Annotated in this window: 55 protein-coding genes (1 of these 55 running past the window's edge); 29 read left to right on the forward strand and 26 right to left on the reverse strand. The window is 67.3% G+C overall.

Annotated elements, in window-relative coordinates; translation table 11 throughout:
* On the reverse strand, positions 1–76 hold the beginning of the coding sequence (locus GQ674_RS11565) for a class II fumarate hydratase (protein ID WP_159497194.1). 1,340 nt of this gene lie to the left of the window's left edge; the window shows 76 of its 1,416 coding nt (coding positions 1–76); the start codon lies at positions 74–76; the stop codon falls past the left edge of the window.
* 288 nt (positions 77–364) lie between these two features.
* Between GQ674_RS11565 and GQ674_RS11570 the strand changes: the two genes are divergently transcribed.
* The 7 genes from GQ674_RS11570 to lpdA all read left to right on the forward strand — a co-directional run bounded on the left by GQ674_RS11570 (position 365) and on the right by lpdA (position 11,858).
* Positions 365–1,687: a hemolysin family protein gene (locus GQ674_RS11570; RefSeq protein ID WP_159497195.1), complete on the forward strand. Its 1,323-nt coding sequence runs from the start codon at positions 365–367 to the stop codon at positions 1,685–1,687.
* Between the two features lie 36 nt (positions 1,688–1,723).
* Positions 1,724–3,091, forward strand: a complete 1,368-nt coding sequence (gene purB / locus GQ674_RS11575; protein ID WP_159497196.1) for an adenylosuccinate lyase — start codon at positions 1,724–1,726, stop codon at positions 3,089–3,091.
* A 586-nt stretch (positions 3,092–3,677) separates the two neighbouring features.
* On the forward strand, positions 3,678–5,111 hold the full coding sequence (locus GQ674_RS11580; protein ID WP_159497197.1) for a cupin domain-containing protein: 1,434 nt from the start codon (positions 3,678–3,680) through the stop codon (positions 5,109–5,111).
* 2 nt (positions 5,112–5,113) lie between these two features.
* Positions 5,114–6,019, forward strand: a complete 906-nt coding sequence (locus tag GQ674_RS11585; RefSeq protein ID WP_159497198.1) for a GNAT family N-acetyltransferase — start codon at positions 5,114–5,116, stop codon at positions 6,017–6,019.
* Between the two features lie 185 nt (positions 6,020–6,204).
* Complete coding sequence (locus GQ674_RS11590; RefSeq protein ID WP_159497199.1) at positions 6,205–9,036, forward strand: 2-oxoglutarate dehydrogenase E1 component; 2,832 nt, start codon at positions 6,205–6,207, stop codon at positions 9,034–9,036.
* A gap of 44 nt (positions 9,037–9,080) precedes the next feature.
* Entirely contained in the window at positions 9,081–10,286 is a 1,206-nt protein-coding gene (gene sucB / locus GQ674_RS11595) for a dihydrolipoyllysine-residue succinyltransferase (RefSeq protein WP_159497200.1), read from the forward strand.
* A 135-nt stretch (positions 10,287–10,421) separates the two neighbouring features.
* Positions 10,422–11,858, forward strand: a complete 1,437-nt coding sequence (lpdA, locus tag GQ674_RS11600; protein ID WP_159497201.1) for a dihydrolipoyl dehydrogenase — start codon at positions 10,422–10,424, stop codon at positions 11,856–11,858.
* 224 nt (positions 11,859–12,082) lie between these two features.
* On the opposite strand, the gene GQ674_RS11605 is transcribed toward lpdA, so the two are convergent.
* The 9 genes from GQ674_RS11605 to GQ674_RS11645 all read right to left on the reverse strand — a co-directional run bounded on the left by GQ674_RS11605 (position 12,083) and on the right by GQ674_RS11645 (position 22,207).
* A complete protein-coding gene (locus GQ674_RS11605; protein WP_159497202.1) occupies positions 12,083–12,958 on the reverse strand; it encodes a YwqG family protein in 876 nt (291 codons plus the stop codon).
* 153 nt (positions 12,959–13,111) lie between these two features.
* On the reverse strand, positions 13,112–13,375 hold the full coding sequence (locus tag GQ674_RS11610; RefSeq protein ID WP_159497203.1) for a hypothetical protein: 264 nt from the start codon (positions 13,373–13,375) through the stop codon (positions 13,112–13,114).
* Positions 13,376–13,380: 5 nt separating this feature from the next.
* A complete protein-coding gene (locus tag GQ674_RS11615) occupies positions 13,381–13,593 on the reverse strand; it encodes a hypothetical protein (protein WP_159497204.1) in 213 nt (70 codons plus the stop codon).
* Between the two features lie 419 nt (positions 13,594–14,012).
* A complete protein-coding gene (locus GQ674_RS11620) occupies positions 14,013–15,437 on the reverse strand; it encodes a replicative DNA helicase (RefSeq protein WP_128097258.1) in 1,425 nt (474 codons plus the stop codon).
* Between the two features lie 191 nt (positions 15,438–15,628).
* Positions 15,629–16,189 (reverse strand): NAD(P)H-dependent oxidoreductase, encoded by a 561-nt coding sequence (locus GQ674_RS11625; RefSeq protein WP_159497205.1) that lies wholly within the window; start codon positions 16,187–16,189, stop codon positions 15,629–15,631.
* Between the two features lie 193 nt (positions 16,190–16,382).
* Entirely contained in the window at positions 16,383–18,326 is a 1,944-nt protein-coding gene (asnB, locus tag GQ674_RS11630; protein WP_159497206.1) for an asparagine synthase (glutamine-hydrolyzing), read from the reverse strand.
* Between the two features lie 3 nt (positions 18,327–18,329).
* Positions 18,330–20,609, reverse strand: coding sequence for a thiamine pyrophosphate-dependent enzyme (locus tag GQ674_RS11635; protein WP_159497207.1), 2,280 nt, complete (start codon positions 20,607–20,609; stop codon positions 18,330–18,332).
* A gap of 93 nt (positions 20,610–20,702) precedes the next feature.
* The gene (locus GQ674_RS11640) at positions 20,703–21,248 is read right to left on the reverse strand and encodes a GNAT family N-acetyltransferase (protein ID WP_159497208.1); all 546 of its coding nucleotides are present in this window, start codon (positions 21,246–21,248) and stop codon (positions 20,703–20,705) included.
* Between the two features lie 128 nt (positions 21,249–21,376).
* Positions 21,377–22,207: a glycine zipper 2TM domain-containing protein gene (locus GQ674_RS11645; protein ID WP_159497209.1), complete on the reverse strand. Its 831-nt coding sequence runs from the start codon at positions 22,205–22,207 to the stop codon at positions 21,377–21,379.
* Positions 22,208–22,368: 161 nt separating this feature from the next.
* Here GQ674_RS11645 and GQ674_RS11650 point away from each other — a divergent pair, with 161 nt between their 5' ends.
* Positions 22,369–22,593 (forward strand): DUF6116 family protein, encoded by a 225-nt coding sequence (locus GQ674_RS11650; RefSeq protein ID WP_159497210.1) that lies wholly within the window; start codon positions 22,369–22,371, stop codon positions 22,591–22,593.
* On the forward strand, positions 22,590–23,354 hold the full coding sequence (locus tag GQ674_RS11655) for a TatD family hydrolase (RefSeq protein ID WP_159497211.1): 765 nt from the start codon (positions 22,590–22,592) through the stop codon (positions 23,352–23,354). The genes GQ674_RS11650 and GQ674_RS11655 overlap by 4 nt, the downstream gene beginning before the upstream one ends.
* A gap of 964 nt (positions 23,355–24,318) precedes the next feature.
* On the opposite strand, the gene GQ674_RS11660 is transcribed toward GQ674_RS11655, so the two are convergent.
* On the reverse strand, positions 24,319–25,125 hold the full coding sequence (locus GQ674_RS11660) for a tRNA threonylcarbamoyladenosine dehydratase (RefSeq protein ID WP_159497212.1): 807 nt from the start codon (positions 25,123–25,125) through the stop codon (positions 24,319–24,321).
* A 93-nt stretch (positions 25,126–25,218) separates the two neighbouring features.
* Between GQ674_RS11660 and GQ674_RS11665 the strand changes: the two genes are divergently transcribed.
* Together GQ674_RS11665 and GQ674_RS11670 are read left to right on the forward strand one after the other, a co-directional pair.
* Positions 25,219–25,656, forward strand: coding sequence for a cytochrome c (locus GQ674_RS11665; RefSeq protein WP_159497213.1), 438 nt, complete (start codon positions 25,219–25,221; stop codon positions 25,654–25,656).
* A gap of 118 nt (positions 25,657–25,774) precedes the next feature.
* Positions 25,775–26,263 carry a glycine zipper 2TM domain-containing protein gene (locus GQ674_RS11670; protein ID WP_128095392.1) on the forward strand — a complete coding sequence of 163 codons (489 nt, stop codon included), beginning with the start codon at positions 25,775–25,777 and terminating at the stop codon, positions 26,261–26,263.
* Positions 26,264–26,348: 85 nt separating this feature from the next.
* Here the strand turns inward: GQ674_RS11670 and GQ674_RS11675 are convergent, their stop codons facing one another.
* Positions 26,349–26,552 carry a cold-shock protein gene (locus GQ674_RS11675; RefSeq protein ID WP_019185917.1) on the reverse strand — a complete coding sequence of 68 codons (204 nt, stop codon included), beginning with the start codon at positions 26,550–26,552 and terminating at the stop codon, positions 26,349–26,351.
* 235 nt (positions 26,553–26,787) lie between these two features.
* Here GQ674_RS11675 and GQ674_RS11680 point away from each other — a divergent pair, with 235 nt between their 5' ends.
* From GQ674_RS11680 to arsC, 3 genes are all read left to right on the forward strand, one after another.
* A complete protein-coding gene (locus GQ674_RS11680) occupies positions 26,788–27,273 on the forward strand; it encodes a DUF456 domain-containing protein (protein WP_128095391.1) in 486 nt (161 codons plus the stop codon).
* Between the two features lie 142 nt (positions 27,274–27,415).
* Positions 27,416–28,582, forward strand: a complete 1,167-nt coding sequence (locus GQ674_RS11685; RefSeq protein ID WP_137189883.1) for a phospholipase A — start codon at positions 27,416–27,418, stop codon at positions 28,580–28,582.
* On the forward strand, positions 28,582–28,935 hold the full coding sequence (gene arsC / locus GQ674_RS11690; protein WP_159497214.1) for an arsenate reductase (glutaredoxin): 354 nt from the start codon (positions 28,582–28,584) through the stop codon (positions 28,933–28,935). Before GQ674_RS11685 ends, arsC begins: the two co-directional genes overlap by 1 nt.
* Positions 28,936–28,952: 17 nt before the next feature.
* Here the strand turns inward: arsC and GQ674_RS11695 are convergent, their stop codons facing one another.
* On the reverse strand, positions 28,953–29,300 hold the full coding sequence (locus tag GQ674_RS11695) for a hypothetical protein (protein WP_159497215.1): 348 nt from the start codon (positions 29,298–29,300) through the stop codon (positions 28,953–28,955).
* A 97-nt stretch (positions 29,301–29,397) separates the two neighbouring features.
* Positions 29,398–30,033 (reverse strand): glutathione S-transferase family protein, encoded by a 636-nt coding sequence (locus GQ674_RS11700; protein ID WP_159497216.1) that lies wholly within the window; start codon positions 30,031–30,033, stop codon positions 29,398–29,400.
* A gap of 151 nt (positions 30,034–30,184) precedes the next feature.
* Between GQ674_RS11700 and GQ674_RS11705 the strand changes: the two genes are divergently transcribed.
* The gene (locus GQ674_RS11705) at positions 30,185–30,820 is read left to right on the forward strand and encodes a LysE family translocator (protein WP_159497217.1); all 636 of its coding nucleotides are present in this window, start codon (positions 30,185–30,187) and stop codon (positions 30,818–30,820) included.
* A gap of 112 nt (positions 30,821–30,932) precedes the next feature.
* On the opposite strand, the gene GQ674_RS11710 is transcribed toward GQ674_RS11705, so the two are convergent.
* Complete coding sequence (locus tag GQ674_RS11710) at positions 30,933–32,450, reverse strand: fumarate hydratase (RefSeq protein WP_159497218.1); 1,518 nt, start codon at positions 32,448–32,450, stop codon at positions 30,933–30,935.
* Between the two features lie 169 nt (positions 32,451–32,619).
* Here GQ674_RS11710 and GQ674_RS11715 point away from each other — a divergent pair, with 169 nt between their 5' ends.
* From GQ674_RS11715 to GQ674_RS11740, 6 genes are all read left to right on the forward strand, one after another.
* Entirely contained in the window at positions 32,620–33,516 is an 897-nt protein-coding gene (locus tag GQ674_RS11715; RefSeq protein ID WP_159497219.1) for an RNA polymerase sigma-70 factor, read from the forward strand.
* 35 nt (positions 33,517–33,551) lie between these two features.
* The gene (locus GQ674_RS11720; RefSeq protein ID WP_159497220.1) at positions 33,552–33,995 is read left to right on the forward strand and encodes a carboxymuconolactone decarboxylase family protein; all 444 of its coding nucleotides are present in this window, start codon (positions 33,552–33,554) and stop codon (positions 33,993–33,995) included.
* Between the two features lie 149 nt (positions 33,996–34,144).
* Positions 34,145–36,016 carry an ABC transporter ATP-binding protein gene (locus GQ674_RS11725; RefSeq protein ID WP_159497221.1) on the forward strand — a complete coding sequence of 624 codons (1,872 nt, stop codon included), beginning with the start codon at positions 34,145–34,147 and terminating at the stop codon, positions 36,014–36,016.
* A gap of 94 nt (positions 36,017–36,110) precedes the next feature.
* Positions 36,111–36,890: a ferredoxin--NADP reductase gene (locus tag GQ674_RS11730; protein WP_159497222.1), complete on the forward strand. Its 780-nt coding sequence runs from the start codon at positions 36,111–36,113 to the stop codon at positions 36,888–36,890.
* Between the two features lie 662 nt (positions 36,891–37,552).
* Positions 37,553–37,798 carry a hypothetical protein gene (locus GQ674_RS11735; RefSeq protein ID WP_159497223.1) on the forward strand — a complete coding sequence of 82 codons (246 nt, stop codon included), beginning with the start codon at positions 37,553–37,555 and terminating at the stop codon, positions 37,796–37,798.
* A gap of 179 nt (positions 37,799–37,977) precedes the next feature.
* Complete coding sequence (locus GQ674_RS11740; protein WP_159497224.1) at positions 37,978–38,523, forward strand: TlpA disulfide reductase family protein; 546 nt, start codon at positions 37,978–37,980, stop codon at positions 38,521–38,523.
* 112 nt (positions 38,524–38,635) lie between these two features.
* On the opposite strand, the gene GQ674_RS11745 is transcribed toward GQ674_RS11740, so the two are convergent.
* On the reverse strand, positions 38,636–39,121 hold the full coding sequence (locus tag GQ674_RS11745) for a glutathione peroxidase (RefSeq protein WP_159497225.1): 486 nt from the start codon (positions 39,119–39,121) through the stop codon (positions 38,636–38,638).
* A gap of 389 nt (positions 39,122–39,510) precedes the next feature.
* Here GQ674_RS11745 and GQ674_RS11750 point away from each other — a divergent pair, with 389 nt between their 5' ends.
* Positions 39,511–41,682 (forward strand): M3 family metallopeptidase, encoded by a 2,172-nt coding sequence (locus GQ674_RS11750; RefSeq protein WP_159497226.1) that lies wholly within the window; start codon positions 39,511–39,513, stop codon positions 41,680–41,682.
* Between the two features lie 104 nt (positions 41,683–41,786).
* Here GQ674_RS11750 and GQ674_RS11755 read toward each other — a convergent pair whose 3' ends face one another.
* The 5 genes from GQ674_RS11755 to GQ674_RS11775 form a co-directional block, all read right to left on the reverse strand.
* Positions 41,787–42,179 (reverse strand): tetratricopeptide repeat protein, encoded by a 393-nt coding sequence (locus GQ674_RS11755; protein ID WP_159497227.1) that lies wholly within the window; start codon positions 42,177–42,179, stop codon positions 41,787–41,789.
* A 50-nt stretch (positions 42,180–42,229) separates the two neighbouring features.
* Positions 42,230–42,592 (reverse strand): hypothetical protein, encoded by a 363-nt coding sequence (locus GQ674_RS11760; protein ID WP_159497228.1) that lies wholly within the window; start codon positions 42,590–42,592, stop codon positions 42,230–42,232.
* Between the two features lie 339 nt (positions 42,593–42,931).
* Positions 42,932–44,050, reverse strand: coding sequence for a cyclopropane fatty acyl phospholipid synthase (cfa, locus tag GQ674_RS11765; protein ID WP_159497229.1), 1,119 nt, complete (start codon positions 44,048–44,050; stop codon positions 42,932–42,934).
* Positions 44,051–44,064: 14 nt separating this feature from the next.
* Positions 44,065–44,928: a DUF3298 and DUF4163 domain-containing protein gene (locus tag GQ674_RS11770; RefSeq protein WP_159497230.1), complete on the reverse strand. Its 864-nt coding sequence runs from the start codon at positions 44,926–44,928 to the stop codon at positions 44,065–44,067.
* 63 nt (positions 44,929–44,991) lie between these two features.
* Positions 44,992–45,306, reverse strand: a complete 315-nt coding sequence (locus GQ674_RS11775; protein ID WP_128097880.1) for a GNAT family N-acetyltransferase — start codon at positions 45,304–45,306, stop codon at positions 44,992–44,994.
* Between the two features lie 213 nt (positions 45,307–45,519).
* Here GQ674_RS11775 and GQ674_RS21500 point away from each other — a divergent pair, with 213 nt between their 5' ends.
* Positions 45,520–45,696 (forward strand): hypothetical protein, encoded by a 177-nt coding sequence (locus GQ674_RS21500; RefSeq protein WP_181394068.1) that lies wholly within the window; start codon positions 45,520–45,522, stop codon positions 45,694–45,696.
* Between the two features lie 156 nt (positions 45,697–45,852).
* On the opposite strand, the gene GQ674_RS11780 is transcribed toward GQ674_RS21500, so the two are convergent.
* Together GQ674_RS11780 and GQ674_RS11785 are read right to left on the reverse strand one after the other, a co-directional pair.
* Positions 45,853–46,476 (reverse strand): rhomboid family intramembrane serine protease, encoded by a 624-nt coding sequence (locus GQ674_RS11780; protein ID WP_159497231.1) that lies wholly within the window; start codon positions 46,474–46,476, stop codon positions 45,853–45,855.
* A gap of 8 nt (positions 46,477–46,484) precedes the next feature.
* Positions 46,485–48,041 carry an oligopeptide:H+ symporter gene (locus GQ674_RS11785; protein ID WP_159499420.1) on the reverse strand — a complete coding sequence of 519 codons (1,557 nt, stop codon included), beginning with the start codon at positions 48,039–48,041 and terminating at the stop codon, positions 46,485–46,487.
* Positions 48,042–48,268: 227 nt separating this feature from the next.
* Here GQ674_RS11785 and GQ674_RS11790 point away from each other — a divergent pair, with 227 nt between their 5' ends.
* On the forward strand, positions 48,269–49,072 hold the full coding sequence (locus GQ674_RS11790) for an endonuclease/exonuclease/phosphatase family protein (protein ID WP_236546299.1): 804 nt from the start codon (positions 48,269–48,271) through the stop codon (positions 49,070–49,072).
* Positions 49,073–49,150: 78 nt separating this feature from the next.
* Here GQ674_RS11790 and GQ674_RS11795 read toward each other — a convergent pair whose 3' ends face one another.
* Positions 49,151–49,762, reverse strand: a complete 612-nt coding sequence (locus tag GQ674_RS11795) for a superoxide dismutase (RefSeq protein WP_038692027.1) — start codon at positions 49,760–49,762, stop codon at positions 49,151–49,153.
* Between the two features lie 247 nt (positions 49,763–50,009).
* Here GQ674_RS11795 and GQ674_RS11800 point away from each other — a divergent pair, with 247 nt between their 5' ends.
* Both GQ674_RS11800 and GQ674_RS11805 read left to right on the forward strand, forming a co-directional pair.
* The gene (locus GQ674_RS11800) at positions 50,010–50,468 is read left to right on the forward strand and encodes a ribonuclease domain-containing protein (protein WP_159497233.1); all 459 of its coding nucleotides are present in this window, start codon (positions 50,010–50,012) and stop codon (positions 50,466–50,468) included.
* Positions 50,465–50,914, forward strand: a complete 450-nt coding sequence (locus GQ674_RS11805; protein WP_128097877.1) for a barstar family protein — start codon at positions 50,465–50,467, stop codon at positions 50,912–50,914. Before GQ674_RS11800 ends, GQ674_RS11805 begins: the two co-directional genes overlap by 4 nt.
* Before the next feature lie 106 nt (positions 50,915–51,020).
* Here GQ674_RS11805 and GQ674_RS11810 read toward each other — a convergent pair whose 3' ends face one another.
* Positions 51,021–52,769, reverse strand: coding sequence for a hypothetical protein (locus GQ674_RS11810; protein WP_159497234.1), 1,749 nt, complete (start codon positions 52,767–52,769; stop codon positions 51,021–51,023).
* 9 nt (positions 52,770–52,778) lie between these two features.
* The gene (locus GQ674_RS11815) at positions 52,779–53,378 is read right to left on the reverse strand and encodes an NfuA family Fe-S biogenesis protein (RefSeq protein ID WP_038687513.1); all 600 of its coding nucleotides are present in this window, start codon (positions 53,376–53,378) and stop codon (positions 52,779–52,781) included.
* Positions 53,379–53,480: 102 nt separating this feature from the next.
* Between GQ674_RS11815 and GQ674_RS11820 the strand changes: the two genes are divergently transcribed.
* The 3 genes from GQ674_RS11820 (at position 53,481) to zupT (ending at position 55,154) form a co-directional block, all read left to right on the forward strand.
* Positions 53,481–53,822, forward strand: coding sequence for a 4a-hydroxytetrahydrobiopterin dehydratase (locus GQ674_RS11820; RefSeq protein WP_128097041.1), 342 nt, complete (start codon positions 53,481–53,483; stop codon positions 53,820–53,822).
* 4 nt (positions 53,823–53,826) lie between these two features.
* Positions 53,827–54,243, forward strand: coding sequence for an energy transducer TonB (locus GQ674_RS11825; protein ID WP_159497235.1), 417 nt, complete (start codon positions 53,827–53,829; stop codon positions 54,241–54,243).
* 101 nt (positions 54,244–54,344) lie between these two features.
* A complete protein-coding gene (gene zupT, locus GQ674_RS11830) occupies positions 54,345–55,154 on the forward strand; it encodes a zinc transporter ZupT (RefSeq protein WP_159497236.1) in 810 nt (269 codons plus the stop codon).
* Positions 55,155–55,242: the final 88 nt, after the last annotated feature.

Raw genomic sequence — 55,242 nt, forward strand, 5'->3', positions numbered from 1 at the left:
GCGCGCCCCACAACGCATCGCTGGGCACCTGCAGTTCGCCCATGCTGTCGTGCTCGATCCTGAAACCCTTGCTCATTGCATCAACTCCGCGATTCTTTCGGTAGGGAAAGGGAACCTGCGGCTGGCAACGGGCCTGATTCCCTGGCTGGCGGCTCTACGCACAATACTCCCACCGTGCACCGAACCCAACAGCGCGGGTGATCGGCTAGACTCGGGATTCGTGTCCATTCAGAAAGACTGCCGCCCCCATGGGTGACGACCCTCACTGTAGTTTCTGGCGCGCCACTGCGCGCATGCCCCTGCCCGCGCACCCCGCCGGCGCCGACGCCCCCCTGCCTGCTGCGGCCACGCCGCGGGGCGCGCGATGATCGGCAACCTCCTTCTGCTGCTGTTGGCCCTGGGCCTGGTGCTGCTCAACGGGTTCTTCGTGGCCGCCGAGTTCGCCCTGGTCAAGCTGCGCCATACGCAGGCCGTCGGCCTGGCCGAACGCCACGGTTGGCGCGGCCGCCTGCTGCTCAACGTGCACTCCCATCTGGATGCCTATCTGTCGGCGTGCCAGCTGGGCATCACCCTGTCGTCGCTGGGCCTGGGCTGGGTCGGCGAGCCGGCCTTCGCGCACCTGCTGCAGCCGCTGTTCGATGCCTTCGGCATGAGCGCCGACGCCTCGCGCCTGACCGCTTTCATCATCGCCTTCAGCGTGATTTCCTTCCTGCACATCGTGCTGGGCGAACTGGCCCCCAAGTCGATGGCGATCCGCCGCCCGGACCGCATGTCGCTGTGGACCGCCGCGCCGCTGTACCTGTTCTACTGGGCCATGTACCCAGCCATCTGGCTGCTCAACAACAGCGCCAATGCGCTGCTGCGGCTGGCCGGCTGGGGCGATGTTGAACATGCCTCGCACCGCTATTCGCGCGAGGAACTCAAGCTCATCGTCGGCCGCCAGCAGCCCACCGACAGCGCGCCCGACCACGGCCTGACGCTGATGAGCCATGCACTGGAACTGCCCGAGCTGGTCGCCGGCGACCTGATGCGCCCGCGCGACCATATGCGCGCGTTCCGCGAGGGCATGGATCTGGCCGACGTCATGGCCGAGTTCGCCGAGAGCCGTTACAGCCGCTACCCGTGGTTCGACCGCGACGGCGAGGACGTGCTCGGCATCCTGCACATGAAGGACCTGCTGGTGGAGATCGCCCGCGGCCAGCCCACCGACGACCTGCGCGCACTGCTGCGCCCGGCCAACCTGATCGCACTGGAAACGCCAGTTCCCAGCGTGCTGGAACGCTTCCGCACCGGCACCACACACCTGGCGCTGTGCGTGGAGGAACATGGCCGCATCCTGGGGTACTTCACTCTGGAGGACGTGCTGGAAGTGGTGGTCGGGGACATCGAGGACGAGCACCCGCATATCGTCAAGGACGCCCCCACCCGCGGCGCCGATGGCAGCCTGCTGGTGGCCGGCTCGACCTCGATCTTCCGGCTGGAGCGCCTGCTCGGGCATGACCTGGAGGCCCCGGACCACCTCAATTCGGTCGGCGGGCTGATCGTCCACCAGTTGCAGCGGCTGCCGGAAGAAGGCGAGCAGCTGGTGATCGACGGCCACCAGTTCACCATCAAGCGCATGGCCGGCCACCGCATCCAGGCCGTCACCGTACGCATGGCACAGGCCGAGGCCCCCGGGGCAGCGTAGAATGACGGCCCCCGCCGTCATTGCCCTGCGCCCGCCATGTCCGAATTCGCCCTGCTCGCCCTGTCCCCGCTCGATGGCCGCTACGCCGGCAAGGTCGACGCACTGCGTCCGATTTTTTCCGAATACGGCCTGATCAAGGCCCGCGTGAAGGTGGAAGTGGAATGGCTGTTGGCCCTGGCCAACGAGCCGGGCATCGTCGAACTGGCGCCGTTCTCGGCCGCCGCCAGCGCCCGCCTGCGCGCCCTGGTCGATGATTTCGCCCCCGCCCACGCCGCGCGGGTGAAGGAAATCGAGCGCACCACCAACCACGACGTCAAGGCGGTGGAGTACTTCATCAAGGAACAGCTCAAGGCCGACGCCGAGCTGGGCCCGGCGCTGGAGTTCGTGCATTTCGCCTGCACCAGCGAGGACATCAACAACCTCAGCTACGGCCTGATCCTGGAACAGGCCCGCCGCGACGTGCTGCTGCCCAGCCTGGACGGCGTGACCGCCAGCCTGCGCGCCCTCGCCCACGCCCAGGCCGAGCAGCCGATGCTGTCGCGCACCCATGGCCAGACCGCCTCCCCCACCACCCTGGGCAAGGAAGTGGCCAACGTGGTCGCCCGCCTGGAGCGCCAGCGCAGGCAGATTGCCGCGGTGGAACTGACCGGCAAGATCAACGGCGCGGTCGGCAACTACAACGCCCACGTCATCGCCTACCCGGCAGTGGACTGGCCGGCCTTCGCCAAGCGCTTCGTGGAAAGCCTGGGCCTGGTGTTCAACCCGTACACCACCCAGATCGAGCCGCACGACAACGTCGCCGAAATCGGCGATGCCGCGCGCCGCGCCAACATCATCCTGATCGACCTGGCACGTGACATCTGGGGCTACATCTCGCTGGGCTACTTCAAGCAGAAGCTCAAGGAAGGCGAAGTGGGCTCCTCGACCATGCCGCACAAGGTCAACCCGATCGACTTCGAAAACGCCGAAGGCAACTTCGGCATCGCCAACGCCCTGTTCGAGCATTTCAGCGCCAAGCTGCCGATCAGCCGCTGGCAGCGCGACCTCACCGACTCCACCGTACTGCGCGCGGTCGGCACTGCCTTCGGCCACACCCAGGTCGGCCTGGATTCGCTGGCCAAGGGCCTGGGCAAGCTGACCGTGAACCCGGAGCGCCTGGACGCCGACCTCAACGCCGCGTGGGAAGTGCTGGCCGAAGCCGTGCAGACGGTCATGCGCCGGTACGGCCTGCCCAACCCCTACGAACAGCTCAAGGCCCTCACCCGCGGCCAGGGCATCACCGCCGAATCGATGCAGGCCTTCGTCGAATCGCTGGACCTGCCCGAAGACGCCAAGCAGAACCTGCGCGACCTGACCCCGGGCGGCTACATCGGCCTGGCGGCGGACCTGGCCAAGGCGATCTGAGGATCGCGCCACCTGCATGACGCCAGAAGGGACGCCGGCACTGCCCGCGTCCCTTTTTCGTTGTGGGGGCGAGGAGCAGCCGGGCAGAGCCCGGCTCTACGGGGCGTTTCATTGCAATGGGCTAGCGGATCCGGACACGGCATCGGCAGTCGGTTGGGACCCGACCCTACCAAAGCAACACATCACCGCTGTCCAACTTCGGTTAACGCGCACGTCACGTAACAACGCAGGCTACTGACCCGCCTTACCTGCCGCCCAGACCGCATACCGTCCAGAGGTGGCCGGGCAGCCTTGCCCAGGACCGTGTGTTGCCATGGATGGCAACATCGAGCCCCCAGGGACGGGTTTACGGCGTGTCCTGGGCAAGGCTGCCCGGCCACCTCCCGCCGCAGTCAGTCAAGGCGCTGCTTTGGACGTCGCTTTGGACGTAGCTTTGGACGTGGCATTACGCTTTCAAACTTCCCCCCACACCCCGCGACACCCCACCGCAGGTGCACATCGGCCCCAACCAGCGGACAATGGCCCCGCTCGCGCCGGCCACCTGCCGCGCCCCCGCTTTCCGTCTACACGCTCCAAGGATTCCCCCATGGCTGCCCGCACCACCAAGACCCCCGTCATCGAAATCCAGGCCCGCCCCGGCCTGCCGCTCGGCATGCCCGCCGCCGTCTTCCTGCGCGACTACTGGCAGAAGCGCCCGCTCCTCATCCGCGGCGCCTTCCCCGATTTCGAAACCCCCGTCCAGCCCGAAGACCTCGCCGGCTTGGCCTGCGAAGAAACCGCCCTGTCGCGCCTCATCACCCATGACCGTGCCACCGACGGCTGGAGCGTACGCACCGGCCCGTTCCAGGAAGACGAATTCCCCGGCATGCCCGACCACGACTGGACCCTGCTCGTCCAGGACGTCGACAAGTGGGACGCCGACGTCCGCGCCCTCGTCAACCACTTCGACTTCCTGCCGCGCTGGCGCATGGACGATGTGATGATCAGCTTCGCCGCCACCGGCGGCTCCGTCGGCGCCCACGTCGACCAGTACGACGTCTTCCTGCTGCAGGCCTACGGCCACCGCCGCTGGCAGATCGACGCCAGCGAATCCACCAAGGGCAAGCGCCCCCCGCTCGACTTCCGCGACGACGTCGAGCTCAAGCTCCTGCGCCGCTTCAAGCCCACCCACGACTGGGTGCTTGAACCGGGCGACATGCTCTACCTGCCGCCCAACGTCCCTCACAACGGCGTCGCCGAAGACCCCTGCCTCACCTTCTCCTTCGGCATGCGCGCACCGGCCTCGGCCGAACTCATCAGCGATTACCTGGACACCCTCATCGAAGGCGCCGACGAATCGATCCGCTACCAGGATCCGGATCTCAAGCTGCCCGAAGACCCCCACGAAATCGACGTACTGGCCATGAACCGCGTGGTCGAGGCGCTCAATGCCATCCGCATGAACGACCCCGACAAGCTCGGTGACTGGTTCGGCCGCTTCATCACCACCTACCGCGCCGCCGGCGAAGTGGTGGCCGGCGCCGAGCCGCTGCCGCGCGAAGAGATCGAGGCCGCGCTGTCCGCCGGCCTGGACCTGCAGCGGCACCCGTGGGCACGCGTGGCCTGGCGTCGCGCCAAGCGCGGGGCCAGCCTGTACTGCAGCGGCCTGGAGTTCGCCCTGCCGGTCAAGGATGCGCAGGTCCTGGCGGCCACCGAACAGCTTGGCGGCGCGGTCTACGGCAAGCTCTCGGCCAAGGGGCGCGACGCCGTGCAGGCCTTGATTGCTGGCGGCTACTACCAGCTGTTCGACCCCAACGCCCGCGACGAAGCGTTCGACGACGAGGCGTTCGATGACGAAGCGGACGCCGACGATGGCCACGCCGCCGGGAACGCCGTCGTCGACGGCACCGACAGCATCGAGGTCATGCACGACGCCACGGTCGAGGCCGACGTGCACGAAGTGACCATCCACGAAGACGGTATCGAAGTCATCGTCGATTTCGACGACAGCGACGACCAGGACGACGGCAAACCGGCCTGAGCATGACGGCCCGCGTCCAGGTCGAGCCGGTGGACTACCCGACGCAGCGCGAGGCGCTGCATCGGGTCCGGCAGCGCGTGTTCGTCGAGGAGCAGCAGGTCCCGGCGGCGTTGGAAATCGACGCGCTGGACCCGCTCAGCGTGCATGTACTGGCCCGTGGCAGCGACGGCGAACCGATCGGTGCCGGGCGGCTCACCCCGGACGGCCGGATCGGCCGCATGGCGGTGCTGGCCGACTGGCGGGGCCGCGGCGTCGGGGAAGCGCTGCTGCTGGCCCTGATCGAGGCCGCGCGCGGCCGTGGCTGGCGCGAGGTGAACCTGCACGCCCAGTTGCCGGCCCGGGTGTTCTATACCCGCCAAGGCTTCCTGCCCGAGGGCGAGGTCTTCACCGAGGCCGGCATCGCCCACCAGCACATGCGCCTGGTGCTGGATGGCGCGGTGGCCATCGACCGTGCCGACCAGGCCGTGGCGATCACCACCGCCCTGGTCCACCGCGCCCGACGCCAGCTGTGGCTGCACAGCCGTCAGCTCGACCCCGGGGTGCTGGATGCCGCGCCGGTGCTGGAGGCGCTGCGCCGGTTCGCCACCGCCCGACACGACAAGCAGGCGCTGCTGATCGTGCACGACGCCGCCGCCATCGCCCAGGCCGGCTCACCGCTGCTGGGGCTGCTGCAACGCCTGCCCAGCGTGTTCCGGATCCGCCAGGTCAGCGACCCGATCGACCGCGCGACGGCGTCGGCCTGCCTGCTCAACGATGCCGGCGACTACTACTTTCGTCTGAGCGGACACCGTTTCGACGGCGAAGCAGGGCTCGCGCAGCGAGCACGTTCGCGACCGTTGCAGGACGGTTTGCAGCGCGTATGGGAACGTTCGCGCGAATGCAGGGAACTGCGGGCAATCGGCCTGTAGCTCACGCCACGGGCTCGAACCTGTCTGGGAATGACACCGCAGGTCCTGCCCAGGCCCCTGCGGCGCCCCTTCCTGTCCCGATGGGGGTACAATTTGGGGAGTTAGATACCGCCCGCGCAGGGCTATTCACGTTTCCCTGCCGGATCATCGAAGCCTTACCCCACAAGCGAATCCGACCCTCCATCGTGGACAATCTACTGAAGCAGTTTGCGCAGTCTTCGCAGCTCGCCGGCGGCAACGCCTCCTATATCGAGGATCTGTACGAGCAGTACCTCGTTTCTCCGGACAGTGTCGATCCCAAATGGAAGACCTACTTCGACGGCTTCAAGGGCCGCGAAGCCGGTGACATTCCGCACTCGGCCGTCATCGCCCACATCACCGAAGCCGCCAAAAACGCTGGCAACAGCGCCACGGCCACCGGTGCCGGCGACGAGCGCGAGCGCAATGTCGGCCGTCTGATCACCGCCTACCGTTCGCGTGGCCACCTCGGTGCCCGCCTGGACCCGCTGGGCCTGACCCCGCCGACCAACCCGCCGGACCTGGGGCTGCCGTTCCACAGCCTGTCCGAGAGCGACCTGGGCAGCGAGTTCAGCACCGGCGGCATCGCCGGCCAGCCGCGCATGAAGCTGCGCGACCTGCTGGAGCGCCTGAAGAAGACCTACACCGGCTCCATCGGTGCGGAATTCATGCACATCTCCGAGGTCGAGCAGCGCCAGTGGCTGTACCAGCGCCTGGAAACGGCCGGTGGCAACTACAACCTGGATGCCGACACCCAGCGCCGCACCCTGGAACGCCTGACGGCGGCCGAGGGTCTGGAGCGCTACCTGCATACCAAGTACGTCGGCCAGAAGCGTTTCTCGCTGGAAGGCGGCGATGCGCTGATCCCGATGATGGACACCATCATCCGTGACGCCGGCAAGGATGGCGTCAAGGATGTGGTGATCGGCATGGCCCACCGCGGCCGCCTGAACGTGCTGGTCAACACGCTGGGCAAGAGCCCGCGCAAGCTGTTCGACGAGTTCGAAGGCAAGTTCGAGCACGACGAGCACGCCTCGGCCGGCGACGTGAAGTACCACATGGGCTTCTCGGCTGACGTGTCCACCCCGGGCGGCGCCGTCCACCTGGCGCTGGCCTTCAACCCGTCGCACCTGGAAATCGCCGACCCGGTCGTGGCCGGTTCGGTGCGTTCGCGCCAGGAGCGCCGCGGCGACACCGCGCGCAAGCAGGTGATGCCGATCCTGATCCACGGCGACGCGGCCTTCTCCGGCCAGGGCGTGGTCATGGAACTGTTCCAGATGTCCCAGGCCCGCGGCTTCGCCGTTGGTGGCACGGTGCACATCGTGGTCAACAACCAGGTCGGCTTCACCACCTCCAACCCGCTGGATACGCGCTCCACGCGCTATGCCACCGACGTGGCGAAGATGATCGCCGCCCCGGTGCTGCACGTGAACGGCGATGATCCCGAGGCGGTGGTGTTCGCGGCCCAGCTGGCTTTCGAGTTCCGCCAGAAGTTCGCCAAGGACGTGGTCATCGACCTGATGTGCTACCGCCGTTGGGGCCACAACGAGGCCGACGAACCGGCGATCACCCAGCCGCTGATGTACCAGGTGATCCGCAAGCACCAGACCACCCGAGAGCTGTACGCGGCCAAGCTGGAAGCCGCCGGCGTGATCCCGGCCGACGCTGGCAAGGCGCTGGTCGATGCCTACCGCAACAAGCTCGATGCCGGTGAAGTGACCACCGAGCTGGCGGCGGTCGAGAAGACCCCGGCCACCAGCAGGATGTACGTCGACTGGCCTGCGCTGCTCAACGGCAAGCTGTCCGATCCCATCTCCACCGCGGTGGGCATGGAGAAGGTCAAGCAGCTGGCCAAGCTGATCAACACCGTGCCCGAAGGCGTGGAGCTGCACTCGCGTGTGGCCAAGGTGTACGACGACCGTCGCAAGATGGCCGCCGGCGAGATTCCGGGCGACTGGGGCTTTGCCGAGAACCTGGCCTACGCCACCGTACTGGACGAAGGCAACAGCCTGCGCCTGGTCGGCCAGGACGTCGGCCGCGGTACCTTCACCCACCGCCACGCGATCCTGCACGACCAGAAGACCGACAACTACTACCTGCCGCTGCGCCAGCTGGTCGAGTCGCCGGAACAGGCCACCATCATCGATTCGCTGCTCAGCGAAGAAGCGGTGATGGCCTATGAGTACGGCTTCTCCACCACCGATCCGAACACCCTGTGCATCTGGGAAGGCCAGTTCGGCGACTTCGCCAACGGCGCCCAGGTCGTGATCGATCAGTTCATCGCTGCCGGCGAAGCCAAGTGGGGCCGCATCAGCGGTTTGACCCTGCTGCTGCCGCACGGTTACGAAGGGCAGGGTCCGGAACACAGCTCGGCGCGCCTGGAGCGTTTCCTGCAGCTGTGCGCGCTGGAGAACATGCTGGTGTGCGTGCCGTCGACCCCGGCGCAGGCGTACCACATGCTGCGTCGCCAGATGCGCATGACCACCCGCAAGCCGCTGGTGGTGATGTCGCCCAAGTCGCTGCTGCGCCACAAGCTGGCCGTGTCGAGTCTGGAAGAGCTGGCCGATGGGCAGTTCCAGCACCTGATCGGCGATGCCAACGCAGACGCCAAGAAGGTCAAGCGCGTGGTGCTGTGCTCGGGCAAGGTCTATTACGACCTGCTGGAAGACCAGACCAAGCGTGGCCAGGACGATGTGGCCATCATCCGCGTCGAACAGCTGTATCCGTTCCCGCGCGCGCTGCTGGCTGCCGAACTGAAGAAGTACGGCAAGGCTGCCGATGTGGTGTGGACGCAGGAAGAACCGCAGAACCAGGGGGCGTGGTACCAGATCCGCCACCACCTGCAGTTCTGCCTGGCCGATGGCCAGAGCCTGCACTACGCCGGTCGCGCCCGTTCGGCATCGCCGGCCGCTGGACACATAGCTGACCACATCATCGAACAGCAGAAGCTGATCGCCGATGCGCTGGTCAACCCGTTCAACGACTCGGTTGCTGAATAACCTCTCCCCCTCATTCTAGAAAAGACAAACCAGGAAGCTCCCGCATGGCCACCGAAGTCAAAGCCCCGGTACTGCCCGAATCCGTCGCCGACGGCACCATCGCCACCTGGCACAAGAAAGTCGGCGATGCCGTCAAGCGCGATGAAAACCTGCTTGATCTGGAAACCGACAAGGTCGTCCTGGAAGTGCCGTCGCCGGTCGATGGCGTGCTGAAGGAGATCAAGTTCGAGGTGGGCGCCACCGTGACCTCCAGCCAGGTCGTGGCCATCATCGAAGAAGGTGCGACCGCTGCTGCCGCGCCGGCCGAAGAGAAGAAGGCCGACGCCCCGGCGGCGGCTCCGGCTCCGGCCGCTGCTGCTCCGGCCGCTGCTGCCCCGGCGCCGGCGGCCAAGTCGGCTGCCGACGGCCTGCCCCCGGGCGCCCGTTTCTCGGCGATCACCGAAGGCGTGAACCCGGCCGACGTGTCCGGCACCGGCCGTCATGGCGCGGTGACCAAGGAAGACATCGTCAACTTCGCCCGCAGTGGCGGCGCTGGCAAGGCGGCCGGTGCACGTCCGGAAGAACGCGTGCCGATGACCCGCATCCGCAAGCGCATCGCCGAGCGCCTGATGCAGTCCAAGAACAGCACGGCCATGCTGACCACCTTCAACGAGGTCGACCTGTCCAAGGTCTCGGCCGCGCGCAAGGAGCTGCAGGACGAGTTCGTCAAGGCCCACGGCATCAAGCTGGGCTTCATGAGCTTCTTCGTGAAGGCCGCCGCCAACGCGCTGCAGCGCTTCCCGCTGGTCAATGCCTCGATCGACGGCGACGACGTCATCTATCACGGCTACTCGGACATCTCCATCGCCGTGTCGACCGACAAGGGCCTGGTGACGCCGGTGCTGCGCAACGTCGAGCGCATGTCGTTCGCCGACATCGAAAAGACCATCGCCGACTACGCCAAGAAGGCCCGTGACGGCAAGCTGGGCCTGGAAGAACTGCAGGGCGGCACCTTCACCGTGACCAACGGCGGCACCTTCGGCTCGCTGCTGTCCACGCCGATCATCAACCCGCCGCAGAGCGCCATCCTGGGCATGCACGCCATCAAGGAACGTCCGATCGCCCAGAACGGCCAGGTCGTGATCGCGCCGATGATGTACCTGGCACTGTCCTACGACCACCGCATCATCGATGGCAAGGATTCGGTGCAGTTCCTGGTGGACATCAAGAACCAGCTGGAAAACCCGGGCCGCATGCTGTTCGGCCTGTAAGACCCGCCACCCCTCCGCGCCTGCGCGGAGGGGTGTTGGTTTTACGGCATTGCACCGCACTGCCCTGCTCTCTCCCCGGCGCCTGCGCGCCACCGGCTTCGACCGAAGCTCGGGAATGCAACAAGGACTATTTCAATGGCTGAACAATTCGACGTCGTCGTCATCGGTGCCGGTCCGGCCGGCTACCACGCCGCCATCCGTGCCGCGCAGCTGGGTCTGAAGACCGCCTGCATCGACGCGGCCCTGGGCAAGGACGGCAAGCCGGCCCTCGGTGGCACCTGCCTGCGCGTGGGCTGCATCCCGTCCAAGGCGCTGCTGGATTCCTCGCGCCAGTTCTGGAACATGGGCCACATCTTTGGCGACCACGGCATCAGCTTCAGGGACGCCAAGATGGACGTCGAGGCGATGGTTGGCCGCAAGGACAAGATCGTCAAGCAGTTCACCGGCGGCATCGGCATGCTGTTCAAGGCCAACAAGGTCGCTGCCTACTACGGCTTCGGCGAACTGCAGCCGGGCAACGTGGTCAAGGTCACCCAGCATGACGGTTCGATCGTCGAGCTGAAGGGCACCAACGTCATCATCGCCGCCGGTTCGGACTCGATCGAACTGCCGTTCGCCAAGTTCGATGGCGACACCATCGTCGACAACGTCGGCGGCCTGGACTTCACCGAAGTGCCGGCCCGCCTGGCCGTGATCGGCGCCGGCGTGATCGGTCTGGAACTGGGCAGCGTGTGGAAGCGCCTGGGTTCGGAAGTGACCATCCTGGAAGCGCTGCCGGAGTTCCTGGCGGCCGCCGATACCGAAGTGGCCAAGGCGGCCGCCAAGGAGTTCAAGAAGCAGGGCCTGGACATCCGCCTGGGCGCCAAGGTCTCCAAGGCCGAAGTGACCAGCAAGGGCAAGAAGAAGGAAGTCGCGCTGACCTACGCTGACGCGGAAGGCGAAAAGAGCCTGATCGTGGACAAGCTGCTGGTGGCCGTTGGCCGTCGCGCCGCCACCAAGGGCCTGCTGGCCGAAGGCACCGGCGTCAAGGTCAACGAGCGTGGCCAGATCGAAGTGGACGACCACTGCCATACCGGCGTCGACGGCGTCTGGGCCGTGGGTGACTGCGTGCGCGGCCCGATGCTGGCGCACAAGGGCTTCGAGGAAGGCATCGCGGTTGCCGAGCTGATCGCCGGCCTGCCGGGCCACGTCAACTTCGACACCATTCCGTGGGTCATCTACACCGAGCCGGAGCTGGCCTGGGTCGGCAAGACCGAGCAGCAGCTGAAGGCCGAGGGCATTCCGTACAAGGCCGGCAGCTTCCCGTTCGCCGCCAACGGCCGTGCCGTGGCCATGATCGAGCCGGCCGGCTTCGTCAAGGTGCTGGCCCACGCGGAAACCGACCGCGTGCTGGGTATGCACCTGGTGGGTGCCAACGTGTCCGAACTGGTCCACGAAGGCGTGCTGACCATGGAGTTCAACGGCTCCTCCGACGATCTGGCGCGCATCTGCCACGCCCACCCGTCGCTGTCCGAAGCGGTGCACGACGCGGCCATGGCCGTGACCAAGCGCGCGATCCACAAGGCGAACTGATCGCCCTGCGGACCGTGTAACGAAAAACCCCGCCAAGGCGGGGTTTTTTTGTGCGTGCTTGCGCGGTGGCAACCACTGCCGGCGGGCGCCTCGACCATCGCTCCGGTGGGACGGCTCGCTGGGACTCCCCTCGACCATCGATCCGGTAGTGCCGGCCGTTGGCCGGCTCTACGTAGCGCCGATCGAGGAGCCGGCCAGCGGCCGGCACTACCGGGGCGGTTCCGTCAGCAACACTGCAAGCCCAGCCAGGTCTGCGACAGATCCCGCGCGGTCAGGTCCTGCCGGCGGACCCAGGCGTACAGCATTCCCGAATCGCCCCACATCGCTTCGTCGTCCGAATCCAGCTGCAGCAGCAGCGTCCAGTCGGCCACACCGGCCGCCAGCGCAGCGGCGCGGGGATCGCCATATCCGCTCGGGTCGCCGCAATACAGGCCATGGCTGACCAGCTGCGCTTCCAGTGCCATGTCGCCCTGTACGTTATGCGACCAGCCGCCCATACCGTGCCGCTCGCCCGGCGTCGGGGAGCCCAGGTCGGCAACCTCCTCCACCAGCGCGTAGTAGCCCTCCTCCGCGTCGTCATCCCAGCTCAACCCCGCGTCACGCAGCGCCTGCGCCACCTGCTCGCCCTCGGACGAAAACGGATGCGGCAGGCTCCAGGACTGATGGAACGCCAACGCGGACGGTGCCAACGCGGTCTCCGCATCCGGCGCAGGCAAACGTTGCAACCCGTCCGCGTCGAACAGGCGGACGCCATGCCCACCGCGATCGGCCGGGTCATAACCCCACGGTTGCGTGTCGGTGTCGTAGAAGAACGACAGCACGCCCTGTGCGGGCAGATCCAGCCCACACTGCAGGCCCTGCACGTCGGCCAGGTTGATCTGCAGCAGGAAATCCAGCGGCCTGCCCTTGTGGGTGGGCCATGTGAAGCCGGCGGGCACATCCGGCCCGCCACCGATCCGTGAGGCGCCGATCGGTGCATCCGCCTCCGCCCGGCGGCTGAATCCCACGCGCGGCCGCAGCCACGGCAGCAGCACGCCGGCATGCGCGCCGAACCCATGCGATGCGCAGAGCGCGGTGAATTCCTGTTGAGTCAGCGTCATGGCCACCTCCCTGTGTGAAAGCAGACAGCAGTCTAGGCGCAGCACCCACAAGCCCGGTAGAGCCGACCGTTGGTCGGCTGCCCTTTTTGCCGGCCACACGAAGAGCCGGCCAGCGGCCGGCACTGCCCCGGCCGCCCCGCGCGGCAACCGACATCACGTACGCGTGGGGCGCTTCTCCGGCGCGGCCGCAGCCGGCGCCTTCGGCGCGTCCTCGCAGACCCGATGCTGCGCGACCACCTCGCCCACCTTCCATTCCTTCACCACCCGGCACTGTTGCGTCGGCGCTTCCTTGCGAGCCGCAGACTCGGCACCCTCCTGACCAGGATTCTGCCGCTCCACCCACGCCTTGGGCGGTTCGGCGGCGAACGCAGGCGCCGCCAACCACAGCGCGACCAGTCCAGCGCACAGTCGGCTCATGCGGCTCATGCGGCCACCGGTCCGCCGCCCAGCAGCCGTGCCGGCAGCATGAACAGCGCGCGCAGGAAGGCGAACACGGCCGAGAAGGTGATGCCGACCAGGCGGAACGGCAGGCTCAGCAGCCACACGAACGGCCAGGCGAGCAGCGCCAGGACCGCCAGCGGCCAGCACAGCACGAACAGCAGGCACCACACCCCCAGCGCGAACAGCGTCTTCATCGTCGGTCTCCACCGGCACCGGGCGACAATGCCCGCAGGCTCACGTTGCCGTTGCAGCGCCCGCGCGGCAAGCGGGATGCGACGAACACCAACCTCGGCCGACGAAACCGGGAATACGCCGATGAGTGCCCACGGTCGGTGATGACGCCGCGATGGTAGAGCGGAGCGTTGCCCGGCTGAACGGCCAGGATCGCCGCTTCGGTAGAGCCGAGCGTTGCTCGGCTGAGCGGCCAGGATCGCCGGCCGCAAGAGCAGCCGACCAACGGTCGGCTCTACCCCGTTCCGGGCCCAGGCGTACCGAGCCATCGCCAAGGCGTACCGACCCATGCCGGGCGCACCGGCCAACGGCCGGTACCTAATCCGTTACGGGGCCAGGGCCAAGCGCCGGTAGCACACGACCGTTGGTCGCGTGCCCCAGGTCATTCGAACGAACCCACCGAATCGTGCGACAGGTTGTCGAAGCGGGTGTACTCACCGAAGAACTTGAGCTTGCACGAGCCGGTCGGGCCGCCTCGGTGCTTGCCGATGATGATCTCGGCCAGGCCCTTGTCGGGCGAGTTTTCCTTGTTGTAGTAGTCGTCGCGGTAAATGAACACGATCATGTCCGCGTCCTGCTCGATAGCGCCGGATTCGCGAAGGTCGGCCATCACCGGGCGCTTGTCGGTACGGGTTTCCAGCGAGCGGTTGAGCTGGGACAGCGCAATCACCGGCACGTTGAGTTCCTTGGCCAGGCCCTTCAACGAACGCGAGATTTCCGAAATTTCGGTTGCACGGTTTTCGCTGTTGCCCGGCACGCTCATCAGCTGCAGGTAGTCGATCACGATCAGGCCCAGGTCGTGCTCGCGCTTGAGGCGACGGCATTTGGAGCGCAGGATCTCCGGCGACACGCCCGGCGTGTCGTCGATGAAGATCTTGGTTTCCTTCAGCATCCGGATCGCGCCGGTGACCCGGCTCCAGTCTTCGTCTTCCAGCTGGCCGGTACGCAGGCGCTGGGCATTGATGCGGCCGTTGGAGGAAATCAGACGCATCGCAAGCTGCGAAGCCGACATTTCCATCGAGAACACCGCCACGCCCTTCTTGGACTTGATCGCCGCGTACTCGGCGATATTCAGCGCGAACGTGGTCTTGCCCATCGCCGGGCGCGCGGCCAGGATGATCAGGTCGGTCGGCTGCAGGCCGGAGGTCATTGCGTCGAAATCAGCGTAGCCGGTCGGCAGACCGGTGATGTTGCCGCCGTTCTCGAAGCGGTTGCGCAGTTCTTCGAACGCGTCTTTCAGCGCGCCGGGCATCGCCACGAAATCGGTGCGGCCACGCGCGCCCTGCTCGGCGATGGCGAACACCGACTTTTCCGCCGCCGACAGCAGTTCGCTGCTCTCGCGGCCTTCGGGCTGGAAGCCGTCGTTGACGATGTCGGTGCCCACCTGGATCAGCTGGCGCAGCACCGCCTTGTCACGCACGATTTCGGCGTAGGCGGCGATGTTGGCCGCCGACGGCGTGGTGCTGGCCAGTTCGATCAGGTAGGCGCCATCGCCCACCAGTTCCATCCGGCCCTGCGACTCGAACCACTCGCCCAGGGTGACCGCATCGAACGGGCGGTCGCGCTCGGACAGCTCGCGGATCGCGCGGTAGATCATCTGGTGGTCGCGACGGTAGAAGTCGGTCTCGGTCAGCTGGTCGTTGATGCGGTCGTAGCTTTCCGGCGCCAGCATCAGCCCGCCCAGCACCGCCTGTTCGGCCTCGATCGAATGCGGCGGCACGCGCAGCTGGTCGATCCGCGATTCATCGCGGTCGAAGCGGTCACCGCGGTCTTTGCGGTCGGAACGGAAGCCAGAGCGGGCGGACATGTGAAGGCGTACTTCCTGCGGTGCGGGCGTGGGCATGGTAGGCACGGCGCGCGCGCCGCAACCACGCACAACCCTGTGGATAAGCAGTGGATGAGCTGGGTATAACGGCGCTTGCCGGTCGGTGCGGCGGCAGCGCGTGGCGCACGACGCCGGGCCGTGCGCCGCACCGCATTATCGCAGATGCACCCTGCTCAATGCTGACCGCCGTGGGTGGCGATCCAGGCGAGGAATGTGTCCACGAAGCCCTGCAGGAACGTCCGCGTGCCCTCGCTGCTGATGGTGCCCGCGTCGTCGATCAGGCCTTCCTTGAAGTGCAGGAACACCTCCGGCTGGCCCAGGACCGGCATGTCCAGGTAGGACAGCACGTTGCGCAGGTGCTGCTGGGCCAGCGCGGTGCCGATCACCCCTATCGAGGCCCCGACCACCGCCGCCGGCTTCCCGGCGAAGGCACTGTCGCCGTAGGGCCGCGAGCCCAGGTCGATGGCGTTCTTGAGCACCCCGGGGATGGACCGGTTGTATTCGGGGGTGACGAACAGCACCGCGTCGGCGTCACGGATCTGCTTTTTCAGGCGCACGCCCTGCGCCGGGTAGTCCGTGTCGAAATCCTGGTTGTAGAGCGGCAGGTCGCCGATCTCCACATGCTCGAAACGCGCCCTGCCGGCCGCCAGCTTCTCCAGCGCATGGGCCAGCGCCTTGTTGTGCGAGCCCTTGCGCAGGCTGCCAACCAGTACCGCAATCTTCAGTTCGGCCATGGGATGTCTCCGTTGGGGGAAAGCCCAAGCCTAGGCGGGCGGCCCTTCGGTCGTGGTGAAGGGTGGCTACCCCTCAATCCCACATCGCCCCGCACATCAGCCACCCATGGGGTGGCTCTACCGGTGCGCCGGGTCGTTGGTTCGTCGGGCGGCGCAGGTTGATGGCGCCTGCATGCCGACCAGCAGTCGGCACCTAGCCGCCCTTGACGGTGGCGCGCACGTCGCGCCAATGCGCCTGCCAGGCCTGGAACATCAACACGTTCCACAGGTGCGTGTGCCACTTGCGCTCGCCCTGCTGGAACTGCTGCCACAGCGGCACCACCGCCTCGACGTTGAACACGCCCTCGGCGGCCAGCCGGGACGGGTCCAGCAGTGCATCGGCCCAGCCGCGCAGGTCGCCCTTCAGCCAGGCGCTGACCGGTGCGCCGAAGCCGCGCTTGGGCCGGTGGACCATGTCCTGCGGCACGTAACGGCCCAGCACCTGTTTCAGCAGGTACTTGCTCACCCCGTCGCGCTGCTTCATGCCCAGCGGCAGCGACCAGGCGAACTCGGCCACGCGCCAGTCCAGCAGCGGGGCGCGCGCCTCCAGGCTCACCGCCATGCTGGTACGGTCCACCTTGCACAGCAGGTCGTCGGGCAGGTAAGTGTTGAAGTCGGCCAGCATCATCGCGTCGGCCGGCGAGCCGGCGCCGTGCAGCGGGTCGGCCAGGTCATAGAAGCTGCCTGCCCCGGTGGCCCCCTTCACCGCCGCCACCGGGTCGCGCCAGCGCGAGATGCGGTTGCGGTACACATCGCCGATGCCGCGTGCGCCGGTCTCGGCCAGCAGCGCGGCCAGGCCACCGGTGCGCGAAGCCTCGCCCTGGGTCTGCGAATGCGCTGCCATCCAACGCCGCAGCGGCGCCGGCACCTTGCCCAGCATCGCCCAGTTGCGCAGCGCGCGCTGGTACCGGCTGTAGCCGAAGAACAGCTCGTCGCCGCCGTCGCCCGACAACGCCACCGTGACCGACCCGCGCGCCAGCTTCGCCACCAGCGCGGTGGGCACCTGCGAGGCATCGGCGAAAGGCTCGTCGAACATGGCCGGCAACTGCGGCACCACCGCCAGGGCATCGGCGCCACTGACGTACAGCTCGGTGTGATCGGTGCCCAGGTGCTGCGCCAGCGCCTTGGCCAACGGGGCTTCGTCGTGATCCGAGCCCTGGAAGCCGATGCTGAAACTGTGGATGGGCGACGCCGACTGCGCCTGCATCAATGCGGCCACGACCGACGAATCGGTGCCACCGGACAGGAACACGCCGACCGGCACGTCGGCCACCATGCGCAGCGCCACCGCATCGCGCAGCACCGCGTCCAGCTGCGCCTCCGCCTCGTCGTCGCTGCCGCGGAACGGCTGCGCGAGTGCCTGCTGCATGCGCTCGCGCGCATTCCAGAACGGCACCTGCTGCTGGTCCGGCCGGTGCGCCGCCGCACCGGCCGCGACCGCCGCCGCGTCCAGCCGCAGCGCGCGGCCGGGCATCAGCTTGAAGCAGCGCTCGTGGATGCAGTGCGGGGCAGGAATGTAGTCCAGCCGCAGCAGCAGGGTCAGCGCGTCGCGGTCGATGTCGTTGTCGAAGTCCGGGTGCTGCCACAGCGCTTTCAGCTCCGAACCGAACACCAGCGCATCGCCGGCCCAGCCGTAGTACAGCGGCTTCTTGCCCACCCGGTCGCGGGCCAGCCACAGGCACTGCTCGGCGTGGTCCCACAGCGCGATGGCGAACATGCCGTTGGCGCGCTGCAGGGTCTCGTCCAGCCCCCAGGCCACGAACGCGGCCAGCAGCACTTCGGTATCCGAATGGCCGCGGAAGCTGTGCCCCAGCACTTCCAGCTCGGCACGCAGGGCGGCGAAGTTGTACACCTCGCCGTTGTAGGCCAGCACGTACCGGCCGTCATTGGACGCCATCGGCTGGTGCCCCAGCGGCGACAGGTCCAGGATGCTCAGCCGCCGGTGCGCCAGGGCGATGCCGCGGCCGGCATCGGCCCACACCCCGCTGTCATCCGGGCCACGATGGACCAGCGCGTCGCCCATGCGCCGCGCCAAGCCTTCCAGTGCTGCCTGTTCCGTTACCGGAGCCGGCAACAGCATTCCTGCCAATCCACACATGCGTCAGAGATCCTGCGCCAGTACCCGGGCGGCGCTTACCAACGCATTGTCGCTTGGAAGCACGCACATTGCTGCCCCCGCCAGCGGGGTGTAGGTGTCGGCGCCGCACACCCGCTGCAACGGCAGGTGGCCCAGCCCGGCCTCGACCAGCGCGGTAATGACGCCCTCGCCCACCCCGGCGCTGTGCCGGCCTTCGTCCACCACCAGCACGCGCTGGGCGTCGGCCGCCTGTTCGGCGATGAAGCTGGCATTGAGCGGCACCAGCCAGCGCAGGTCTACCACCCGCACCTGCCAGCCCAGCTCGGCCTGGATGGCGCGCGCCGCGCGCAGGCTCATCGGCACGCCGTTGCCGTAGCTGAAGATCACCAGGTCGTTGGCCTCCGGCGCGTACACCCGGCCCTCGCCCGGCCGCATGGTCTGTGCGGGCGGCGGGTACGGGAACAGCCACTGGCCATCGCCGGGCTCGTACAGGTCCTTGGTCATGTACAGCGCGATCGGCTCCAGGAACACCGACACGCGCCCGTCCACCTGGGCCAGTGCCGCCAACGTGCGCAGCATCATCGCCGCATCGTCGCCGCGCGACGGGCACCCCACCACCAGGCCGGGGATGTCGCGCAGCGCGGTGATCGAGTTGTCGTTGTGGAAGTGCCCGCCGAAGCCCTTCTGGTAACCCAGCCCGGCGATGCGCACCAGCATCGGGTTGCGGTACTGGTCGTTGGAGAAGAACTGCAGCGAACAGGCCTCGCCGCGCAGCTGGTCGGCGGCGTTGTGCAGGTAGGCTAGGTACTGGATCTCCGGGATCGGCAGCATGCCCAGGTTGGCCAGGCCCTGGGCCATGCCCAGGATCATGGTTTCATCCAGCAGCGTGTTGAACACCCGGCGCGGCCCGAAGGCCTTGAGCAGGCCCTTGCTGACCGTGTACACGCCGCCCTTCTGCGCCACGTCTTCGCCGAACAGCAGCGTGGACGGGTATTTGGCCATCAATTCGTGCAGGCCCTGGTTGATCTGGATGGCCAGGTGCCGCGGCGGCAGCTGCTCGGGCAGCTGCGCCTCGCTGCCGAAGGCGGCCACGCGCGCCTGCGGATCGGCCACGCGTGCGGCTTCGGCCTGCACCGCCGCCGGCGAGTAGGGGGCCAGCGGCGCCATGATCTGCGCCAGCCCGTCGAGCTTGGGCCGACGGTCGGCTTCTTCGGCCGCGGCGAAACAGCGTGCGCGCATCGCTTCGTAGCGCTGCAGCAGCTGTTCGGGCGTCATCCAGCCCGAATCCAGCGCAATCTGCGCCGAGCGCAACAATGGATCGGCTGCCTCGGCCGCGCACAGTTCCGGCAAGGGCCGCCACTCGATCTCGAAATCGGTGCCGGCGTGGCCCATCAGCCGCGTAGTGCGCAGGTGCAGGAAGGTGGGCCGTCGGCTGCGCCGGCAGTGCTCGAGCGCGCGTTGTACCTCACCGTGGCCGGTGGCCAGGTCCAGGCCGTCGGCGAAGAAATAGTCCAGCCCGGGGCGCTGGCGGAAGGCCTGCGCGATCCAGCCGTCAGGCGTCTTCACCGAAATGCCGATGCCGTTGTCTTCGCACACGAACAGCACCGGCGCCGGCAGCCGCTGGTAGGCCGCCCAGGCCGCCGTGTTGAACGCGGTCTGCGCGGTAGCGTGGTTGGACGAGGCGTCGCCGAAGGAGCAGATCACCACGCTGTCGTCGGGAATCGGCAGTGCGTGGTTGATGCGGCGTGCGCTTTCGATGGCCATCGCCGTGCCCAGTGCCTTGGGCAGGTGCGAAGCGATGGTGGAGGTCTGCGGCAGCACCCACAGCGGTTTGCTGCCCCACACCTTGTGCCGGCCGCCGCTGGCCGGGTCGTCACAGCTGGCGGCGAACGACAGCGCCGCGTCGAGCACCGGGTCCATGCCCGGCAACTGGCGGAAGCGTTCGGCCATGAACGCCCCGGAGCGGTAATGCAGGAACGCCGGATCGGTGTGCCGGGCCAGCCGCGCCACCAGCGCGTTGCCCTCGTGGCCGGACGAGCCGATGGTGTAGAAGACCTTGTTCTGGACGCGCAGCACGCGCGCCATCAGGTCCAGGTGGCGGCTGATCAGCTGCGACTCCAGCAGCGCATCGAACCCGGCGGCGTCGAGCGTGCTGCCAGGCAGAATCGGCGCGTCAGCGGCCGGACGCGGCGCGGGATCGCCCCGCCACTGCTGCACGAATTCAGTGAAGTTGGTATCGCAGACCTCAGCCCGGTTGAGGGCCTTCATGCGTGCGGGAATCGGATCGGGAACAACGGCAAACATCCATCAGCCTCCGTGACGCGCGGCCCAGGCGGCCACGCCGGGAGCATGGCCGCAACCTGCGCAGGTTGCCAAGCGCGGGTGCAGCATGGGCGATCACGTGCGGCGGCGGTGCTGCCATTGGTCGCGCGACTGGCCCCAGATCTCGATCGGCTTGCCGTCATGCGGCGGCGGCAACTCGCCCATGCGCAGCAGCGTGCTGCCGAGCTTGCGCGCCACGATCTTGGAGTTCTCGTTGGCCGCGTCGATGGTGTGGATCACCTCTTCCCAGCCCAACGCATTGAACGCCCAGTCGATGCTGGCCACCGCCGCTTCCGGGGCATAACCCTTGCCCCAGCTTTCGCGGCGGATGCTCCAGCCCACTTCGGTGCCGGGCCAGTCCAGCGGCTGCCACGGGCCCATCCGCCCGACCCAGTCGCCACTGCTTTTTTCGATCACCGAGAACATCGAAAAACCGTACAGGTGCCAGCTACCGGCCAGGCAGCTGAAACTGCGCCACGCCTGCGACGGCGCCTGCACGCCGCCCAGGTGCTGCATGACCTCCGGGTCGGAACAGAACCGCAGGAACGCGTCGAAGTCCTCCACGCGGGGCGGGCGCAGGATCAGGCGGTCGGTTTCCAGCTGCAGGTCGAAGATGCTCATGGCGATGGCCGTCGGAAAACAGGCAGAAATCATCGCAGAAGGCCGGGCTGCGCGCTGTGGCGGGCCCCGCAAAACGCAACAGGCCGGACGACGCCGGCCTGTTGCTCGCACGATCCATCCGCGCGGAGTTACTGCTTGTTCGAATCCAGCGCGGCGGTCTGGGTCACCAGTTGGCCGTCGATGACCGGCAGTCGGTCGCTGCTCGGCTTGTTGTCCATCTTCACGGTCTTTTCCACGCCATCGTAGCGGTAGGTCACGTTGTACCCGGTGACCGCATTGCTGGTGCCCATCGGGATGCGGTTGCCCGGCTTGCTGGCCATGCGCATGGTGCCGGTGGTGCCATCTTCATTGCGGTAGGTGACGTTGTAGCCGGTGACCTTGGTCGACTCGGAGGTCGCCGTTTCGGTGTGGCATTGGCGCTCGGTCCGGTTGACCACGCGGCCACCCACGTGGCGCTTGTCCACCTGGTTGCCGATCAGGCCGCCCGCCACGGCACCGGCCGCGGTTGCTGCCTTCTTGCCGTTGCCGCCGCCCACCTGGTTGCCCAGCAGGCCGCCGATGACCGCACCGGCGACGGTGCCACCGACGTTGCCGTCACGCTCGGGCAGGCGCTCCTGCACCACGACGTCCTGGCAGACTTCATGCGGGGTCTGGGTGGTGGAGGTCTGGCGTACCGGTTCGGTGCCGATCACCGTGGCGTAGGCCTTCTCTTTCTTCGTCAGCGGATCCACCTTGACGATGTCGGCATACTCCAGCTTGCCGGCCTTGTCTTCGATGGCAACGGCATCGGTGCGCGCACCATCGTCGGCCAGCGGGGTGGTGTCCAGGGTCGGCCGGGTCTGCGTCGCGGCTACCGGATCGGCGGCGGACGAGCCACTCTTCATGAAAGCAGCCGTGGCGATGCCGCCGACGAGCAGCGCGCCAGCGGCGACCAAAGCAGTGGTAGTAGTACTTTTCATAACCGGCTCCCTGCGGACGATCCGCAACGTTCTTGAGCGGGATTCCAGCATGCGGTGCCTGAACGGAATCTCCACACGGCGTGCACGCCCTCCTTACCCATTCAGGTTCTGTGTCATTGCAGGCCGTGATAGCGTTTACAGCTTCTGTCGAGGAGCGCGTCATGGCCAATCCCCTGTTGTTGCCGGTGCTGGAATGGGCACGCCGGCTGCGCTACCCCACCCTGTTCAAGCTTACCGCCGGCCTGTTCACGCTGACGCTGTTCATTCCCGACCCGGTGCCGTTCGTGGACGAGATCCTGCTGGGCCTGGGCACCCTGCTGCTGGCCAACTGGAAGAACCGAAGCGCCGCACTGCCGCCGGTGCTGCCGGGCAAACGCCGCGCGTGACCCTGGTCGACAGCCACTGCCACCTGGATGCGAGCGAGTTTGATGCCGATCGTTCCGATGTGATCGCGCGCGCCCGCGCCGCGGGCGTGCAGGTGCAGGTGGTGCCCGCGGTCACTGCGGCCAGCTGGCCCAAGCTGCGCGAGACCTGCCGGATGGCCGACGGCCTGTACCCCGCCTACGGGCTGCATCCGATGTTCCTGGATGCGCACCGGCCTGAGCATCTGGACCACCTGGGCGGCTGGATCGAGCGCGAACGCCCGTGCGCGGTGGGCGAATGCGGTCTGGATTTCTTCGTGGCGGGGCTGGACGCGGAGCTGCAGCAGCAGTACTTCATGGGACAGCTGCGGATCGCGCGTGAGTTCGACCTGCCGGTGATCGTGCATGCCCGTCGTGCGGTGGATGCGGTGATTGCCGCGATCAGGCAGGTGGGCGGCCTGCGCGGCGTGGTGCACAGCTTCCCGGGCAGCCCCGAACAGGCTGCGCAGCTGCACAAGCTCGGATTCCTGCTGGGCCTGGGCGGCCCGCTGACCTACGACCGCGCCCAGCGCCTGCAGCGGCTGGTGGCAACGATGCCGCTGGAGCAGTTGCTGCTGGAGACCGACGCGCCCGACCAGCCGGACGCGGGCATCCGCGGCGAGCGCAATGAACCGGCACGCCTGCCGGTGGTCTTGGAGACGGTGGCGCGGCTGCGCGGGCAGCCGGCAGAGGACATCGCCGCGCAGACCACCGCGAATGCGAAGCGGCTGTTCGGCCTGCCCTGACGGCGCCGCACAACGACACACGCACACCAACCCTCCCCCCGGTAGAGCCGACCGTTGGTCGGCTGCTGTTGGTGGTGCCCGCCGTTGGTCGGCTTCCAAAGGAGGGATGGGTTGGCGGTGCCGGGTTTCCAGGCAGCTGACCAACGGTCAGCTCTGCCGGCGCTAGAGCCGACCGTTGGTCGGCTGCTCTTGACCGTACCAACCGATCAACCCAACGCTGGGCCGCAATGCGCCGGGACGGATGGGCTGGTGGTGCCGGGTTTCCGGGCAGCTGACCAACGGTCAGCTCTACCGGCCGTAGAGCCGACCGTTGGTCGGCTGCTCTTGGCCGTAACGACCGGTCGACCCAACGCTGGGCCGCAATGCACCGGGACGGATGGGCTGGCGGTGCCGGGTTTCCGGGCAGCTGACCAACGGTCAGCTCTGCCGGCGGTAGAGCCGACCGTTGGTCGGCTGCTCTTGACCGTACCAACCGATCAACCCAACGCTGGGCCGCAATGCGCCGGGACGGATGGGTTGGCGGTGCCGGGTTTCCGGGCAGCTGACCAACGGCAGCTCTGCAGGCGGTAGAGCCGACCGTTGGTCGGCTGCTCTTGGCCGTACCAACCGATCGACCCAACGCTGGGCCGCAATGCACCGGGACGGATCGGTTGGCGGTGCCGGGTTTCCGGGCAGCTGACCAAACGGTCAGCTCTACCGGCGGTAGAGCCGACCGTTGGTCGGCTGCTCTTGGCCGTGACGACCGGTCGACCCAACGCTGGGCCGCAATGCGCCGGGACGGATCGGTTGGCGGTGCCGGGTTTCCGGGCAGCTGACCAAACGGTCAGCTCTGCCGACGGTAGAGCCGACCGTTGGTCGGCTGCTCTTGGCCGTACCAACCGATCAACCCAACGCTGGGCCGCAATGCGCCGGGACGGATGGCCTGGCGGTGCCGGATTTCCGGGCAACCGACCAACGGTCGGCGCTACGCGGGGGTGGCGCTCTTTTTGGGCTTCATGAGCATTTCCAGCGCCTTGCCTACGGCGGCGAAGGCGAAGGCGCCGGTGATGTGGGTGGCCGCGCCGAGGCCGGCGCCGCAGTCCAGCTTCAATGCCGCGTCCGCACCGAGGTTCGGGCGGATGCCACAGACGCTACCGTCGGCCTGCGGGTACTTCACGTTCTCCAGCGAATACACCGCCGGCACGCCGAAGTAGCGCGAGGCGTTCTTCGGGAAGTTGAAATCGCTGCGCAGCTTCTTGCGGATCAACGCCATCATCGCGTCGTGTTCGGTGCGCGATACGTCGCGGATCCGCACCAGGGTGGGATCGGTGCGCCCGCCCGCCGCGCCCACGGTCAGGATCGGCAGCTTGCGGCGACGGCACCAGGCGATGGTTTCCACCTTGACCCGGAAACTGTCACAGGCATCGATCACCAGATCGAAATCGCGGTCCAGCAGCTCCACCATGTTCGACACGGTCAGGAACGCGGCGATCGGCTCTACCTGGATGTCCGGATTGATCGCCCGGCAGCGCTCGGCCATCGCCTCTGCCTTGTTGCGGCCGTACTGCCCGGCCAGGGCCGGCAGTTGCCGGTTGGTGTTGGACACGCAGATGTCGTCGGCATCAATCAGGGTCAGGTGGCCCACCGCCGTGCGTGCCAGCGCCTCCACCACCCACGAGCCCACCCCGCCCATGCCGACCACCGCCACCCGGCGGGTCGACAGCAAGTCCACGGTGCCCACCCCATACAACCGGTCAATGCCGGCAAATCGTTCGCGCAGTACGTCGTTCATCGGCGCATTTTACCGGGGCGCAGGCCGTCGCGAACGCCGCATGGACAGGACGCACCGTAAGATCGACCGCAGCCCCCAACAGGACGCCACTGCATGAGCCAGCCCGCCACGCCCCACCGCCCCTCCGCCGCCTACCGCTATCTGTTGGTCGGCGTGCTCGGCGTGGTGGTCGGTCTCATCGCCACGGTCATGGTGTCGCGTGCCATCCAGGCCCGCCAGGATCCGTTTCCCGATGCCCTCATGCACGTCATGAACCGCCAGGTGCAGCTGCTGCAGGACGCCCAGGCACAGAACCGCTGCACCCTGGCCGACAGCGTGCCGCGCCTGCAGACCCTGCGCTCGTTGTCCAACGACGTGGACCTGGCCTTCCCCGGCCTCAAGGACAGCCAGGGCTTCCAGCAGCATGCCAGCGCACTGCGCGCCACCCTCAACCAGGCCCTGGCCGCCCCGCCCACCGACTGCGTCGGCATGGGCCAGCTGGTGGAGAAGATCCAGAACGACTGCAAGGCCTGCCACCAGGATTTCCGCTGATTCATCTGGCAGCCACGCTCGGGCCCCGGGATTGGCGCGCTGTTCACGGACTACAGGACACGATCTGCGGCATGCGCCCCAGACGCATTCGACCACCCCTCTGGCCAGGAGAACCACCATGAAGATCCAACTCATTGCTGCAGCCGCCGTCGCCACCGTCGCACTGGCCGGCTGCGCGACCACCTCGCCCGGCTATGGCAGCGGCGGTTACAACAACGGTTATGGCAACAACGGCGGCTACAACAACACCAACAACCGCTGCGCCGATTGCGGCATCGTCACCCGCATCAACCAGGTTGCCTCTGGCCGTACCGCGCCCTCGGCCACCGGCGCGATCCTGGGCGGCCTGGTCGGTGCGGTCGCCGGCCATGAAATCTCCGACCACACCGGCGGCAGCAAGGGCAACCAGAACATCGCCGCCGCCGCGGGCGCCGTGGGTGGCGCACTGGCCGGCAACCAGATCCAGAAGAACGTCACCAGCGACACCTTCGACATCACCGTGCGCATGGACGATGGCCGCACCGTGGTGGTCAACCAGCGTGATCTGGGCGGTATCCGCGAAAACACCTACGTCCGCGTAGTGAACGGCAAGGTGATCCTGCGCTGATTACGACGCGCCCCAACGCGACGTAAAAAAAGGGCCCGCGCAAGCGGGCCCTTTTCGTGTTTCATCCGCTGACGTCGGTGTGCGCTTAGAGCGGCTTCACCTTGTCTGCCTGCAAGCCCTTCTGGCCGGTCACGACTTCGAACTCGACCGCCTGGCCTTCCTTCAGGCTCTTGAAGCCCTGGGACTCGATCGCGCGGAAATGCACGAACACGTCCTCGCCGCTTTCACGGCTGATGAAACCAAAACCCTTAGCGTCGTTGAACCACTTGACGGTGCCCTTCTCAGCCATCTCAGCTACTCCCTAACTGTCTGTCTTGTTGTTGGATACGCCCTGACAGGCGGCTGACAGCAAGGGGGAAGCGAGGTGCAACGATGCAGCGGATCAGAAGATCTACCATCATCAGGCCACGATCCACGGTGACCTTGCCAAGCTCAGCGAGGTCAACTTAACCCGAGCAAAACGAAAAATCAACTGTGAAAAGCTTTCACATGTCAACCCTATTTCCCACACCATACCGGACAGCATGGACTATTCATTCATCTTCTACCTGCTAGCCGCCCTTCTGGTGCTGACGGGCATCGCAGGCATCGTGCTGCCGGCCCTGCCCGGCATTCCCCTGGTCTTCGCCGGTCTGCTGGTGGCCGCCTGGACCGACGGCTTCGCCCACGTGGGCTGGGTGCCCCTGACCCTGCTCGGGATCCTGACCCTGCTCTCCTTCGCCGTGGACATCCTGGCCACGGTGGTGGGCGCGCAGCGGGTCGGGGCCAGCCGCAAGGCACTGTGGGGCACGGTCCTGGGCAGCATCGCCGGGCTGTTCTTCATGCCGATCGGGCTGCTGGCGGGCCCGCTGCTGGGTGCGTTGGCCGGCGAGTACTGGCACACGCGCGAACTGGGCCGCTCCACCAAGGTGGGCCTGGCGACCTGGCTCGGGATCCTGCTCGGGGTGGCCCTGAAAATGGCGCTGGTGGTGGCGATGCTTGGCCTGTTCGCCTTTGCGTGGTTCTTCTGAGGCCCGCGCTTTTCACACCCCGCGCACGGGCCTGACCGGCATAAATCCCGCTGCGGGACCATGGCGGGCGCTGGCAGGATCGGCGGGCAACGGCCACACTGTTCCGAAAACCCCATTCATCTTTGCCACCTGGCCTGCTTTCATGACCTCTTCGCGCCCACGCTCCGCCCTGTTCACCGCCTTGGCTTTGGCCTCTGCCAGCCTGCCTGTGGCCGCCCAGGAAGCGGCCCCCACCCCGGCCTCGCCGGAGGCGTGTGCGCTGGTCGATACCGACGCCGCGCGGCTGACCTGCTACGACAAACTGTTCGGCCACACCCGCGGGGTGACCGAGGCCGCCGATGCCGCCGCGGTTGCCGCGCAGCAGGCCCGTCGCGACGAACGCCAGGCCGCGCGCACGGCCGAGGCCGATGCACCGGCAACGCAGCGCGCCAAACAGCGTATCGGCGAGCTGTTCAAAAGCGACGGCCACGAAGATGCACTGGCCAACGCGGGCAAGGGCTCGCTGCTGGACAGCCGTTGGGAACTGGCGCAGGACTCCAAGCTGGGCGCGTTCCAGCTGCGTGCCTACAAGCCGGTGTACCTGCTGCCGGCGTTCTGGACCAGCGACAAGAACCAGACCCCGCAGTCACCCAACCCGGCCAACACGGTCACCACCCCGCAGCTGCTGGACAGCAACGAGCTGAAGTTCCAGCTGAGCTTCAAGACCAAGGTGGTGGAGAACCTGTTCGGCGACAACGGCGACATCTGGGCCGGCTATACCCAGAGCTCGCGCTGGCAGGCCTACAACGCCGAAAACTCGCGCCCGTTCCGCGAAACCAACTACGAACCCGAAATGATGCTGCTGTTCCGCAACGGCTATTCGATCGGCGGCTGGCGCGGGCGCATGAGCGGGATCAGCGTCAACCACATGTCCAACGGCCGCCCCGACCCCTTGTCGCGCAGCTGGAACCGGGTGATCGCCACCATCGGCCTTGACCGCGAAAACTGGGCACTGGTGCTGCGCCCGTGGTATCGCCTGCCCGAAGATCGCAAGGACGACAACAACCCGGATATCGAGGATTACATGGGCCGCGGCGACGCCACCCTGACCTGGAACCGGAATGGCCACGAAGTCTCGCTGATGGCGCGCCATTCGCTGCGCGGCGGCGACCGTTCGCACGGGGCGGTGCAGCTGGACTACGGCTTCCCGATCAGCAACCTGCTGCGTGGCCACGTGCAGGTGTTCGATGGCTATGGCGAGAGCATGATCGACTACAACCACAAGGCCACCTACATCGGCCTGGGCGTGTCGCTGCTGGAGTGGTACTGATGGCGGTAACGATCTGGCACAACCCGCGCTGCAGCAATTCGCGCGGGGCGTTGCAGATCCTGCGTGAGCACGGGATCCAACCCACCGTCATCGCCTACCTGGACACCCCGCCGGACGTGGCCACGCTGACGGCGCTGGTGGCGGCGATGGGCACCGGCGCACGTGCGCTGCTGCGCACCAAAGAAGCCGCCTACGCCGACCTCGGCCTGGACGATCCGACCCTGGACGACGCCGCCCTGATGGCGGCGATGCACACGCACCCGGCGCTGATCAACCGCCCGATCGTGCGCACCCCGCGCGGCGTGCGGCTGTGCCGGCCGCCGGAAACCGTGCTGGAGATCCTGCCGGCCTGACGCCGGCGTGCGGCGGGTCAACCGCCGCAGCGGCTCACGCAGCGGTCGCGTTCTTCACCGCAGCGCAGCGCCGGCGAACGGTTGCGGCAGAAGTCGGCACTGGCCTGGCACGAACGGCGCAACTCCGGGTTGTCGATCTTGTCGCAGCGACCGTCGCGCTGGGTGGCCACCCCGGTGCCGCAGGTATCGCTGCTGGCACCGCCCAGTGGGCTGGCCGAGCAGCTGTCGTAGCGACTCTGGCAGAGCGCCATGCACTGGTTGGCGGCGGTCACCTCGCGCAGGCTGGGGGCCGAGTAGGTATCGCCGTCGCTGCTGCAGGCAGCAAGCAGCAGGGTCAGCAGCATCACAGACAGCATCCGTGGCATGGTCGTGCTCCTTGTTGGTCGGTGCGGATGCACCCTGCGCATCCCAGGTAAAGGTAACACCGCTGGCGTCGCGGTCGCTGCACCGCCAGACCGCGCATCACCGCCAGTCGGTGATGCCTTCGCGCCGGTACACTTCGATGAAGGCCGGGCGCGCCTTGAGCCGGTCGGCGTAGGCCTTGAGCACCGGCCAGGTGTCGCTCGGCACGGGCATGTTGCGCGACCAGCGCAGCAGCATCACCAGCATCAGGTCGACCACGCTCAGCTGCGCGCCCAGCATGTATGGGCCGCCCGCCTGCAGGTGGTCGGACAGCCGCTGCCACGCCGCTTCCAGGCGTTGCCGCGCATGCTCCCGGGTGTCGCCGGCATTGTCCGGTCCGGCCATTTCATGGGCGTAGAACCACGCGCGGTACGCCGGCTGCACGGTATTGGCACACCAGAACATCCAGCGATAGGCCTCGCCGCGTTCCGGGCTGCCCACCGCCGGCAGGAAACCCGCCTGCGGATGCAGGTCGGCCAGGTGCAGCGCAATCGCCGCCGCTTCGGTCAGCACCTGCCCGTCCATGACCAGCGTGGGCACCACACCGGCGGGGTTGAGCGCCAGGTAGTCGTCCGACTTGTGCTGCCGGGTTTCGAAATCGAGCAGCACCAGGTCGTGCTCGACGCCCAGTTCGATCAGCAGCCAATGCACCACCAGCGAGGCGGTACTGGGGGAACCATACAAGGTGGTGAGCATGCGCGGCGCCTGTCAGGGGAAGCCTTCGATTATGCGCCGTCCGGCGGTCTGCAATGGATACAGATGCACGCCTGCGCAGGGCGGCGCTGTGGCTGTTGCGTCGCGCCACGCAGGCCTAGCATGCGCCGCACCTATCCCCCGGAGTGCGGCGATGCCCGAGCTGTCCCACCTGCTGGCATTCGGCCTGATCTCGCTGGGCATGGTGCTCACCCCCGGGCCGAACATGATCTACCTGGTGTCGCGCTCGATCTGCCAGGGGCGCGCCGCCGGTCTGGTGTCGCTGGGCGGCATCGCGCTCGGGTTCCTGGTCTACCTGCTGTGCGCGGCGCTGGGCATTACCGCATTGTTGATGGCCGTGCCGCACGCGTACGACGCCCTGCGCATCGCCGGTGCGCTGTACCTGCTCTACCTGGCCTGGCAGGCGCTGCGTCCGGGCGGGCCGTCGCCGTTCCAGCTGCGCGACCTGCCGCGCGACAGCCCGCGCCGGTTGTTTGCGATGGGCCTGTTCACCGCCCTGCTCAACCCGAAGATCGCGGTGATGTACCTATCGCTGCTGCCGCAGTTCATCCAGCCCAGCAGACATGGCAGCGTGATGGCGCAGTCGGTGGTGCTGGGGCTGGTGCAGATCGCCACCAGCCTCGGCGTCAATGCGTTGATCGTGCTGGCCGCCGGCAGCATTGCGGCCTTCCTGGCGAGGCGGCCGCGCTGGCAGGCGGTGCAGCGCGCGCTGATGGGCACGGTGCTGGGTGCGCTGGCGGTGCGGATGTTGGTGGACGTGCGACGGTGAGGATGCGCCGACCAACGGTCGGCGGCTACCGGGATGTGCGGCAACGAAAAACGGCGCCCTCGGGCGCCGTTTTTCGTGTCTGGGTGCCAACCGAGGGCCGGTATCCAGAAGATCAGGCCACCACCACCGGAATCTTGCCGATGCGGGCCTGCCATTCGCGCGGGCCGGTGACGTGCACCGATTCGCCGGTGGAATCCACCGCCACGGTCACCGGCATGTCCTGCACGGTGAACTCGTAGATCGCTTCCATGCCCAGGTCGGCGTAACCGACCACCTTGGCCGCCTTGATCGCCTTGGACACCAGGTAGGCCGAACCGCCGACCGCCATCAGGTAGGCCGACTTGTTGTCACGGATCGCCTCGATCGCCGCCGGGCCGCGCTCGGCCTTGCCGACCATGCCCAGCAGGCCGGTCTGTTCCAGCACCTGGCGGGTGAACTTGTCCATGCGCGTGGCAGTGGTCGGACCGGCCGGGCCCACCACTTCGTCGCGCACCGGATCGACCGGGCCCACGTAGTAGATGAAGCGGCCCTTGAGGTCGACCGGCAGCGGCTCACCCTTGTCCAGCATTTCCACCATGCGCTTGTGCGCGGCATCGCGGCCGGTGAGCAGCTTGCCGTTGAGCAGCAGGGTCTGGCCCGGTTTCCAGCTGGCCACGTCTTCGGGGGTGATCGTGTCGAGGTCCACACGGGTGCCCTTGGAGGCGTCGTAGGTGATCTGCGGCCAGTCTTCCAGCGACGGCGGATCCAGCATCACCGGTCCGCTGCCGTCCAGGGTGAAGTGCGCATGGCGGGTGGCCGCGCAGTTGGGGATCATCGCCACCGGCAGGTTGGCCGCGTGGGTCGGGAAGTCCTTGACCTTGATGTCCAGCACCGTGGTCAGGCCGCCCAGGCCCTGCGCACCGATGCCCAGCGCGTTGACCTTGTCGAACAGCTCCAGACGCAGTTCTTCGGCGCGGTTGGAGGCGCCACGGGCCTTGAGCTCGTTGATGTCGATCGGCTCCATCAGCGATTCCTTGGCCAGCAGCATCGCCTTTTCGGCGGTGCCGCCGATGCCGATGCCGAGCATGCCCGGCGGGCACCAGCCGGCGCCCATGGTCGGCACGGTCTTGAGCACCCAGTCCACGATCGAGTCGGACGGGTTGAGCATGGCGAACTTGCTCTTGGCTTCCGAACCGCCGCCCTTGGCGGCGACGATCACCTCGACATGGTCACCCGGCACCACCTTGACGTTGACCACGCCCGGGGTGTTGTCCTTGGTGTTGGTGCGCTTGCCGGCCGGGTCGGCCAGCACCGAGGCGCGCAGCTTGTTGTCCGGGTGGTTGTAGGCGCGGCGCACGCCTTCGTTGGCCATGTCTTCGACGCCCATGGTGGCATCGTCCCAGCGGACGTTCATGCCGATTTCCAGGAACACGGTGACGATGCCGGTGTCCTGGCAGATCGGGCGGTGGCCTTCGGCGCACATCCGTGAATTGATCAGGATCTGGGCCATCGCTTCCTTCGCGGCCGGCGATTCCTCGCGCTCGTAGGCGGCGGCGAGGCTCTTGATGTAATCGACCGGGTGGTAGTACGAAATGTACTGCAGCGCGTCGGCGATGGACTGGATGAGGTCTTCCTGCTTGATCGATGTCACGACTTGCTCGCTTGCTGGAGGCTGGCGGGGGTTCAGCCCATCATTTTACCCCCCTCGCGCCGCCAAGGGGCATCGGTCGTGGTCCGAGACCCGGCATCGCGCCCGCACGGCGTCTGCGGCACAGTGGCGGTACCTGTCACAACCGCTCCCCCGGCGGCGTCCTCCCGGCATGACCCCGACCGATACCTTCCAGACCCACCGCCCCCGCCTGTTCGCCCTGGCCTACCGCCTGCTGGGCAGCCGCAGCGATGCCGAGGACGTGGTCCAGGACGCCTGGCTGCGCTGGCAGGACGCCAACATCGCCAGCATCCGCGATCCGGAGGGCTGGCTGGTGACCGCCACCACGCGCCTGGGGCTGGACCGCCTGCGGGCGCGGCGCAACGCCCGCATCGAGTACGTGGGGCCGTGGCTGCCCGAACCGCTGGAGATCGCCCTGGACCCTGATCCGCTGCACGACCCGGCCCAGCGGCATGCGCTGGCCGACGAGGTGTCGATGGCCTTCCTGGCCATGCTGGAGCAGCTGGGGCCGGACGAGCGCGCCGCCTTCCTGCTCAAGGACGTGTTCGATTACGACTACCCCGACATCGCCCCCCTGCTCGATCACAGCCCGGCCAACTGCCGGCAGCTGGTGCACCGCGCCCGCCAGCGGCTGCAGGCCGGCAAGTCCCGCTTCGCGGTCAGCGCCGGGCAGCACCGCGACCTGCTGACCCGCTTCATGGATGCCTCCCAGCGCGGCGACCAGGCGGCCATTCTGTCGCTGCTGCATGCCAATGCCGAGATGGTGTCCGACGGCGGCGGCCGGGTCACGGCGGCCATCCGCCCGTTGCTAGGCGCCGAACGCATCGCCCAGCTGTACTGGGCGATCGCGCGACGCAACGGGGCGCACCCGGCCCGCATCGGCTACGTCAACGGCGAACCGGCCATCCTGCGTTTCCAGGGTGAGCAGCTGCACTCGGTGACCCTGGTGAGCATCGACGGCGATCGCATCACGCGGGTGCTGAGCGTGCTCAATCCGGAAAAACTCACCGCACTCGTCACAGCGTGCGAGGCGGGCGCGTCCTCCTGATGAAGACGGCCAACGGGGCCGTCATGGAGTCCACCATGTCCGCTTCTCCCCGCGTTCCTTATTTCCGCCTGGCCAATGAGGCCATCAAGGGCCTGCTGGCCACCAGCAAGGTCGTGCATGACAGTTCGATCGACCCGACGTTGATGGAGCTGGTGTTCCTGCGCGTGTCGCAGATCAATGGCTGCGGTTACTGCATGGACATGCACGGCACCGCGCTGCGCAAGGGCGGTATCGAGCCGCGCAAGCTGGACACGCTGCCGGCGTGGCACGAAAGCCGTTTCTTCGAGGCCCGCGAGCGCGCCGCGCTGGGCTGGGCCGAAGCACTGACCCGCCTGCCCGACGGCGCGCCCTCGGACGCGGCGTTCGATGCGCTGGCACCGCACTTCGATGAAAAGGGCATCAGCGACCTGAGCGTCGGCGTGGCCGTGATCAATGCCTGGAACCGTCTGGGCGCGGGGCTGTTGCCGCCGCTGCCGTAACCCGGCACATCCATCCCGCCCGGTAGCGCCGTGCTGCTGTGTGCCGACCAACGGTCGGCACCTACCGGTTGGGATGGGTGCGGCTTTGGTGTCATGGCATGCAACGCATTCATCCCTCCGCCACGGCGCGGGCGCGCACAATACCGCCCATGCCTGCCTCCCCCGCTGCCGGTGCGCCCGGCCAGAAGAATCCCAGCCTGCGCGAACGTTTCCAGGCGATGCGCAACCTGCCCCCGTTCCTGCGCCAGGTGTGGCAGACAAGCCCCGCCCTGGCCAGCGCCAGCCTGGGCCTGCGCCTGATCCGTGCGTTGCTGCCGGTGGCGATGTTGTACGTGGGCAAATTGATCATCGACGCGGCCCTGCACCTGAGCCAGCACGAGGCCGGCTTCCCGCCGTTCGGCGAGGCGTTGTCCAGCGGCCTGCTCAACCCCTTGCTCGGTCTGCTGGCGCTGGAGTTCGGCCTGGCGATCGTCTCCGATCTGCTGGGCCGCGCGGTCAACTACGCCGACAGCCTGCTCTCGGAACTGTTTACCAACGTCACCAGCGTGCGGCTGATGGAACATGCCGCCGAGCTGGACCTGGAAGATTTCGAAGACCCCGACCTGCAGGACAAACTGGACCGCGCGCGGCGCCAGACCATGGGCCGGATGAACCTGATGAGCCAGCTGTTCGGCCAGGTGCAGGACGCCATCACCGTGGCCAGCCTGGCGGTGGGCCTGCTGGTGTACGCGCCGTGGCTGATCCTGTTGCTGGCCGTCGCGCTGGTGCCGGCTTTCATCGGCGAATCGCATTTCAACGCGGCCGGTTACTCGCTCAATTTCCAGTGGACGCCCGAACGCCGCCAGCTGGACTACCTGCGCCAGATCGGGGCCAGCGTGGAAACCGCCAAGGAGGTGAAGATCTTCAACCTCCACCGGTTCCTGATCGAGCGCTACAAGTACCTGGCCGACAAGTTCTTCCACGCCAACCGCGCACTGGCGCGCAAGCGTGCGTTCTGGGGCACGCTGCTGGCCGCGCTGGGCACACTGGGCTACTACACCGCCTACGCCTACATCGCCTGGCGCACTGTGCGCGGCGACTTCTCCATCGGCGACCTCACCTTCCTGGCTGGGAGCTTCCTGCGCCTGCGCCAGCTGCTGGAGGGCCTGCTGATCGGGTTCTCGCAGGTGGCCGGCCAGGCGCTGTACCTGGACGACCTGTTCTCGTTCTTCCAGATCCAGCCCGAAATCCACTCGCGTACCGACGCCGTGGCGATCCCGCAGCCGATCACCCAGGGCTTTGTGTTCGAGAACGTCGGCTTCCGCTACCCCGATGCCGAATCGTGGGCGGTGCGCCACCTGGACTTCGAATTGCGTGCCGGCGAAGTGCTGGCCCTGGTGGGCGAAAACGGGGCCGGCAAGACCACCTTGGTGAAGCTGCTGGCGCGCCTGTACGACCCCGACGAGGGCCGCATCCTGCTCGACGGGCGTGACCTGCGCGACTACGACCTGGACGACCTGCGCGCCAACATGGGGGTGATCTTCCAGGACTTCGTGCGCTACAACCTGAGCGCAGGCGAGAACATCGGCGTGGGCCTGGTCGAGGCGATGACCGACGATGCACGCATACGCGATGCCGCCCGCCGCGGCATGGCCGACGAGGTCATCAACGCGCTGCCCAACGGCTACGAACAGCTGATCGGCCGCCGCTTCAAACAGGGCGTGGATCTGTCCGGCGGGCAGTGGCAGAAGATCGCCATCGCGCGGGCCTACATGCGCGACGCGCAGGTGATGATTCTGGATGAGCCCACCGCCGCGCTGGACGCGCGCAGCGAATTCGAGGTATTCCAGCGCTTCAAGGAACTGTCCGACAACCGCACCGCGGTGTTGATCTCCCACCGGTTCTCGTCAGTGCGCATGGCCGACCGCATCCTGGTGCTGGCCGACGGCCGGATCGAGGCCAGCGGCACCCATGCCGAGCTGATGACCCAGGGCGGCCGCTATGCCGAACTGTTCGAGCTGCAGGCCGCTGGTTACCGCTGAAACCCCCTTCCCCCGCCGCTTCCCGGCCAGTCAATGAGAATTTATCTCATTTGAGATAAACTGGGCGGGACAAAACAGATCAGACCCCACCCCCATGTCTTCCGCTTTCGGCGCCGAAACGGTGCTCGAGGTCCGTCACTGGACCGACGCCTACTTCAGTTTCACCACGACCCGCGACAGCGGTTTCCGCTTCGAGAATGGCCAGTTCGTGATGATCGGCCTGGAAACCGAAACGCGGCCGCTACTGCGTGCCTATTCGATCGCCAGCGCCAACTGGGAAGAGAACCTGGAGTTCTTCAGCATCAAGGTACAGGACGGCCCGCTGACCTCGCGCCTGCAGCACATCCAGCCCGGCGACAAGGTGCTGGTCGGCAAGAAGCCCACCGGCACCCTGGTGATCAGCGACCTGCACCCGGGCAAGCACCTGTACCTGCTGGGCACCGGCACCGGCCTGGCGCCGTGGCTGTCGGTGATCAAGGACCCGGAAACCTACGAACGCTTCGACAAGGTGATCCTCACCCACGGCGTGCGTTACGAAAAGGACCTGGCCTACCGCGACCTGTTCGAGAAGGAACTGCGCGAGCACGAGTTTCTCGGCGAGATGATCGGCGACAAGCTGCTGTACTACCCGGCCGTCACCCGTGAGGCGTTCCCCAACCAGGGCCGCCTGACCTCGCTGATGGAAAGCGGCGAGATGCAGAAGACCCTCGGCCTGCCGCCGCTGGACCCGGAAAACGACCGCGCCATGATCTGCGGCAGCCCGCAGATGCTGGCCGACCTGCGCACCGTGCTGGACAGCCGAGGCTTCCAGACCTCGCCGCGCATCGGCACCCCCGGCCACTACGTGTTCGAGCGCGCGTTCGTCGAGAAGTAACCGCGGCGCCGGGCTCCGCCCGGCTGATCAAGCTGCGCCAACCCGTAGAGCCGGGCTCTGCCCGGCTGATCGACCAACCTGCGCGCCAGCCGGGCAGAGCCCGGCTCTACGGGGCTGATGCGCCAACCGGCGCGCTAGCCGGGCGGAGCCCGGCTCTACGGGGCTGATGCGCCAACCGGCGCGCTAGCCGGGCAGAGCCCGGCTCTACGGGCTGATTCGCCAACCTGCGCGCCAGCCGGGCAGAGCCCGGCTCTACGGGCTGATTCGACGATCGCGGCCCTGCCGGGTAGAGCCGACCGTTGGTCAGCTCCCGCGATCAGAGCGTCCCCTGGCGCCCGGGCACTCCCGGCGCCATGCGCCGGAGATGGACCGTTGCAGGTCGTCACGTGCACATTTTCGTCTCCGCACGGAACCGGCCCACGCGCATCGCCAGCTGCATGCGTCACCCGCGCCTGACCGATGCTCGACCGACCTGGCGGCATCCGCCCCGCGCCAGAACCCGGACGCGCCAAGGTTTGCGCCGGGCAACAGGCCCGCTGCGACACCTCGGGCGGGCCGTACACGCCACCACCAGCCGCGCGGCGAAGGGCCGCCACCTAGACTGCATGGGCTGTTTTCTGCGGCGACCACAGCACGCCGCCCCCACGCATGAGACATCCCCCTTGAAGAAGTATCTGCTCCCCGCATTGCTGGTGTCCCTGTCCACGATGGCCGCTGCATCGGCGGCACAGGCGGCGTCGTTCACCTGCTCGGCCAAGATCAGCCCGTCGGGCAATGGCGGCAGCCTGTTCTTCAGCCCGTCCATCAGCGCACCGGACGTCGGCGCCGCGGAGGCACAGTTCATCGCCGTGATCGCATCGCTGCCGGGCCGCTTCCGCTACAACAGCCTGAAGTGCACGGAAAACTGATCCGGCGCCTCTACGCTTGATACAGGCAGCAGCATCGCGCAAGCGCGCTGCTGTTCTGCTCTTCCGCCGCCCGGCCGGCGCTCACTGCAGGCCAGCGGCAGCCCGGCAACGGCTGGGGACAGCTGGGGTATAGTCGACCGCAGCCCGGCGTCTGCCCGGCGCTCAACGGAGCCATGCCGATGATCAGGACGATCCGCCCCGCCCTCGCCTGCCTGCTGCTCGCCATGAGCCTGGCCGCCAGCGCCGCCGCGCCCGCAACGGCCTCACCGAAAGCCGGCGATACCCCGCCGCAGATCCTGGGCAAGGACCGCAATGGCGACGTGGTCGACCTGGCCCGCCAGCGCGGCAAGATCGTCATCGTCACCTTCTGGGCCTCGTGGTGCGGCCCGTGCCGCAAGGAACTGCCGATCCTGGGCCAACTGCAGAAGGTCATCGGGCATGACGCACTGCAGGTCTACGCGGTGAACCTGAAGGAACCGCGCGCCGATTTCGTCGCCATCGCCCGCAGCCGCAACGCCCCGCCGCTGGATTACATCCACGATGCCAAGGGCGTGGTCAGCGACCAGTACGGCATCCAGACCATCCCGCACATGTTCATCATCGGCCACGACGGCAGCATCGCCCGCGTGCATCGCGGCTATTCCGAGCAGAGCCTGCCGAACATCGTCGACGACATCCTCGCCCTGCTGCCCGAAGATGTGCGCAACCGCCAGGCCGGCGGCTGATTTCCCCCGGCCGCGGTAGAGCCACGCCATGCGTGGCTGGGACATGTGGCCCTCCCGTAATGCGAGGAGCCGGCCAGCGGCCGGCACTACCGGGACGCAGTGCCGGCCGGTATCAGCCAGCCAGCGCGGCTTCGATATCGCCGCGCAGCGACGCGGGGGTGTCGGTCGGCGCATAGCGCTGCAGCACCTGGCCATTGCGGCCGATCAGGAACTTGCTGAAATTCCACTTGATCCCGCGCGTGCCCAGCAGCCCGGACTTCTCCGCCTTCAGCCACTGCCACAGCGGGTGCGCGCCGTCGCCGTTGACCTCCACCTTGTCCGACAGCGGGAAATCCACCGCGTAGGTCAGCGAACAGAAACTGCGGATCTCCTCGGCGTTGCCCGGCTCCTGGTGACCGAACTGGTCGCACGGGAACCCGATCACCACCAGCCCGCGCGCGGCGTACTCCCGCCACAACGCCTCCAGCCCTTCGTACTGCGGGGTAAACCCACACTTGCTGGCCACGTTCACCACCAGCAACACCTTGCCCCGGTACTGCTCCAGCGCCTGCGGCTGGCCGTTGAGGTCCACGAACGAGAAATCGAAGGCGGTGGTCATGGCCGGGCTCCTGCGCAAAAACCCATCTTAGCGCCGTGATCAGGATGAACGTGGCAGCGGGCCGTGGGGGGGGGGGTGCTGGCGCGGTGGGGTTGATGGGGAGCCGGCCAGCGGCCGGCACTACCCTCTGATGCGGCACTCGGCGATGCGCCGACCAAGTGTCCCGCGCGGGGCGGGTGGGGGTTGGCGGGGCCGTTGGGCGCCATGGATGGCGCCCACGAGCCTACAGGGATGTACTTGCAGCGTGCCCCGCGAACCCCCACCCGCCCCGCGCACGTGGGACTCCGACCGCCGCCTTCCGCTCCACGCGTTCAACATGCCTTTCGACACAAGCCCCACCCCGTCCCCCCGGGTTACCCTCGGGCACTTGTCTGACCGGAGAATTCCCCTTGACCACCCGTCTTGCCCTTGCCGTCGCCGTGACCCTCGGCCTTGCCCTGCCTGCCTATTCCGCCGTCGCCGCCACCCCCGCCGCCGCGAACGCCCAGCAGGCCAACCCGTTCTTCGCCGACAGCCCGCTGCCGCTGCATTACCCGCAGTTCGACAAGATCAAGGACAGCGACTTCGCCCCCGCCTTCGACGCCGGCATGGACCAGCAGCTCAAGGAAGTGGAGGCCATCGCCAACAACAAGGCCAAGCCCACCTTCGACAACACCCTCATCGCCCTGGAAAAGAGCGGTGACACCCTGGATCGCGCAACGACCGTCTTCTTCAGCCTGGTCGGCGCCGACACCAACGACACCCGCAAAAAGCTCCAGGCCGACTATTCCGCCAAATTTGCCGCCCACAGCGACGCCATCGCCCTCAACGGCAAGCTGTTCGCCCGCATCCAGACCCTGTACGACACCCGCGCCCAGCTCGGCCTCGACGCCGAAGGCGTGCGCCTGGTCGAAAAGTATTACGAAAGCTACGTCCGCGCCGGCGCCAAGCTCAACGATGCCGACAAGACCAAGCTCAAGGCCATGAACGCCGAGCTGGCCAACCTCGGCACCACCTTCAGCCAGAACGTGCAGAACGAGGTGAATGCCTCGGCCGTCGTCGTCGACGACGTCAAGCAGCTCGACGGCCTGTCGCCCGAGCAGATCGCCGCCGCTGCCGAAGCCGCCAAGGCCCGCAAGCTCGACGGCAAGTACGTCATCGCCCTGCTCAACACCACCGGCCAGCCGCCGCTGACCAACCTGCGCAACCGCGACCTGCGCCAGAAAATCTACGAAGCCTCCATCACCCGTGGCAGCCGCGGCGGCCAGTACGACAACACCGCCCTGGTCTCGCGCATCATGCAGCTGCGCGCCGACAAGGCCAAGCTGATGGGCTTTGCGAACTTCGCCGCCTACAACCTCACCAACCAGACCGCCAAGACCCCCGAAGCGGTCAACGCCATGCTCGGCCAGCTCGCCCCGGCCGCCGTCGCCAACGCCAAGCGCGAAGCGGCCGACCTGCAGGCCATGATCGACCAGGAACAGAAGGCCGCCGGCAAGCCCACCTTCAAGCTCGAAGCCTGGGACTGGGCGTTCTACAGCGAGAAGGTCCGCCAGGCCAAGTACAACTTCGACGAATCCCAGCTCAAGCCGTACTTCGAGCTGAAGAACGTGCTGGAAAACGGCGTGTTCTTCGCCGCCAACCAGGAATACGGCCTGACCTTCAAGCAGCGCACCGACCTGCCGGTCTACCACGACGACGTCACCGTCTATGACGTGTTCGATGCCGACGGCAGCCAGCTGGCGATCTTCATCTTCGACCCGTACGCACGCGCCTCCAAGCGCGGCGGCGCCTGGATGAATTCGTACGTGTCCCAGTCCGCGCTGACCGGCTTCAAGCCGGTGGTGGCCAACCACCTCAACATTCCCAAGCCGCCGGCCGGCCAGCAGACCCTGCTGACCTGGGATGAAGTGACCACCACCTTCCACGAGTTCGGCCACGCCCTGCACGGCATGTTCTCCAACGTGAAGTATCCGTACTTCTCCGGGACCGCCGTGCCGCGCGACTTCGTCGAGTTCCCCTCGCAGGTCAACGAAATGTGGTCGGACAACCCGGCCATCCTGAAGAACTACGCCAAGCACTACCAGAACGGCTCGGCGATGCCGCAGGCGCTGCTGGACAAGGTGATTGCCGCAGCCAAGTTCAACCAGGGCTTTGCCACCACCGAATACCTGGGCGCGGCCATGCTTGACCAGCGCTGGCACCAGATCGGTCCGGACCAGGTGCCGGCTGCCAAGGACGTAATGGCCTTCGAGCGCGCCGCGCTGGAGAAGGACGGCATCTACTACGCGCCGGTTCCGCCGCGCTACAAGACCCCGTACTTCAGCCACATCATGGGCGGCTACTCGGCCGGCTACTACGCCTACATCTGGTCCGAAGTGCTCGACGCCAACACCCAGAAGTGGTTCCGCGAGAACGGCGGCCTGAGCCGCAAGAATGGCGACCACTTCCGCAAGGCGCTGCTGTCCAAGGGCGGCAGCGTGGACGCGATGCAGCTGTTCCAGGACTTCGCCGGGCACGCCCCGCAGATCGAGCCGCTGCTGGAAAAGCGTGGCCTGACCTCCGGTGACAGCAAAAAGTAAGCGTCCGCTCCATCGACGCGCACCAGAAGAACGCCCGGCCACGCCGGGCGTTCTTTTTTGGTCTTCCTGCCGCGGTAGATACCCACCCTCGGTGGGTACGGCCGTCAATGCGCCTGCGGATCGAACCACGCTTCCCAGGTGTGCGCCGAGGCGGTCATCGTGGCAGCAGTGTTGAACGCTGTCCGTGCCTGGGAGCTACGGCCCAGATTGAGCAACGCCACACCCAGGTTGAACGCAGCGTGGCGGTCGTCGCTGCCCATGGCCAGCGCGCGGCGCAGCAGCGCACTGGCCTGTGCGTACTGCCCGCGGTCGCAGTAAACGGTACCCAATGCGGTCAGCAGACGCGTGTCATCGGCGTGTACGCCCAACGCATCGTCCAGAACCGCACACGCCGCCTGCAGTGCAGCGTCCGCGTCGTGCGTGCCGGCGAAGGCCGCATGGACATGCTGCCGCGCGGTTCGCAGGGCGTCGTTGACAGTGGCAGGCAGAAGCGGCATCGGTACATGGTAGACCGCGCGCCCCATAAGCGACGTCGATGCCCGCAGGCTCAGCCCGGGAACGCGTATACGTGGATGCGCGCAGGCATGCTGCCCGTCTCCACGCGATAGTGGACATCCTGGCCGTGTCCACGCGGCATGCTGCACATCTGGCCACTGGCTGCGTCGATACGGCAATCGAAGTCCGTACGGGTCGGCGCGGCACCCACCTTGACGTACAGGGTCCCCGCCTGCGCATACCCATCGGCGTCATGGGCCATCAGCACCAGATTGCCCGCCGCACCGGTCACATCGGTAATCACACCGGCCATCGCCGCGTGGTGACCGAGCATTTTCTGGGACTCGATGACGCCGACGTCAGCGGGAAGCTTGCCGAGGTTCCACTTGTAGCAGGCCGTCAGGTCGGAGGACATGCACGGCACTTCGCCGCCCCACGGGTCGTGCGGAAAGCAGGCTTGCTGGGCAACGGCCGAGGCGCTGGCTGCCATACCCAGGACCAGGCCTGCGGTGATCAGACGAACAGAACGAGATTGACGCATACGAGGACTCTCAGGATCGACATGACATCAGTGTCGTAGAGAGGGTCGGTTCGCCGCGGGACGCGGACAATAGGCAAACACGTCATTGCGGGATGTCGGGGCGTACGCGTCACCCAATGGCGCAGACACAGCGTTACAGCGTCACGGCTGCCACAGCGCCGAGGGCGTGGCGGGTCGCGAAACGACACCCGTGCGCGGTCTGTGTGCTACCCCTCAGCGCGGCGCGACATACCCACCCGGCACACCATGGGGGGACAGCACCAGCTGCCAGAGCTGCGCATGCCGGCAGCGGAAACTGGCCATCGACGCCGCCAGGTAAAAACGCCACATGCGCTTGAAGCGTTCATCGTAGCGCTGCGGGTCCAGCTGCGGCCACGCGTTTTCCACGTTCAACCGCCAGGCCTGCAGCGTGCGATCGTAGTCGGTGCCGAAGTTGTGCCAGTCCTCCAGCACGAACAGCCCCTCGAACGCGGCGGTGACCTGGGCCGCCGAGGGCAGCATCGAATTGGGGAAGATGTAGCGCGCGATCCACGGGTCGGTGCGGTGGCGCGACAGGTTGCCGCCGATGGTGTGCAGCAGGAACAGCCCGTGTGGATGCAGGCAACGCCGCGCCATCTCCATATACCCGCGATAGTTCTTGTCGCCCACGTGTTCGAACATGCCCACCGAGAAGATCGCGTCGAAGGTCTCCTCGACGTCGTGGTAGTCCTGCAGGCGGATCTCGATCGGCAGCCCGGCGCACAGCTGGCGTGCGTAGTCGGCCTGCTCCTGCGAGATGGTGATGCCCACCCCGGACACGCCATAGCGCTCGGCGGCAAACTTCAATGCCTCGCCCCAGCCACAACCAATATCCAGCACGTGCTGGCCGGGGCGCAGCCCGAGCTTGCGGCAGATCAGGTCGAGCTTGGCTTCCTGGGCGGCATCCAGGTCCTGGGCATCGCGCCAGTAGCCGCAGCTGTAGACCAGGCGCTGGCCGAGCATGGCCTCGTACAGATCGTTGCCCAGGTCATAGTGGCGCCTGCCAACTTCGAAGCTGCCACTGCCCGCCTGCAGGTTGAACAGGCGCGCCTTGAGCGCATCGGCCACTTCGCGCCAGCCGTGCACGCGTTCGTCCAGGTGGGCCTGCATCAGGTGACACAGGAACCCGTCCAGCGAGGCGGCGTCCCACTGGCCGTCCATGTAACTCTCGCCCAGGCCGAGCGAGCCCTGGGCCATGACCCGCGTATGGAACTGCGGGTCATGCACGTGGATGTCGTGCGGCTGGTCACCGCCAACGGTAACCCCCGCCTCGTGCAGCAACAGCGTCACTCGTCGTTGCAGTCCCGCGTCCACATTGCCTCCGTCGGTCAGCCCCGGGCAAACAGCCCCGCGTAGGCGGTGCCGACGTGCGGCGCCAGCACGCTGGCCGGAACATCCACGGTCTGGGTGCCATCCGAGTACGGCCCCACCTGGTACGGCGGGAACACAAAGCGGACCGCACTGATCTTGCCATCGGTCCCGGTGAGCGGCTGGAACTGACTGAAGTTCTCCGCGCTCGGCTCGGTGCCGTCAGCGATCATCCGGCTGGCGCTGCGCAGCGACTCCTGCAACTGGCCCGGGTCCATGTCTTCGCTGCTCAGGCGGGTGGCCACGCGCTCGCGCAGCTGGTCGCCGATGTAATCACTGACCGCCTTCCAGCCCTTGGCGTCGGCCACCAGCTTGTCAGCGGTGAGCATCTGCTGCTGCTCGGGCAGCCACACAAAGCGCGCCACCAGCGGCTCGCCATGCGCACCGCCGGTGTAGCGGCTGCCATCGGCGCTGACCACCACCAGCTGCGGGGTTTCCAGTACCTTCTCGAAACTCAGCGACAGCTCGTAGGGCATGGTCGGCTTGTCGTTGCCGAGGCCGTCCACCGCCTGCTGCAGCTCGCCGCGCGCCGCGCTGGCATAGTCGGACAACGCCTTGGCCAGGCCCGGGTACCGCGCGATGTCGGTCGGGTAACTGATACCCACCACGGCCTGCGGTGTGTTCTCGATCACGTCGCGCAGTTCCACCGACGCCGCCACATCGTTCGGCGTCTCGATGTTGGCCGGCTGCGCCGCCGTGCTGCCATCGGCCGGCGGTGCCGCGGTATCGGCGGCGTCACGCTTGCAGCCGGCCACCAGCACCAGACCCACGGCCAGGGCCAACGCGCTGGCGCGCAGCGCGCGACGGTTTACTACGATGTTCATTGCAATCCCCTTGTTGAAACCCAGCATGATGATCGGTCGTCCCTGCGAAACCCCCTGCCGCCGTCAGCCGGCCAGCAGGTCGTCGTATTCCTCATGGCGTTGCATGAAGGCTTCGGCATAGGCACACGCCGGCACCACCTTGTATTTGTGTTCGCGCGCATAGCGGAGCGCCACCTTGGTCAACTCCCCTGCGATGCCACGCCCCTCGATCGGCTCGGGCACCTCGGTATGGGTGATGACCATGCGCTTCTGTCGTTTCAGCGACTTGATCTGGTAGTCCAGCAGTGCCAGATGCCCTTGCACCCGGGCCTGGAACCGGTGGTGGGCCAGATCGTGCTCCACCTCGTATGCCAATCCGGGCGGGGTGACCGAAGCCATGGGCGGTGTCTCCTGCGGCAACTGACGCGATAGTGCGCAGCGTAGCGCCATGATCGCGTGAAGTCTGAACAGGGGCAAGCAACGACGCGGAGCGTCACAAACCGTCCTAAAGCTCTGCCGATTCAAGCCGATATCGATAACGGACAGGGCGTGAAAGCTGGCACGAGTTTTGCGACACCTGCCTACCCGATCGTGCTTCACAAGGAGGTCCACATGGACAACGCACCTACCTCCCCCGCACCTGGCGATGCCGACAGCTCGCTGCTGGAGGGCTTGTTCCAGCTGGCCGTGAATGGCCAGACCCAGAGCTGGGAATTCGACCAGATCGACAACGAGGTGTATGCCCGCCTGCTCAGCGCCTACGGTGCGGAAGGCAAGAAGGCCGCGTAAGCGGCCTGTGTCACGACCAGCGGTCGTGACCTGCCCCGGTGACGGCGCGCCGCCCGGGTCTTCGCGTTTCGATCCACGGCCGTGACCTGCCGCCGGCTGCCGGTGACCCCGGTCCCGGCAGGTACCGGACCGTGGGTCGGCACCCCAGGCGCAGGCTCAGCCCAGCGGACGGAAGCTGGGGTTGCTGAGCTCGCGCAGGAAGTGCTCGAAGATCGCCGGGCGCATCGCCAGCAGGAAGATCACCCCGAACGCGGCACCGGCCAGGTGTGCGCTGTGGTTGATGCGATCACCGCCGCGCTTGTCCATCCAGATGCTGTAGCCCACGTAGAACACCGCGTAGAGGATCGCCGGGGCCGGGATGAAGAACACGAAGATCACGCTCCACGGGCTGAGCAGGATGAAGGCGAACAGCACCGCCGACACCGCGCCCGACGCGCCCAGGCTGAGGTAGTTCGGGTTCTTCTGGTTCTTCAGGTAGCTCGGCAGGATCGACACTACCAGCGCCCCCAGATAGAACGCCGGGTAGGTCAGGTAGCTGCCGGTCAGGTTGATCATCAACGACTCGATCTGGCCGCCGAAGAAGAACAGCGTGATCATGTTGAACGCCAGGTGCGCCAGGTCCGCATGGATGAACCCGTAGGTCACCAGACGGTCGTACTGGCGATGGCGGTCCACCGCCGGCGGCCACAGGATCAGGCGGTCGCCGAGCTTTCGGTTCTTGAAGGCCATCCACGACACGATGACGGTGATGGCGATCAACAGCAGATTGACGGGGGTCATGTCAGGGCTCAGGCCGTACGGTAGTTGTCGACCATACGATAGCGCCTCGCATACCAACCGAAGGCCAACGCCGCCAGGAACGCGAAACCGGCGAAGAAGAACATCAGGAAGGCCGCCTCGCTCAAGCCGGTACTGGCGATCTGATGGGTGACCGTGTCATTGCGCACCGCGGCGTTGGACAGCAGTACCCACAGGTTGCCGATGGTGGTGGTGAGGTTCCAGAAGCTCATCACCACGCCCTTCATCGCCTGCGGGGCCTGGCTGTAGGCAAACTCCAGGCCGGTGGCCGAGACCAGCACTTCGCCGAAGGTCAGCAGGGCGTAGGGCAGCATCTGCCAGAAGATGGACATGACGTTGCCGCCGTCCATCATCACCTGGATGCCACCGACCACGATCCAGGCCAGGCCGCTGAAGGCGATACCGGCGGTCATGCGGCGCAGCGCGGTCGGCTCGAAACCGAAGCGGCGCAGTGTCGGGTAGAGCACGAGGTTGTTGAACGGAATCAGGATCATCACCAGCAGCGGGTTCAGCGCCTGCATCTGCGAGGCGGTGAACCACGACGGCATGGCCATCTGCTGGCCCTGCAGCACCCAGGTGGAGGCCTTCTGGTCGAACAGCGAGAAGAACGGCGTGGTCAGGGCGAAGATCACCAGCACGCGCAGCACCGAGCGCACGCCCTCCACGGCCTCGGCCGGGTGCACCGCGCGGGCGCGGTCCAGCTGGAGCCAGGTGCCACCGCCAATGCCGGCCAGCAGCAGGACCAGCGCGATGCACAGGCAGATCACGATGCCCAGGCTGCCAACGAGGCCCATCGAGGCCACCGCCAGCACCGCGCCCAGGATGGCCAGGGTGAGGCCCGGGCGTGCCTTGCCCGGCACCTGCGCGGTCAGCGCAGTACGGACCACGTTGCCGAACGAATGCGGGTCCTTCGGCGGCAGCGGCACCAGCACATAGCGCTTGCGGCCCAGCCAGAACACGAAGGTGGCCACGAACATCAGGATGCCGGGAATGCCGAACGCCCACTGCGGGCCCAGATTCTTCAGCGCCAGCGGAATCAGCAGCGAGGCGAACAGCGAGCCGAAGTTGATGATCCAGTAGAAGGCATCGAACACGATCTTGGCCAGGTGCTTGTTGCTCTGGTCGAACTGGTCGCCCATGAACGAGGCCACCAGCGGCTTGATCCCGCCAGCACCCAGCGCAATCAGCCCCAGGCCGACGAAGAAGCCCTGCCGGCTGTCTTCAAACACCGCCAGGCAGGCGTGGCCGGCGCAGTAGATCAGGCTGAACCAGAGGATGGTGTGGTATTTGCCGAAGAACTTGTCGGCCAGCCAGCCACCGAGCAGCGGGAAGAAATACACGCCGATCATGAAGCTGTGCATGATGTCCTTGGCCTCACCCGCGCGGCCTTCGGCGGTGATCTCCTGCAGCAGCAGCGAGGTGATCAGGAACTGCACCAGGATGTTGCGCATCCCGTAGAAACTGAACCGTTCGCAGGCCTCGTTGCCAATGATGTACGGAATCTGGCGCGGCATTCTTCCCTTGCCTGCGCTGGCGGCTGCGATCATGCTCATCCTATGGGGCTGTCCTGCGAATACGAAAGGGCGCGAGCTTACCGGAACCCCTACCCCCACGCACGCTGCGCCCCTACATGACAGCGCGCCACGGACATGGCAGGCGTGCGCTCCAGAACGCGGCGAAGGTCACGAAGCGTCGACGGACAAAGCGTAAACTTATCGTTATGCGCATGATCTCCACTGCTGTCACGGGACGTTGGCCGGGCTGGTTGTTGCTGATGCTCTGGGTCGCCTCGGCGGCGCCGGTGCAGGCGCGCCAGGCCGCCCCCGGCCCGCGCCTGCTCAAGGTGGCCACGCTGGAGCTACCCACCCTGGACGAGGGGCAATGGGAACAACGCCGCGACCAGGTGCTGCAGATGCTGGAAACGCTGCAGCCGGACGTGATCGCGGTCCAGCGCGTCGTGCAGGCGCAGGGCCGCAACCCGGCCTGCTGGCTGGCCACCCGGCTGCGCTACAGCTGCGACTTCGTCACCGCCGACCCGCCCAGCCAGGCCTTGCGCCACGGCAGCGCCATGCTGACACGGCTGCCGGTCAGCGAAGACGGCGTCACCCTGCTGCACCCCCCGGGCCAGTTCAGCGCTGCCGGCATGTTGCGGGTGAAGCTGCAGGAAGAGCTGATCAACATCTATGTGGCACGCCTGCGCCCGGACCCGGATGAACCGGAGGTGCGCCGTCACCAGAGCAGCGACCTGATGACCTGGATCGGCGCCACCGCCGAAGGGCTGCCGTCGTTGGTTGCTGGCGACTTCTCGGCCGACACCGCCGAACTGGTGCGCAGCGCCCCCGGTTTCCAGCCTGCGCGGCGCAACCCCGGCGAGCGGGTCGATCCACCGTCGGTGGCCGGCAGCGCGCGCGGCCATGGGCTGGACGTGCTGTTCCAGGTCAAGCATTTCGAGGGCATCGGGCAACAGGCCCTGAAGCTGCCGGCCGCCGATGGCGCCGTTCCCGACAAGGGCGCGCTGCGGCTGGGGGTTATGGCCACGTTGCGGCTGCAGTCGCCGGTGCCCGCCAGCGCACCGTGATTCGACAGACAGGGCGACCCAAACGAAAACGGCCAGGCATCGCTGCCTGGCCGTTCCGTCATGCTACCGGGGCATCGCTCAGGCAATTGCGGCCTGGTAACGACGCTCGACTTCGTTCCAGTCGACCACGTTGAAGAACGCGCCGATGTATTCCGGGCGACGGTTCTGGTACTTCAGGTAGTAGGCGTGTTCCCAGACGTCCAGCGCCAGGATCGGCGTGTTGCCGTCCATCAACGGGCTGTCCTGGTTGGCGCTGCTTTCCACCACCACCTTCTTGTCGGGGGTGACGCTCAGCCATGCCCAACCGCTGCCGAAGCGGGTCAGCGCGGCCTTGGTGAAGGCTTCCTTGAACTTCTCGAAGCCACCCAGCTGCGATTCGATCGCCTTGCCCACGTCGCCCACCGGTGCGCCGCCGCCGTTGGGCGACATCACGGTCCAGAACAGGCTGTGGTTGGCGTGGCCGCCACCGTTGTTACGCACCGGACCCTGCAGGTTTTCCGGCAGCGACTTGGTCTTCTTGACCAGCTCTTCGATCGGCAGGTCGGCGAACTCGGTGCCTTCCAGTGCCGCGTTGACGTTGTTGATGTAGGTCTGGTGGTGCTTGGTGTGATGGATTTCCATCGTGGCCGCGTCGATATTCGGCTCAAGTGCGTCGTAGGCGTAGGACAGCTTGGGGAGGGTATAGGCCATGTGGTTCTCCTGGTAGCTCACTCACCCGGCGAAGACCGGGCGTTGCGCTGACGATGATGGGGATGGCCGACGAGCTTACCAAGGTCCATGTAAAGGAAACTTGGTCCTGCGCATGCCGCTTCTACACACGGTGTTACGCACCGGTGACGCCAGCGCGCGGCGCGGCGGCGCTGTTCGGCTGCGCCTCATCGCCGGATGCGCGCTTGGCGGTACAGTAGCGGCTGTCTTCCCTGGCCCGCCCTGCCCCATGCGCAAGCCCCTTCTGTTGCTGGTTGCCATCGTGCTGCTGATCGGCGGCCTGGTTGCGGTCAAATTGATGCAGCGCCCGCCGCCGCCGCAGTTTGCCCCCTCGTTGTCGCAACCGATCGAGGCCGCGCCGGCGGCTGCGGCGGCGCGCACGCCTGCGGGCAACCCGCTGCCCCCGTTCCTGCCGGCCGAGGCACGCGCCACCATCGCGCTGATCCAGCGCGGCGGGCCGTTCCCGCACCGCCAGGACGGCAGCGTGTTCGGCAACCGCGAGCAACGCCTGCCGCAACGCCCACGTGGCTACTACCACGAGTACACCGTCGACACCCCCGGTGCCGGCAATCGCGGTGCGCGCCGCATCGTCACCGGCGGCACCCCGCCTACCGGCTGGTTCTACACCGACGACCACTACGAGACATTCCGCAGTTTTGATGTACCACCGGCCGGGAGCTGGCAATGAACCATGACGCATTCGAGTTGGGCCTGCACGACATCAACAACGCCGGCGTTTACGCCATCGGCAACGGCGACCTGGGCCCGCTGTCGGCGGCGATGCGCGATGCCGGCCTGCGCGTGGTCCAGATCGACCTGGACGGCTGCCAGGACAAGCGCACGCTGCTGATGCGGCTGGCCGCGCGACTGGATTTCCCGACCGGCTTCGGCGGCAACTGGGATGCGCTGACCGACAACCTGCGCGACCTGGCCTGGCTGCCGGCCAACGGCTATGCGCTGTTCTTCAATGATGCCGACGCCCTGCGCGCGCAGGCCGGCGCCGACTTCGACACGCTGCTGGAGGTGCTCGACGAAGCCAGCCGCTTCTGGAGCGAAAGCAACGTACCGTTCTGGGCCTTCGTGGCACTGCAGGATGCAGACGTGGAACTGGACGAGGACGCCGCGACGCCGTAACCCCCATCGGGACAGGGCCACGCCATGCGTGGCCGTGACGCGCCGCCACGCCGGACCCTGGGGCAGCCACCCATGGGGTGGCTCTACCCGCCGATGAGGCGGGGCCTCATCGGCTGCCGTTGTCGTCCTGCAGCTCTTTCTTGAACGGAATATCCGGCGGCGGGCGCGCCACGGCCGGCTGGTCCTGCATGTTCGGATCGCTCAGGCCACAGCCGCCGCCGAACTGGAGGATGGACACCACGCACGAGATCGATGAACTGGTGCCCGGGATCGGGATCTCCACCGACTTGATGCCCTTGCGCACCCACTCGGCCAGCAACGATTCGTTGGGTGCCCAGTACTTCTCGAACGAGGTCGGCGTGTAGTCGTACGGCGGCCGCTTGAGCCACGTGCCGGACTGGGCGATGCGCTCCTTCGTCCAGCCGTCCTTGTCGCCCCCGGGCGCGCCACGTTCGGCCGTGCCCTTGCCGTCCTGGCCGGCTACGCGCACGCTGCCGTCGGCGTTGAACAGGCTGCCGCCAGTGGTGCCGGTCGCGCTCACCGCGCGGCCGTTGAGGTCACGGTCCTGCGGGTGATTGGCCGCCGCCCAGTCGTCGCCGCGCCGCGACGCGGCCCAGTCGCCCGGGTCCGCAGCCGGTTTGGCCGGCGACGGGCTTGGCGTGGCCGGTGCCGTGCGCGCGGCGCTGTTGGCGCTGGGCGCGGTGCTGGAACGCGGCGCGGTCGCCGTGGATGCGCTGGCCGGGGCGGTCGTGGGGGTCGGCGGTGCCGGGCGCGGGGTGGCATTGGGCACCGCCCGCTCGCGCACCGCCACCTGGGCAGGTGATGGTGCCGGGACCCTCAGCTCGCGCTGCGGCACGCGCGCCACCGCCACCGACGGCGTCTGCAATGGCTGCACCTGACGCTCGCGCACCTGCACCTCACGCTGGGGCAGCGGCACGTCCACGCGCGGGCCGGGCACCACCACCGGCGGCGTCGGTGCCTCGACCACGCCGATCTCACGCTCGCGCACCGTCAGCTCGGGGGTGCGCACCTGTGGTTCGGCGGGGCGCGGCATCGCCACGTCCGCACGCGGCGAAGGGGCCTCCACCGTGGCCACCGTGCGCTCGCGCACCGCGATGTCCTGCGGGTCGCGCGGCACCACGCGCACCTCGGTGCGCACCGCGCTGGGCGGTGGCACCACGAAATCGGTGGTGGCCTGCGCCACGTCGGTGGCCTGAAGCGGCTGCTCCGGGGTGGGCGCGGCGGGGCTGGGCGGCGCCGGCCGCGGCTCGCTGGCCGGCGGCGGATTGGCACGCGCCGGCGCGGATGCCGTGGCCGCCGCCGTGGGTTCGACCTGCGGCGTCGGCGGCTGTGGCTGCGCGGTGTCCGGCGTCGCCTCGACCGGTGTCGGCGCGGCGGCCTGGCCACCATCGTCCTGCTGTGGCGTGCCGCGACCCACCAGCGACACCTGCACGCGGCCACTTTCGCCGCCCTGCTCCGGCACCACCGGCGGTCGAATCAGGGCCACCCACAGCAGCAGCGCGGCAAACAGCACATGCAACAGCAGGCTGATCGTGGCCGACGACCAGCGCATCCAGCGCTGGTCGCGCGGGGCCGGTTCCCAGCCCTGCCACAGCAGGCGCCGCAACGATTGCACGAACCCCAGCTGCGGCAGCCGCCCGGCGGACACCGGCAACGGGCGCCCGATCAGGGCGGCGATGACCTCGCTGGAACGAAACGGACGCGGCAACGGGCTGAGCGCGCGCAGCCACAGGCCCCACCCGTAAGGAAGGCCCGTGGTTTTCTCAAGGATGCGGTTGTCCGGCTGGCGTGCCAGCAGCCAATCGAGGATCTCGTCAGCCCGGCGCAGTGGCACGCAGCGCGATCAGGCGGCCGTGCCGCGCGGGATGTACGGCGCGTCGCCACTGTCGTGGTCGGTCGCGTCGCGTACCGCGGTGATCCCGGGCACCCGGCCCATCAGGGTTTTTTCGATGCCCTGCTTGAGGGTCACATCGGCCATGCCGCAGCCCTGGCAGCCACCACCGAAGCGCAGCAGCACCACGCCGTCGGCCGACACTTCCTGCACGGCCACTTTGCCGCCGTGGGAAGCCAGCTGCGGGTTCACTTCGTTCTCCACCACCCAGCGCACGCGTTCGACCAGCGAATTCGCCTCGCCCGGCGCTTCGCCCTTGATCTTGGGGGCCTTGATGGTCAGCTGCTGGCTGCCGGTGGCATTGCTGACGATGTCGATCTCGGCACCGTCGAGCCAGCCCACGCTGGGCGCATCCACGAACAGGGTGAAGCCATCGCAGTCCACCGCCCACTCGTCGCCGAGCAGTTGGGCCGGCTCGGCAAACTCGAGCCGGGCATCGGCGCGGGGGGTTCCCGCATCGACGGCGCTCAGGCGCACGCCCATGCCGGGCACGGCCTCACGCTCGATCAGCTTGCGGAAATAGGTTTGGGCGGTGTCGGATATCTGGATCATCGGGCTATTCTAGCGGCTTACATGTTATGCGCTCATTCGGTTTATACATTGGCCGGCGCATCGTTCAGTCATCTTGCTAGAACACTGGGAGTGGAGGATTTCATGGCCGACCTGATTCCGCTGGCGCGGGCGCACTGCGTGCCGCGCAAGGGCAGCGACCACAAGCTGGGCGAGGCCCGCGTGGCCGAACTGCTGGCCCAGGTGCCCGGCTGGGAGCTGGCCGAACACGGCCAGGCGCTGACCCGCACCTTCCGCTTCGACGACTACCACCGGACCATGGCCTTCGTGAACGCACTGGCCTGGGTGGCCCACCGCGAAGACCACCACCCCGACCTGGGCGTGCATTACGACCGGGCGGTGGTGCGCTTTTCCACCCACGACGTGGGTGGCCTGAGCGAAAACGACTTCATCTGCGCAGCGAAGGCTTCGGCCCTGACGGAGTGACCCCATGAAACTGCAGTCCCTCGTGTTGTCCAGCATTGCCCTTACCGCCCTGGCCGGCTGCAACAAGCCGGCCGAGCCGACCGCCCCGGTGGCCGCGCCGACCGAAGTGGCCGCCGTGAAGACCCCGCCGCCGCAGTACCCGATCGAACTGGCCTGCCAGGGCATCGGCGGCACCAGCACCTTCAAGGTGGTGATTGCCGCCAACGGCAAGCCCAGCCAGGTGGCGCAGGTGACCAGCAGCGGCAACGCCCAGCTCGACGCACAGGCCAAGACCGCGGTGGAAGGCTGGGAGTTCAAGGCGGCCACCCGCGCCGGCCAGACGGTGTCCACCACCATCCAGGTGCCGGTGAGCTTCAACCCGCCGCAACCCAAGCCGGACGAGTGCTTCGCGGTGGAAGAGCGGCTGCGCCGGGGCGGTTGAGGTTTCCCTGATCTGAGGTCAGCCCGCGCCAGCCTCCCCTTACCGCGCCCCCGGGGAACCCCATCGGGGCGCGTTGCACTTCCCCAAGGATGCTGTGGCGCATGCTCGAAATTTCGTCTGAAAACGTCTGGGTCGCGCTTGGCGTGACCCTGGCTGCCGGCCTGGCAACCGGCCTGGGCAGCCTGATGGTGCTGTTCTCGCGTCGCCCCAACCCGCGGCTGCTGGCCTTCGGGCTGGCCTTTGCCGGTGGCGCGATGGTGTTCGTGTCGCTCACCGAGATCCTGAACAAGGCGATCGATTCGTTCACCCAGGCCTACGATGCCCGGCTGGGCTTCGCCTACGGCACGGCTGCGTTCCTGGCCGGGGTGCTGCTGATCGTGGTGATCGATCACCTGATCCCGAACCCGCACGAGAGCCTGGACAAGCAGGATCCGGTATTCCGCGACAACAACAAGGCCTACATCAAGCGGGTGGGCCTGCTGACCGCGATCGCGATCACCGCGCACAACTTTCCCGAAGGCCTGGCCACGTTCTTTGCCACGCTGGAGAGCCCTTCGGTGGGCATGCCGCTGGCCTTCGCCATCGCCATCCACAACATCCCCGAAGGCATCGCCATTGCGGTGCCGGTGTATTTCGCCACCCAGAACAAGTGGTACGCCTTCGGCGCCAGCCTGCTCTCGGGCCTGGCCGAGCCGGTCGGCGCGGCGATCGGCTACTTCGCGCTCTCGGGCATGCTCAACCACGCCACTTTCGGCTGGGTGTTCGGCCTGATTTCCGGGGTGATGGTGTTCCTCGCCTTGGACGAACTGCTGCCGGCGGCAAAGCGCTACGCCAAGGGCCACGAAACCGTGTACGGCCTGGTGGCCGGCATGGGAAGCCTGGCGGTCAGCCTGGTGCTGTTCAAGTGGTGAGGCCGACGGCAGGGCCGTATCCGCCCCTGTTGCCGTATCCACCGACGGTGGATACCTGCCGCGGCGGCGCGCGGGCATGAACCGGTAG

Origin of the sequence: Stenotrophomonas sp. 364 (genome assembly GCF_009832905.1) — a bacterium.
GTDB classification, from domain to species: Bacteria; Pseudomonadota; Gammaproteobacteria; order Xanthomonadales; family Xanthomonadaceae; genus Stenotrophomonas; species Stenotrophomonas maltophilia_AP.

Excerpts from the sequence above, each read along its gene's own strand:
- GQ674_RS11680 (WP_128095391.1), top strand. The coding sequence starts at position 26,788 with ATGGACTATTCATTCATCTTCTACCTGCTAGCCGCCCTTCTGGTGCTG.
- GQ674_RS11825 (WP_159497235.1), top strand. The coding sequence starts at position 53,827 with ATGAAACTGCAGTCCCTCGTGTTGTCCAGCATTGCCCTTACCGCCCTG.
- GQ674_RS11670 (WP_128095392.1), top strand. The coding sequence starts at position 25,775 with ATGAAGATCCAACTCATTGCTGCAGCCGCCGTCGCCACCGTCGCACTG.
- GQ674_RS11800 (WP_159497233.1), top strand. The coding sequence starts at position 50,010 with ATGCGCAAGCCCCTTCTGTTGCTGGTTGCCATCGTGCTGCTGATCGGC.
- sucB (WP_159497200.1), top strand. The coding sequence starts at position 9,081 with ATGGCCACCGAAGTCAAAGCCCCGGTACTGCCCGAATCCGTCGCCGAC.
- GQ674_RS11755 (WP_159497227.1), bottom strand. The coding sequence starts at position 42,179 with ATGCCGCTTCTGCCTGCCACTGTCAACGACGCCCTGCGAACCGCGCGG.
- GQ674_RS11760 (WP_159497228.1), bottom strand. The coding sequence starts at position 42,592 with ATGTCCTCCGACCTGACGGCCTGCTACAAGTGGAACCTCGGCAAGCTT.
- GQ674_RS11770 (WP_159497230.1), bottom strand. The coding sequence starts at position 44,928 with ATGAACATCGTAGTAAACCGTCGCGCGCTGCGCGCCAGCGCGTTGGCC.
- GQ674_RS11685 (WP_137189883.1), top strand. The coding sequence starts at position 27,416 with ATGACCTCTTCGCGCCCACGCTCCGCCCTGTTCACCGCCTTGGCTTTG.
- GQ674_RS11820 (WP_128097041.1), top strand. The coding sequence starts at position 53,481 with ATGGCCGACCTGATTCCGCTGGCGCGGGCGCACTGCGTGCCGCGCAAG.
- GQ674_RS11660 (WP_159497212.1), bottom strand. The coding sequence starts at position 25,125 with ATGAACGACGTACTGCGCGAACGATTTGCCGGCATTGACCGGTTGTAT.
- GQ674_RS11635 (WP_159497207.1), bottom strand. The coding sequence starts at position 20,609 with ATGTTTGCCGTTGTTCCCGATCCGATTCCCGCACGCATGAAGGCCCTC.
- GQ674_RS11745 (WP_159497225.1), bottom strand. The coding sequence starts at position 39,121 with ATGACCACCGCCTTCGATTTCTCGTTCGTGGACCTCAACGGCCAGCCG.
- GQ674_RS11695 (WP_159497215.1), bottom strand. The coding sequence starts at position 29,300 with ATGCCACGGATGCTGTCTGTGATGCTGCTGACCCTGCTGCTTGCTGCC.
- purB (WP_159497196.1), top strand. The coding sequence starts at position 1,724 with ATGTCCGAATTCGCCCTGCTCGCCCTGTCCCCGCTCGATGGCCGCTAC.
- GQ674_RS11715 (WP_159497219.1), top strand. The coding sequence starts at position 32,620 with ATGACCCCGACCGATACCTTCCAGACCCACCGCCCCCGCCTGTTCGCC.
- GQ674_RS11650 (WP_159497210.1), top strand. The coding sequence starts at position 22,369 with ATGGCCAATCCCCTGTTGTTGCCGGTGCTGGAATGGGCACGCCGGCTG.
- GQ674_RS11580 (WP_159497197.1), top strand. The coding sequence starts at position 3,678 with ATGGCTGCCCGCACCACCAAGACCCCCGTCATCGAAATCCAGGCCCGC.
- GQ674_RS11625 (WP_159497205.1), bottom strand. The coding sequence starts at position 16,189 with ATGGCCGAACTGAAGATTGCGGTACTGGTTGGCAGCCTGCGCAAGGGC.
- GQ674_RS11815 (WP_038687513.1), bottom strand. The coding sequence starts at position 53,378 with ATGATCCAGATATCCGACACCGCCCAAACCTATTTCCGCAAGCTGATC.
- GQ674_RS11620 (WP_128097258.1), bottom strand. The coding sequence starts at position 15,437 with ATGTCCGCCCGCTCTGGCTTCCGTTCCGACCGCAAAGACCGCGGTGAC.
- GQ674_RS11665 (WP_159497213.1), top strand. The coding sequence starts at position 25,219 with ATGAGCCAGCCCGCCACGCCCCACCGCCCCTCCGCCGCCTACCGCTAT.
- GQ674_RS11725 (WP_159497221.1), top strand. The coding sequence starts at position 34,145 with ATGCCTGCCTCCCCCGCTGCCGGTGCGCCCGGCCAGAAGAATCCCAGC.
- lpdA (WP_159497201.1), top strand. The coding sequence starts at position 10,422 with ATGGCTGAACAATTCGACGTCGTCGTCATCGGTGCCGGTCCGGCCGGC.
- GQ674_RS21500 (WP_181394068.1), top strand. The coding sequence starts at position 45,520 with ATGGACAACGCACCTACCTCCCCCGCACCTGGCGATGCCGACAGCTCG.
- GQ674_RS11730 (WP_159497222.1), top strand. The coding sequence starts at position 36,111 with ATGTCTTCCGCTTTCGGCGCCGAAACGGTGCTCGAGGTCCGTCACTGG.
- GQ674_RS11605 (WP_159497202.1), bottom strand. The coding sequence starts at position 12,958 with ATGACGCTGACTCAACAGGAATTCACCGCGCTCTGCGCATCGCATGGG.
- GQ674_RS11705 (WP_159497217.1), top strand. The coding sequence starts at position 30,185 with ATGCCCGAGCTGTCCCACCTGCTGGCATTCGGCCTGATCTCGCTGGGC.
- GQ674_RS11570 (WP_159497195.1), top strand. The coding sequence starts at position 365 with ATGATCGGCAACCTCCTTCTGCTGCTGTTGGCCCTGGGCCTGGTGCTG.
- zupT (WP_159497236.1), top strand. The coding sequence starts at position 54,345 with ATGCTCGAAATTTCGTCTGAAAACGTCTGGGTCGCGCTTGGCGTGACC.
- GQ674_RS11785 (WP_159499420.1), bottom strand. The coding sequence starts at position 48,041 with ATGATCGCAGCCGCCAGCGCAGGCAAGGGAAGAATGCCGCGCCAGATT.
- GQ674_RS11640 (WP_159497208.1), bottom strand. The coding sequence starts at position 21,248 with ATGAGCATCTTCGACCTGCAGCTGGAAACCGACCGCCTGATCCTGCGC.
- GQ674_RS11675 (WP_019185917.1), bottom strand. The coding sequence starts at position 26,552 with ATGGCTGAGAAGGGCACCGTCAAGTGGTTCAACGACGCTAAGGGTTTT.
- GQ674_RS11740 (WP_159497224.1), top strand. The coding sequence starts at position 37,978 with ATGATCAGGACGATCCGCCCCGCCCTCGCCTGCCTGCTGCTCGCCATG.
- asnB (WP_159497206.1), bottom strand. The coding sequence starts at position 18,326 with ATGTGTGGATTGGCAGGAATGCTGTTGCCGGCTCCGGTAACGGAACAG.
- GQ674_RS11780 (WP_159497231.1), bottom strand. The coding sequence starts at position 46,476 with ATGACCCCCGTCAATCTGCTGTTGATCGCCATCACCGTCATCGTGTCG.
- GQ674_RS11790 (WP_236546299.1), top strand. The coding sequence starts at position 48,269 with ATGCTCTGGGTCGCCTCGGCGGCGCCGGTGCAGGCGCGCCAGGCCGCC.
- GQ674_RS11610 (WP_159497203.1), bottom strand. The coding sequence starts at position 13,375 with ATGAGCCGACTGTGCGCTGGACTGGTCGCGCTGTGGTTGGCGGCGCCT.
- GQ674_RS11805 (WP_128097877.1), top strand. The coding sequence starts at position 50,465 with ATGAACCATGACGCATTCGAGTTGGGCCTGCACGACATCAACAACGCC.
- GQ674_RS11585 (WP_159497198.1), top strand. The coding sequence starts at position 5,114 with ATGACGGCCCGCGTCCAGGTCGAGCCGGTGGACTACCCGACGCAGCGC.
- GQ674_RS11700 (WP_159497216.1), bottom strand. The coding sequence starts at position 30,033 with ATGCTCACCACCTTGTATGGTTCCCCCAGTACCGCCTCGCTGGTGGTG.
- arsC (WP_159497214.1), top strand. The coding sequence starts at position 28,582 with ATGGCGGTAACGATCTGGCACAACCCGCGCTGCAGCAATTCGCGCGGG.
- GQ674_RS11775 (WP_128097880.1), bottom strand. The coding sequence starts at position 45,306 with ATGGCTTCGGTCACCCCGCCCGGATTGGCATACGAGGTGGAGCACGAT.
- GQ674_RS11795 (WP_038692027.1), bottom strand. The coding sequence starts at position 49,762 with ATGGCCTATACCCTCCCCAAGCTGTCCTACGCCTACGACGCACTTGAG.
- GQ674_RS11720 (WP_159497220.1), top strand. The coding sequence starts at position 33,552 with ATGTCCGCTTCTCCCCGCGTTCCTTATTTCCGCCTGGCCAATGAGGCC.
- GQ674_RS11645 (WP_159497209.1), bottom strand. The coding sequence starts at position 22,207 with ATGAAAAGTACTACTACCACTGCTTTGGTCGCCGCTGGCGCGCTGCTC.
- GQ674_RS11615 (WP_159497204.1), bottom strand. The coding sequence starts at position 13,593 with ATGAAGACGCTGTTCGCGCTGGGGGTGTGGTGCCTGCTGTTCGTGCTG.